The sequence below is a fragment of the Microbispora hainanensis genome, from assembly GCF_006874475.1.
Lineage (GTDB): Bacteria > Actinomycetota > Actinomycetes > Streptosporangiales > Streptosporangiaceae > Microbispora > Microbispora hainanensis.
This window is the reverse complement of the sequence record NZ_VIRM01000028.1, coordinates 57,672-113,779: the sequence shown is the minus strand read 5'-3', so window position 1 is coordinate 113,779 and position 56,108 is coordinate 57,672. Positions and strand designations below refer to the sequence as shown.

At 70.8% G+C, this 56,108-nt stretch carries 48 protein-coding genes and 1 pseudogene (1 of these 49 only partly in view); 22 read left to right on the top strand and 27 right to left on the bottom strand.

The genetic code is table 11. The features are described from left to right. Window positions 1–352: 352 nt before the first annotated feature. Window positions 353–1,116, top strand: a pseudogene (locus tag FLX08_RS43415) (DUF993 family protein); the annotation flags it as partial. After that, on the top strand, window positions 1,064–1,888 hold the full coding sequence (locus FLX08_RS40765) for a sugar phosphate isomerase/epimerase family protein (protein WP_425280634.1): 825 nt from the start codon (window positions 1,064–1,066) through the stop codon (window positions 1,886–1,888). The pseudogene FLX08_RS43415 and the gene FLX08_RS40765, both read left to right, overlap by 53 nt. Before the next feature lie 86 nt (window positions 1,889–1,974). Here the strand turns inward: FLX08_RS40765 and FLX08_RS40760 are convergent, their stop codons facing one another. From FLX08_RS40760 to FLX08_RS22570, 3 genes are all read right to left on the bottom strand, one after another. Further along, window positions 1,975–3,489: a glycosyl hydrolase 53 family protein gene (locus tag FLX08_RS40760; RefSeq protein WP_208761594.1), complete on the bottom strand. Its 1,515-nt coding sequence runs from the start codon at window positions 3,487–3,489 to the stop codon at window positions 1,975–1,977. Between the two features lie 524 nt (window positions 3,490–4,013). Next, complete coding sequence (locus FLX08_RS22575) at window positions 4,014–5,438, bottom strand: RICIN domain-containing protein (protein WP_208761593.1); 1,425 nt, start codon at window positions 5,436–5,438, stop codon at window positions 4,014–4,016. Window positions 5,439–5,580: 142 nt separating this feature from the next. Next, on the bottom strand, window positions 5,581–6,405 hold the full coding sequence (locus FLX08_RS22570; RefSeq protein ID WP_208761592.1) for an RICIN domain-containing protein: 825 nt from the start codon (window positions 6,403–6,405) through the stop codon (window positions 5,581–5,583). Between the two features lie 715 nt (window positions 6,406–7,120). On the opposite strand from FLX08_RS22570, the gene FLX08_RS22565 reads away from it, so the two are divergent. The 3 genes from FLX08_RS22565 to FLX08_RS22555 all read left to right on the top strand — a co-directional run bounded on the left by FLX08_RS22565 (window position 7,121) and on the right by FLX08_RS22555 (window position 9,519). Beyond that, the gene (locus FLX08_RS22565) at window positions 7,121–7,543 is read left to right on the top strand and encodes a winged helix-turn-helix transcriptional regulator (protein ID WP_142621031.1); all 423 of its coding nucleotides are present in this window, start codon (window positions 7,121–7,123) and stop codon (window positions 7,541–7,543) included. A gap of 141 nt (window positions 7,544–7,684) precedes the next feature. After that, window positions 7,685–8,779, top strand: coding sequence for an LLM class flavin-dependent oxidoreductase (locus FLX08_RS22560; RefSeq protein WP_208761591.1), 1,095 nt, complete (start codon window positions 7,685–7,687; stop codon window positions 8,777–8,779). A gap of 23 nt (window positions 8,780–8,802) precedes the next feature. Further along, on the top strand, window positions 8,803–9,519 hold the full coding sequence (locus tag FLX08_RS22555) for an NADPH-dependent F420 reductase (protein WP_142621029.1): 717 nt from the start codon (window positions 8,803–8,805) through the stop codon (window positions 9,517–9,519). A gap of 99 nt (window positions 9,520–9,618) precedes the next feature. On the opposite strand, the gene FLX08_RS22550 is transcribed toward FLX08_RS22555, so the two are convergent. Then, entirely contained in the window at window positions 9,619–10,014 is a 396-nt protein-coding gene (locus FLX08_RS22550; RefSeq protein ID WP_208761598.1) for a RidA family protein, read from the bottom strand. A gap of 130 nt (window positions 10,015–10,144) precedes the next feature. On the opposite strand from FLX08_RS22550, the gene FLX08_RS22545 reads away from it, so the two are divergent. Beyond that, window positions 10,145–11,131 carry a helix-turn-helix transcriptional regulator gene (locus FLX08_RS22545; RefSeq protein ID WP_142621025.1) on the top strand — a complete coding sequence of 329 codons (987 nt, stop codon included), beginning with the start codon at window positions 10,145–10,147 and terminating at the stop codon, window positions 11,129–11,131. Window positions 11,132–11,264: 133 nt separating this feature from the next. Here FLX08_RS22545 and FLX08_RS22540 read toward each other — a convergent pair whose 3' ends face one another. The 3 genes from FLX08_RS22540 to vanY-N all read right to left on the bottom strand — a co-directional run bounded on the left by FLX08_RS22540 (window position 11,265) and on the right by vanY-N (window position 14,601). Further along, window positions 11,265–12,356 (bottom strand): glycoside hydrolase family 11 protein, encoded by a 1,092-nt coding sequence (locus tag FLX08_RS22540; protein ID WP_142621023.1) that lies wholly within the window; start codon window positions 12,354–12,356, stop codon window positions 11,265–11,267. A gap of 524 nt (window positions 12,357–12,880) precedes the next feature. After that, window positions 12,881–13,765: a glycosyltransferase family 2 protein gene (locus FLX08_RS22535; protein WP_142621021.1), complete on the bottom strand. Its 885-nt coding sequence runs from the start codon at window positions 13,763–13,765 to the stop codon at window positions 12,881–12,883. 263 nt (window positions 13,766–14,028) lie between these two features. Then, window positions 14,029–14,601 carry a D,D-peptidase/D,D-carboxypeptidase VanY-N gene (vanY-N, locus tag FLX08_RS22530; RefSeq protein WP_142621019.1) on the bottom strand — a complete coding sequence of 191 codons (573 nt, stop codon included), beginning with the start codon at window positions 14,599–14,601 and terminating at the stop codon, window positions 14,029–14,031. A 192-nt stretch (window positions 14,602–14,793) separates the two neighbouring features. Between vanY-N and FLX08_RS22525 the strand changes: the two genes are divergently transcribed. From FLX08_RS22525 to FLX08_RS22515, 3 genes are all read left to right on the top strand, one after another. Continuing rightward, window positions 14,794–15,468 (top strand): response regulator transcription factor, encoded by a 675-nt coding sequence (locus FLX08_RS22525; RefSeq protein ID WP_167530531.1) that lies wholly within the window; start codon window positions 14,794–14,796, stop codon window positions 15,466–15,468. 8 nt (window positions 15,469–15,476) lie between these two features. After that, entirely contained in the window at window positions 15,477–16,949 is a 1,473-nt protein-coding gene (locus FLX08_RS22520; RefSeq protein ID WP_142621017.1) for a sensor histidine kinase, read from the top strand. Window positions 16,950–17,095: 146 nt separating this feature from the next. Then, window positions 17,096–17,452 (top strand): hypothetical protein, encoded by a 357-nt coding sequence (locus tag FLX08_RS22515; protein ID WP_142621015.1) that lies wholly within the window; start codon window positions 17,096–17,098, stop codon window positions 17,450–17,452. A 63-nt stretch (window positions 17,453–17,515) separates the two neighbouring features. Here FLX08_RS22515 and FLX08_RS22510 read toward each other — a convergent pair whose 3' ends face one another. Together FLX08_RS22510 and FLX08_RS22505 are read right to left on the bottom strand one after the other, a co-directional pair. Next, on the bottom strand, window positions 17,516–18,208 hold the full coding sequence (locus FLX08_RS22510) for a response regulator transcription factor (protein WP_142621013.1): 693 nt from the start codon (window positions 18,206–18,208) through the stop codon (window positions 17,516–17,518). Next, on the bottom strand, window positions 18,205–19,458 hold the full coding sequence (locus FLX08_RS22505; protein WP_142621011.1) for a sensor histidine kinase: 1,254 nt from the start codon (window positions 19,456–19,458) through the stop codon (window positions 18,205–18,207). The genes FLX08_RS22510 and FLX08_RS22505 overlap by 4 nt, the downstream gene beginning before the upstream one ends. Window positions 19,459–19,719: 261 nt before the next feature. Here FLX08_RS22505 and FLX08_RS22500 point away from each other — a divergent pair, with 261 nt between their 5' ends. Next, entirely contained in the window at window positions 19,720–20,136 is a 417-nt protein-coding gene (locus FLX08_RS22500) for a DUF6223 family protein (protein ID WP_244312811.1), read from the top strand. Window positions 20,137–20,260: 124 nt separating this feature from the next. Here FLX08_RS22500 and FLX08_RS42970 read toward each other — a convergent pair whose 3' ends face one another. The 5 genes from FLX08_RS42970 to kdpF form a co-directional block, all read right to left on the bottom strand. After that, window positions 20,261–21,898, bottom strand: coding sequence for a cellulose binding domain-containing protein (locus FLX08_RS42970; protein WP_142621009.1), 1,638 nt, complete (start codon window positions 21,896–21,898; stop codon window positions 20,261–20,263). Window positions 21,899–22,129: 231 nt separating this feature from the next. Continuing rightward, window positions 22,130–23,002, bottom strand: coding sequence for a potassium-transporting ATPase subunit C (locus FLX08_RS22490; protein WP_142621007.1), 873 nt, complete (start codon window positions 23,000–23,002; stop codon window positions 22,130–22,132). Further along, entirely contained in the window at window positions 23,003–25,147 is a 2,145-nt protein-coding gene (gene kdpB / locus FLX08_RS22485; protein ID WP_142621005.1) for a potassium-transporting ATPase subunit KdpB, read from the bottom strand. It abuts the gene before it with no gap. Then, window positions 25,147–26,808 (bottom strand): potassium-transporting ATPase subunit KdpA, encoded by a 1,662-nt coding sequence (gene kdpA, locus FLX08_RS22480; protein ID WP_142621003.1) that lies wholly within the window; start codon window positions 26,806–26,808, stop codon window positions 25,147–25,149. Before kdpA ends, kdpB begins: the two co-directional genes overlap by 1 nt. Further along, window positions 26,808–26,897 carry a K(+)-transporting ATPase subunit F gene (kdpF, locus tag FLX08_RS22475; protein WP_051762724.1) on the bottom strand — a complete coding sequence of 30 codons (90 nt, stop codon included), beginning with the start codon at window positions 26,895–26,897 and terminating at the stop codon, window positions 26,808–26,810. Before kdpF ends, kdpA begins: the two co-directional genes overlap by 1 nt. A 390-nt stretch (window positions 26,898–27,287) precedes the next feature. Here kdpF and FLX08_RS22465 point away from each other — a divergent pair, with 390 nt between their 5' ends. Then, window positions 27,288–27,554: an SAV_915 family protein gene (locus tag FLX08_RS22465; protein ID WP_142621001.1), complete on the top strand. Its 267-nt coding sequence runs from the start codon at window positions 27,288–27,290 to the stop codon at window positions 27,552–27,554. Continuing rightward, on the top strand, window positions 27,554–27,766 hold the full coding sequence (locus tag FLX08_RS22460) for a hypothetical protein (RefSeq protein ID WP_142620999.1): 213 nt from the start codon (window positions 27,554–27,556) through the stop codon (window positions 27,764–27,766). The genes FLX08_RS22465 and FLX08_RS22460 overlap by 1 nt, the downstream gene beginning before the upstream one ends. A gap of 56 nt (window positions 27,767–27,822) precedes the next feature. Here FLX08_RS22460 and FLX08_RS22455 read toward each other — a convergent pair whose 3' ends face one another. After that, window positions 27,823–29,736 (bottom strand): APC family permease, encoded by a 1,914-nt coding sequence (locus FLX08_RS22455; RefSeq protein WP_167530533.1) that lies wholly within the window; start codon window positions 29,734–29,736, stop codon window positions 27,823–27,825. Window positions 29,737–30,030: 294 nt separating this feature from the next. Between FLX08_RS22455 and FLX08_RS22450 the strand changes: the two genes are divergently transcribed. Both FLX08_RS22450 and lysA read left to right on the top strand, forming a co-directional pair. Next, window positions 30,031–30,498, top strand: coding sequence for an Lrp/AsnC family transcriptional regulator (locus FLX08_RS22450; RefSeq protein ID WP_142620995.1), 468 nt, complete (start codon window positions 30,031–30,033; stop codon window positions 30,496–30,498). Further along, a complete protein-coding gene (lysA, locus tag FLX08_RS22445) occupies window positions 30,495–31,823 on the top strand; it encodes a diaminopimelate decarboxylase (RefSeq protein ID WP_142620993.1) in 1,329 nt (442 codons plus the stop codon). Before FLX08_RS22450 ends, lysA begins: the two co-directional genes overlap by 4 nt. Before the next feature lie 126 nt (window positions 31,824–31,949). Here the strand turns inward: lysA and FLX08_RS22440 are convergent, their stop codons facing one another. Next, entirely contained in the window at window positions 31,950–36,101 is a 4,152-nt protein-coding gene (locus tag FLX08_RS22440; RefSeq protein WP_142620992.1) for an nSTAND1 domain-containing NTPase, read from the bottom strand. Next, entirely contained in the window at window positions 36,098–36,445 is a 348-nt protein-coding gene (locus tag FLX08_RS22435; protein ID WP_142620990.1) for a CU044_2847 family protein, read from the bottom strand. Before FLX08_RS22435 ends, FLX08_RS22440 begins: the two co-directional genes overlap by 4 nt. Window positions 36,446–36,591: 146 nt before the next feature. Between FLX08_RS22435 and FLX08_RS22430 the strand changes: the two genes are divergently transcribed. Together FLX08_RS22430 and FLX08_RS22425 are read left to right on the top strand one after the other, a co-directional pair. Continuing rightward, window positions 36,592–37,449, top strand: coding sequence for a hypothetical protein (locus FLX08_RS22430; RefSeq protein ID WP_142620988.1), 858 nt, complete (start codon window positions 36,592–36,594; stop codon window positions 37,447–37,449). Between the two features lie 21 nt (window positions 37,450–37,470). Then, window positions 37,471–37,824, top strand: coding sequence for a nuclear transport factor 2 family protein (locus tag FLX08_RS22425; protein ID WP_142620986.1), 354 nt, complete (start codon window positions 37,471–37,473; stop codon window positions 37,822–37,824). A 112-nt stretch (window positions 37,825–37,936) separates the two neighbouring features. Here FLX08_RS22425 and FLX08_RS22420 read toward each other — a convergent pair whose 3' ends face one another. Beyond that, complete coding sequence (locus tag FLX08_RS22420; RefSeq protein ID WP_142620984.1) at window positions 37,937–38,956, bottom strand: LLM class flavin-dependent oxidoreductase; 1,020 nt, start codon at window positions 38,954–38,956, stop codon at window positions 37,937–37,939. On the opposite strand from FLX08_RS22420, the gene FLX08_RS22415 reads away from it, so the two are divergent. Beyond that, a complete protein-coding gene (locus FLX08_RS22415; protein WP_142620982.1) occupies window positions 38,939–39,133 on the top strand; it encodes a helix-turn-helix domain-containing protein in 195 nt (64 codons plus the stop codon). The genes FLX08_RS22420 and FLX08_RS22415 overlap by 18 nt on opposite strands. A gap of 91 nt (window positions 39,134–39,224) precedes the next feature. On the opposite strand, the gene FLX08_RS22410 is transcribed toward FLX08_RS22415, so the two are convergent. Next, window positions 39,225–40,655 carry an MFS transporter gene (locus FLX08_RS22410; protein ID WP_142620980.1) on the bottom strand — a complete coding sequence of 477 codons (1,431 nt, stop codon included), beginning with the start codon at window positions 40,653–40,655 and terminating at the stop codon, window positions 39,225–39,227. A 141-nt stretch (window positions 40,656–40,796) separates the two neighbouring features. On the opposite strand from FLX08_RS22410, the gene FLX08_RS22405 reads away from it, so the two are divergent. Next, the gene (locus tag FLX08_RS22405) at window positions 40,797–41,381 is read left to right on the top strand and encodes a TetR/AcrR family transcriptional regulator (protein ID WP_142620978.1); all 585 of its coding nucleotides are present in this window, start codon (window positions 40,797–40,799) and stop codon (window positions 41,379–41,381) included. 135 nt (window positions 41,382–41,516) lie between these two features. On the opposite strand, the gene FLX08_RS22400 is transcribed toward FLX08_RS22405, so the two are convergent. The 3 genes from FLX08_RS22400 to FLX08_RS22390 form a co-directional block, all read right to left on the bottom strand. Beyond that, window positions 41,517–42,350: a metallophosphoesterase family protein gene (locus FLX08_RS22400; RefSeq protein WP_142620976.1), complete on the bottom strand. Its 834-nt coding sequence runs from the start codon at window positions 42,348–42,350 to the stop codon at window positions 41,517–41,519. Window positions 42,351–42,688: 338 nt separating this feature from the next. Further along, window positions 42,689–43,336 (bottom strand): response regulator transcription factor, encoded by a 648-nt coding sequence (locus tag FLX08_RS22395; RefSeq protein WP_142620974.1) that lies wholly within the window; start codon window positions 43,334–43,336, stop codon window positions 42,689–42,691. Beyond that, window positions 43,327–45,342 (bottom strand): sensor histidine kinase, encoded by a 2,016-nt coding sequence (locus FLX08_RS22390; RefSeq protein WP_142620972.1) that lies wholly within the window; start codon window positions 45,340–45,342, stop codon window positions 43,327–43,329. The genes FLX08_RS22395 and FLX08_RS22390 overlap by 10 nt, the downstream gene beginning before the upstream one ends. A 181-nt stretch (window positions 45,343–45,523) precedes the next feature. Between FLX08_RS22390 and FLX08_RS22385 the strand changes: the two genes are divergently transcribed. The 3 genes from FLX08_RS22385 (at window position 45,524) to FLX08_RS22375 (ending at window position 47,350) form a co-directional block, all read left to right on the top strand. Continuing rightward, window positions 45,524–46,168: a hypothetical protein gene (locus FLX08_RS22385; protein WP_142620970.1), complete on the top strand. Its 645-nt coding sequence runs from the start codon at window positions 45,524–45,526 to the stop codon at window positions 46,166–46,168. Between the two features lie 74 nt (window positions 46,169–46,242). Beyond that, window positions 46,243–46,848 carry a class I SAM-dependent methyltransferase gene (locus FLX08_RS22380; protein WP_142620968.1) on the top strand — a complete coding sequence of 202 codons (606 nt, stop codon included), beginning with the start codon at window positions 46,243–46,245 and terminating at the stop codon, window positions 46,846–46,848. A gap of 64 nt (window positions 46,849–46,912) precedes the next feature. Next, window positions 46,913–47,350: a hypothetical protein gene (locus tag FLX08_RS22375; RefSeq protein ID WP_142620967.1), complete on the top strand. Its 438-nt coding sequence runs from the start codon at window positions 46,913–46,915 to the stop codon at window positions 47,348–47,350. A gap of 35 nt (window positions 47,351–47,385) precedes the next feature. On the opposite strand, the gene FLX08_RS22370 is transcribed toward FLX08_RS22375, so the two are convergent. The 5 genes from FLX08_RS22370 to FLX08_RS22350 form a co-directional block, all read right to left on the bottom strand. Next, window positions 47,386–48,840, bottom strand: a complete 1,455-nt coding sequence (locus FLX08_RS22370; protein ID WP_142620965.1) for an aldehyde dehydrogenase family protein — start codon at window positions 48,838–48,840, stop codon at window positions 47,386–47,388. A gap of 50 nt (window positions 48,841–48,890) precedes the next feature. Further along, window positions 48,891–50,501, bottom strand: coding sequence for a thiamine pyrophosphate-binding protein (locus FLX08_RS22365; RefSeq protein WP_142620964.1), 1,611 nt, complete (start codon window positions 50,499–50,501; stop codon window positions 48,891–48,893). A gap of 66 nt (window positions 50,502–50,567) precedes the next feature. Further along, complete coding sequence (locus tag FLX08_RS22360) at window positions 50,568–51,872, bottom strand: MFS transporter (protein ID WP_167530528.1); 1,305 nt, start codon at window positions 51,870–51,872, stop codon at window positions 50,568–50,570. Window positions 51,873–51,954: 82 nt separating this feature from the next. Further along, window positions 51,955–53,025, bottom strand: a complete 1,071-nt coding sequence (gene hisC, locus FLX08_RS22355; RefSeq protein ID WP_167530527.1) for a histidinol-phosphate transaminase — start codon at window positions 53,023–53,025, stop codon at window positions 51,955–51,957. Window positions 53,026–53,220: 195 nt separating this feature from the next. Beyond that, window positions 53,221–54,177, bottom strand: coding sequence for a LysR family transcriptional regulator (locus tag FLX08_RS22350; protein WP_142620958.1), 957 nt, complete (start codon window positions 54,175–54,177; stop codon window positions 53,221–53,223). Window positions 54,178–54,477: 300 nt separating this feature from the next. Between FLX08_RS22350 and FLX08_RS22345 the strand changes: the two genes are divergently transcribed. Then, on the top strand, window positions 54,478–56,108 hold the 5' portion of the coding sequence (locus FLX08_RS22345) for an FAD-dependent monooxygenase (protein ID WP_142620956.1). Its footprint extends 73 nt past the window's final position; the window shows 1,631 of its 1,704 coding nt (coding positions 1–1,631); its start codon is at window positions 54,478–54,480; the stop codon falls past the right edge of the window.

Genomic DNA, 56,108 nt, shown 5'->3' with positions numbered 1-56,108 from the left:
GATACGACGTCCCGCCCCGAGACGTGCTCGCAGAGCCTCCCGCGCCACCGTCGGGCTGCGGTCTAGCTGTGCGGTCCACGTGCGCGGGCCGGAAGGGGTGCGCCGGCCACGCGGGCTCCGTGAAGGTTGGAGAGGTCGCGCCGGGCACGGGGGCATGGTGACGGCCAGAAGCGTTGTGCCCAAGACCGAGCCCCGCGGAGATTTCGAGCTTGCGAGGAATGTGCACGGGCGGAGCGGGCTCGGCGAGGACCGGAGATGCCTTCCGGAGCGGCGTCCGACCGGCTCAAGGCTCGCGAACGCCCCGCAGGTGTTTTTCCGGCGCGGTCTACGACCGACCCAAGGTCCGTGCCGGATGCGGGAGCCGGTCGCCTGGGCTCCCTCGCCGTCGCCGCCCGCGAGCCGGCTCGCGTACGCCGCCGCGCACGTGGTGGCCGACCCCCTCGCCGCCCACCTCCCCGGCTCCCCGACCGCTCTCGACTGGGACGCCACCCTGGGCTTCCGCCGCCACCTGTGGTCGTATGGGCTGCGCGTGGCCGACGCGATGGACACCGCCCAGCGCAATGCGGGCCTGGACTGGACGGCCATGGCCGAGCTGATCCGGCGCAGCGCCGCCGAGGCGCGGGCTTTCGGCGACTGCCGCGCGCATTGACGGCGTGAAGGTGTCGCTGCTCGACGCCGCCCACGAGGTGCGGCTGCGCGAACGGCTGCCGGACGGCGTGCGGCTCTACGCCGGCGACGACTTCGACTATCCCGAGCTGATCGCGGGCGGCAGCCACGCGCTGCTCGGGATCTTCGATCCGATCGCCCCGGCGGGGCGGCCGCCCTGCGGGCGCTCGACGGCGGAGACCGCGAACGATTCGCGGCCGTCCTCGCCCCGACCGTGCCGCTCGCCCGCAAGATCTTCGAAACCCCGACGTACCGCCACAAGACCGGCATCGTGGTGCTGGCCTGGCTGGCCGGGCACCAGGACGCCTTCGTCATGGTCAACGCCGCGCACAGTGCCCGGTCGATCCTCCACCTGACCGAGGTGTTCCGCCTCGCCGACCGGCCGGGCTGCTGCCCGATCCCGGCCTCGCCGCCGCGCGCATGCGCGCGCTGGTCCGTGCGCGAGGCCGTCGACGGTTGCGTACGGCACGGCATCCCGGCGATCGGGCTGTGGCGGGAGGCCGTCGCCGAGCAGGGCCTGCCGGCGACCGCGAAGCTGGTCACGGACGCGGGACTGCGCGTCTCCTCCCTGTGCCGGGGCGGCTTCATGACCGGCCTCGGGCTCGGACTCGACGACAACCACGCGGCGATCGACGAGGCCGACGCCCTCGACGCGGCCTGCCTGGTGCTGGTCGTGGGCGGGCTGCCCGGGATATCCCCCGGAGGCGGCCCGGGTCCCGGCTTCAGCCGCGACCTGGCCGGAGCGCGGGCCCGGGTCGCCGAGGCGCTCGCCGTGCTGGCGCCGTACGCCGCCGAGCGGGGGGTGCGGCTGGCCCTGGAGGCGCTGCACCCGGTCTACTGCGCCGACCGCGCCGTGCTTTCGGCCCTCGGCCAGGCGCTCGACCTGGCCGAGCCGTACGCGAGCGAGCAGGTGGGCGTGGTGGTCGACTCCTTCCACGTCTGGTGGGACCCGGAGGTGCTGACGCAGATCGCATGGGCGGGCGAGCGGATCGCGAGCTACCAGGTGGGCGACTTCCTGGTGCCGCTGCCCGCCGATCCGCTGCTCGGCCGGGGCATGATGGGCGACGGCGTGATCGACTTCGGTCCGATCACCGCCGCCGTCGAGGTGGCGGGCTATCGCGGCGACGTCGAAGTGGAGATCTTCAACGCCGACGTCTGGGCCACCGACCCCGACGAGGTGCTCGCCACGATGAAGCGCCGCTTCGCCGCGACGGCCGGCTGACGGTCTGCACCCTCACTCCGCCGGCCGGGTGCCGTCGGCGGTGAGCCGGACGGGGACGCCGGGGGCCGACGAGGTGTCGGCGGGTGTCACGGCGTCCAGCGGACGCCGGGGTTGAGCCGGCCGTTTCTGTCGAAGATCGCCTGGTTGTCCCAGCCGTCGCCAGAGCCGTTGATGTCGGCCGGGTCCCAGCCGTTGCCGGGCACGGCGTACCAGGTCGGCTCCCAGTAGAAGACGCCGATCGCACCCGCGTCGCGGGCGGTGTTCTGCACGGCCGTGAAGTTGGCCGCCTGGCCAGCAGGCGTCGCCTGATAGCCGGAGCACGGCTGGGAGGAGGAGATCACGTTGGGGGTGCCGTCGCCGTTGGCCGTGGTGTAGGGGTAGGCCGTCTCGGCGAGAATCACGTCCTTGCCATAACGCGACTTCACGTCGGCGACCACGCTCGCCATGTTGGGCATCGTGCCGTGCCAGTAGCAGTAGTAGGACAAGCCGGTGATGTCCCACGTCACGCCCTTGGCCCTGATGCCGTCGTAGAACCAGCGGGCGTTGGCGTCGCTGTCCGCGTCGGCGGTGTGGATGATCACCTGCGTGCCCGAGTTGCACGCCTTCGTCGCGTTGTAGCCGGCCTTGAGCAGCAGGCTCAGGTTGGTGAAGTCGTTGTTGACGACCTTGCCGTCGTTCCACAGCATGCCCACGTTGATCTCGTTGCCGATCTGCACGCTATCGGGGGTGGTGCCCTGCGCCTTGAGGCTGGAACACACGTCGTAGGTGTAGTTGTAGACGTCGGTCTGCAACTGGCCGATCCCGTGGCTCGCCCACGCCGCCGGCTTGTACTGCTTGCCGGGATCCGCCCAGGTGTCGGAGTAGTGGAAGTCGACCAGCAGCTTCAACCCCTTGGCCTTCACGGTCTTGGCGTACTGCAGCACCTTGGCCTTGTTGTTGTAGCCGCTGGCCGGGTTGTTCCAGATCCGCAGCCGGACGTAGTTCACCCCGATGTCCTTGAGGATGTCGAGCGGGTCCCGCTGCGCGCCGGACGCGTCGTAGTATTTCGCGCCCAGGTCGCCGGCACGCTGCAGCGTGGACACGTCCGCCCCCAGCATGGTCAGCCTCTTCCCACCGGGAGACGAGCTCGGGGACGGGCTCGGAGACGGGGACGGGCTCGGGGACGGGCTCGCGGCCGGGCTGGGCGAGCCGGACACGCCGCCCGTGCACGGCGTGCCGTTGAGGGTGAAGCCCGTCGGCGCCGGGTTGCTCCCGGACCACGAGCCGTTGAAGCCGAAGGAGACGCTGCCGCCTGTTCCCACGGACCCGTTGTAGGCGGCGTTCGTCGCCGTGACCTGTGATCCGTTCTGGGTGACGGTCGCGTTCCACGCCTGCGTCACCTGCTGCCCCGCGGGATAGGACCACACCAGCGTCCACGAGGAGATCGGGTCGCCCAGGTTGCCGATCGTGATGTTCGCCCCGAAACCACCCGGCCACTCGCTGCTCACCGCGTAGGTGACACTGCACCCGCTCGCCGCCGAGGCCGGTGACGCCGCGACGACAGCGGCCCCCGCCACCATCACCGCCGCGCACAGCGGCACAGCGAGACCACGTCTCTTCATGTCTCTCCCAGCCTCCACAGGACACGGATCGTCCCCGCGTACGCGAGGCACTCCGGTAGGGCGGGACATCGGGACACGTCTCCGCCTCACGAGGTTCTGTGAACGTGCACAGTAGCCCACAAGCGGCTTGTCGAGAAGGGTCGGCCCATAGGCGCAAGAAGACGCCGCAAGAGGCGACCATGTAACGGTCATTGACGCCGCAACGCACACCTCTCATCCTGTGAACGTTCCCAGACCGTGCGTCTGCCGTCCTCGTGTCCGTCCGTCCGGAGGCCCACGTGGGAAGACCCCAGCGTCACGACAGTTCGCGGGTGGAGCATGACCAGCGGCGCGATCACATTCCGGGCCGGTGCGACCGGCCTCCGGAGCGACCGGAAGTACGCCCGGCCCACCCACGCGCCGCCCCTCCCGGCATGAATGTTTCACGCCCCGCGGGCGCTCGCCAGATCGCCGGCCTCGTCGCCGGTGCCGTACGGGACCGGCGGCTCGGCCTGGCGGCCTACCTCCGGTAGGCCGCCCGCGCGTCACGACTCGGTGCGGGTCCACTGCTGGTTGGCGCCGCCGCCGCAGGTGTACTGGGTGATGTCGGCGCCGTCCGCCGTGGAGGCGCCGACGACGTCCAGGCACTTGCCGCTGTGCCGTGCCCTGAGCTGGAAGTAGCCACCCGTGGCGACCCACTGCCACTGCTGGTTGGCGCCACCGCCGCAGGTGTACTGGATGACGTTCGCCCCGTCGGCGGTGGCGCCACTCGCGACGTCGAGGCACTTGCCGCTGTTCTGGCTAACCAGGCGGAAGTAGCCGCCGCCGACGTCCTGGAACTGCCACTTCTGGTTGCCGCCGCCGTTCCAGGAATACTGCTTCACCTCGGCGTTGTTCGCGGTCGACACGTTGACCACGTCCATGACCTTTCCGCTGTGCCGGGCCGTGATCCGGTAGTACGGAGAGGCGCCGTCGCCCGATATGACGCCGGTCGCGGTGTCGATCGTGATCTGGGGATACCAGGTCAGGCTCATGCTGGTCGCGGACGGGAACGTGATCGGCAGCCAGACGTACTGGGAGTCGTTGACCCGCCCGCCCCAGGCGCCGGCCCAGCGGTCGCCCATGTAGAGGTAGCCGGTCGTCGACGAGCCCTGGACGGGCAGCACGAACGCCGGCTGGGAGTTGAAGGTCGTGCCGTCGCCGACGTTGGTCCACCCGGTCCACGGCCCGGAGATGCTCGTCGCGGTCGCATACTTCGCCTGGTTGGGGTTCCAGCCCGTCGCCGCCGAGGTCAGCATGAAGTAGACGTTGCCCCGCTTGAACATGGCCGGGGCCTCGCGGTGCGCGTCGTTCCAGAAGTTGCCCACCAGTGTGGCGACGTTCAGGAAGTCGGGCGTGAGGCGGTAGATGTTCAGGTCGTAGTTCTCGTCCGCCGCCGAGATCATGTACGCCGTGCCGTTGTCGTTGAAGAGCGTGATGTCCCTCGACATGTGCTGCCCGAGCGGGCGGAAGCTCCCGTGGTAGGTGTAGTCGCCGTCCACGGTCGCGGAGGAGGCGACGGCGGCACGGGCCTCGCCGTAGTCGGACCCGTTCTCCTTGTGCATCCACATGACGTATCGGCCGGTGGAGCTGTTGTAGATGACCTTCGGCCGTTCGATGTTCGCATAGTTGAGCTCGGCGGCCGACGACCGGGTCAGGACGTCCCTGCGGAACTCCCAGTGGCTGAGGTCGGTGGACCGGTAGACCGAGACCGCGCGGAACGTGTTGTCGGGGTTGCGGTTCTCCCCGAACCAGTAGTAGTAGTCGCCCACCTTCAGCACGCCCCCGCCGTGGGCGTGCAGCACGTTTCCGCTGGCGTCGAGGAACTGCGTGCCGTTGGTGACCGTCACGGCGGCCGCGTGCGCCGGCGTCGCGGCGGGACCGGCGAGGGCGGCGGCGAGCAGGATGAGGGCCCCGATCGCGCGGCCCAATCTCCCGGGGCCCACTCTCCGGCGGCCCAACCTCCCGGGGCCCACTCTCCGGCGGCCCAACCTCCCGGGGCCCAGTCTCCCGAGGCGTGGTCTCCCGCGGCCCGGTCTCCTGCGGGGAACGGCGAACGTCATCGTTTCTCCCTCAACCTGTCGACAGGATCTTCCACTGCTGGTTGGCGCTGTTGCTGTCCCCGTACTGGCCCAGCGCGGCGCCGTCGGACGTGCGGCCCATGCCGTCGACGTACCGGCCGGTGCTCGCGTTGCGGATCCGCACGTACGTGCCGCCCCCGTCGCCGACCCCCCAGGCGTATTGCAACCGGGTCAGGCCGGAGGGGTTCACGAGCGACAGGCCGATGCCCGCGCCGCTTCCGTTCCTGCTGGTCAGGCTGTACCAGTCGCCGTCGCGCAGACCCGGCCAGTAGACGCTTCCCACGCCGAGGCCGCGCAGTTCGGCGCTGACCCCGCGGATGTAGTCGGCGAACAGCGACCCGCTCGGAACGCTGTAGTCGATGGGGTCCCACTGGACGCCGTACTTGCTGCCGGGCCCCATCGGACCGCCCCACTCGGTGACCACGGTGCGGTCGGCGTGGTTTCCGATGTACGAGCCGACGTGCGCGGCCCACTCGTTCTCGCTGTCGTAGGGCGTGCCGAGGAACATCGTGTAGTCGTGCACCGCGAGCAACGCGGTCATGTTCGGCGGTCTGCCGCCGCTGGAGGCCCAGTACGCGAAGATCACGTTTCCCTTGCCGAGCGCGGTGTCGATCGCCCCGGTGTACGTCCCCCAGTAGCCCGACACCGTCGGCTCGTTGATGGGCAGGCGGACCGTGTTGGCCCCGGTCATGGAGTACAGCCCGCCGACCACCCGGTCGGCCACCGTGGCCGCCGACATGCCTCCGACGAGCGCCAGCACCGCCAGCAGCCGGTACGCGGCGAACGCGCCCCAGCCCGCACGACGAGAAGATCTCACAGGCCCATCCCTTCTGCGTCCACCACTCCTGCAGCCCTGGAGCGCGGACGGTCGCTTGTCACCGGGACGCGGGTCTCGGCGGGCGAAGCCGGAGCGCCAGGCCGGCGGGGAGTGTTGGCGTTAACATCGCGGCGTGGTGGCGTAGTCGCTGTCGTTTCATGGGTGGCAGGAGCCACGTCGGGGTGGCTGACGGCGAAGACGACTACCCCTGCCCTTCACCGGCTGCTTGAGGCGGTGTCGTCGCGAAAGTCAGTGTGAAAACCCGTACGTATCGCGTCAAGACCATGCACGGGCCGTTTCGATCGTTGTGTTCACGAAGGAACATGACGAGCAGCGCCGGGACGATCGCAGGACCGCGGGGAGCGCCGAGGTGAAAGTTTCACCGTCCGGGCGAATGCCGATGGGCCCGACAGGACGGCTCATACACATCCCACCGCGGACGATCGCCGCCCGATCGACCACCGCGCGGCGCTGTGGCGGGCGTGCCGGCGTCGACCGGCAGGGGGGTCGACACGGCCCTCTAGTTCGTCCCCGGCGACGACCCCGGCATGCTGGCCGGTGAGGCCGCCAGCCTGCGCCGCTACGTGAGGCATGCCGCTACGTGACCGAGGCAAGGCTCCCCTAGCGGTTACATTCCGTCACCGATGTACTCTTCGATGACCTCGAAGGGTAAACAGGATGTGATCACCGCAGGTGACGGAGGAGGCGGGAGCCCATGTCGCACCAGACCGAGGCGGACAGGGTGCTGCGCTCGCTGGGCAGAGCCTGCCTGGAGCACGACCCGGATGTCCTGCGATCCGTGCTGGACCGGATCGGCGACAAGTGGAGCCTGATCCTCATCGGCCTGCTCGACCGGGGGCCGATGCGCTTCACCGAGCTGCTGCGTACGGCCCCCGGCATCTCCCGCCGCATGCTGACGCTGACGTTGCGCGGCCTGGAGCGTGACGGGCTGGTCAAGCGCGTGATCTATGCGGAGATCCCGCCCCGGGTCGAGTATGAGGTCACCCCGTTCGGGCGCACCCTGTCCGAGCCCGTCCTGGCGCTCACCCGGTGGGCGGCCCACAACCAGGACACGATCCGCGCCAACCGCCACGCCTTCGACACGGCCGCCGGCGTCGACCCCGACGATCTCGGCTGAGCCCCGGCCGGTTCCCTTCATGTGACCAGGGTTCAATTGAAGTTACCGATCATCGGCGTGTAACCAAGTATCCGCACGTCATCAAGGCCGGCGGCGAGCGCTGCTCCATGCCGCCGGCGCACGTACGGGGAGATGATCGGTATGTCTGGCATGCCGGAGCGGGAGGACACCATGACCGCCGGCGGGATCGGCCACCCACGCTTCGAGCTGGGACTCAATTCGTTCGGGGAGGTGGCCACGGACGGCGGGCGCGTGCTCGACGACGCCGAGACCGTGCGCCTGCTCGTGGAGGAGGCCCGGCTCGCCGAGGCGGCGGGGCTCGACGTCTTCAGCGTCGGGGAACACTACCGGGACGGGCACAACGACTCCGCGACCCCGGTGCTCCTCGCTGCGATGGCCACCGCCACCCGGCGCATCGGGCTCGGCACCTCCGTGACGGTGCTGAGCACGAACGACCCGGTCCGGCTCTACCAGGAGTTCTCCACCCTCGACGCGGTGTCGGACGGCCGGGCCCGGATCGTGCTGGGCCGCGCCTCCGTGACCGAGTCGTTCTCGCTGTTCGGTTACGACCTGGCCGACTACGAGCGGCTGTTCGAGGAGAAGCTCGATCTCTTCCTACGGCTCGAACGCGAGGAGCGGGTGACCTGGTCGGGCACGGTGCGGCCGCCGCTCACCGGGCAGTCGCTGCATCCCCGGATGCGGCCGGGAGGCATCCCCACCTGGATCGGCGTGGGGGGCAGCCCCGACTCCGTGGTGCGCGCCGCCCGTCACGGCCTGCCGCTCATGATGGCCGTCATCGGCGGACGGCCGCAGCGGTTCGCGAGGAACGTCGAGCTCTACCTCAAGGCGCTCGACCGCTTCGGCCATCCCGAGCCGCCGATCGGCCAGCACTCGCTCGGCCTCGTCGCGGACACCGACGAGGAGGCCGTCGAGACCTGGTGGCGCTACTGGCGGCCCGTCGTCGAGGGCTTCGCCGCCGAGCGCGGCTTCTACGCGCCCGACCGGAAGCGGTACGAGGCCGAGATCGAGCACGGCGCGCTCTTCGTCGGATCGCCCGAGACGGTCGCCCGCAAGATCGTCAGGATGGCCCGCGATCTCCGTCTGAGCCGTTTCGATCTCAAATACGACATCATGCACCTTCCTCGCGACGCCCGCGCCCGCACGATCGAGCTGCTCGGCCGTGAGGTCGCCCCGCGCGTACGCGAACTGCTCGCCGCGGACACGGTCCACGCGTGACCCGCCGACGATCTGGAGCGACCATGAAACCCGGTGACGTCCGCACCATCGGCATCCTCGGCGCCGGCAAGGTCGGCACCGTCCTGGCCCGCCTCGCCGTCGCGGCCGGCTATCACGTCCTGATCGCGGGCTCCGGGGAGGCCGCGCGGATCTCCCTCATCGTCGAGGTCGTCACGCCCGGGGCGGTCGCGGTGAGCGCGGCGGAGGCAGCGTCCGGGGCGGACGTCGTGGTGCTGGCCCTGCCCCTCGGCAAGCACCGCAACGTCCCCGCCGAGGCGCTGCGGGGCAAGCTCGTGCTCGACGCGATGAACCACTGGCCGGAGGTGGACGGGGTGCGGGACGACCTCACCGACCCCCGCACGTCCTCCAGCGAGATCGTCCAGGCGTTCCTGTCCCGCTCCCGGGTCGTCAAGGCCTTCAACCACATGGGCTATCACGACCTGGAGGAAGGCGCCCGTCCCGCCGGTGCTCCCGGCCGCCGCGCGATCGCCGTCGCGGGCGACGACCCGGACGACGTCGAGGTGGCCGCCTCGATCGTGGACGCGCTCGGCTTCGACCCGGTGATCGCCGGCCCGCTCGCCGAGGGCGTCCGGATGGAGCCGGGAACGGAGCCGTTCGGCGCGAACGTGGACGCGGCCGAACTGCGCACCATGCTCGGCCGTTTCCCCAGCTCACAACGTGGCCGCGAGGTGCTCCGCGCACGCGGCGGGCTGATGGCGCCGCCCCGCCCGGCGCCCTGATCGGCCGTCGATCCGCGTGACGCCGGTTGCCGTCATCGTGCCGCGTCGGCGGCTGCTCGTGCCGCGTCCGGCAGCCCTGACGGAGGCGGCACGGCCGCGTTATGCGGCGGCGGTCCCCTCGAGCTCGACCATCAGGTCGGGGACCGCCAGCCGGGTCACCCCGAGCATCGTGGTCGCCGGTGCCACCCCCGCGGCGCCCAGCCGCGACGCCAGCACGCCGTAGTGCTCGAAGAGCCGATCGACATCGGTGGTGTAGACGTTGAGCCGGACGAGGTTCGCGAGGGACATGCCGGCCTCGCCGAGCACGGCCTCCAGGTTGTCGAGGCTCAGCGCCAGCTGCGCCGCCATGTCACCCGGATGCCGGGGTTTGCCGTCGCCGCCCATCGCGGCCTGCCCGGCGCAGTACAGGGTCCGGGCATGCCCCGAGACGACCTCGCCCTGGTTGTATCCCAGCTCCACCGACCACGCCCACGGGTTGACCGCTGTTCGCTCCATTGCCATATCAGCTCCATTCGATTCGCCGGATCATCGATCAGGCTCGACAGCCGCGATCTTTCTGGTCGCGGTGACGAGCCTCCCAACGAATCACGACATCCTGTGTCGTGTATCTCGGTAGATTTCTCGCATGCGTGCCGACCGTCTGGTCTCGCTGGTGCTGCTGCTGCGGCGGCACGGCCGGATGTCCGCGACCGCGCTGGCCCGCGAGCTCGAGGTGTCCACCCGCACCGTGCTGCGTGACATCGAGGCGCTGTCCGCGGCGGGCGTCCCGGTCTACGCCGAACGCGGGCGGCACGGCGGCTTCGCGTTGCTGCCCGGTTTCCGCACCGAACTCACCGGGCTGAACCGCGACGAGGCCCTGGCCCTGCTGGTCGCCGGATCGCGGCGCGGCGCGCAGGCGTTCGGTCTCGGCTCGGCGCTCGCCTCGGCGATGCTGAAGGTGGTCGACGCGCTGCCCGAAAGCTATCGGGACACCGCGGCCGGCGCCGCCGAGCGGCTGCTCATCGACCCGGAGACCGACCTCCTCTCGCGCCGGCTGGTCGCCGAGGAGGTCCCCGGCGCGGTGGTGGCCGAGGTCCTGCGTGCGGTTCTCGCCGGACACAAGCTGCGGATCCACTACGCGGCCGTGGACGAGGCCCCGAAGTGGCGCACGGTGGACCCGATCGGCCTGGTCACCGTACGCGACCGGGGCTACCTGCTGGCCACGAGGTCCGGCGCGGACCGCACCTACCGGCTGTCGAGGATTCTGGCCGCCGAGCAACTCGCCGAACCCGCACAGCGACCGGACCGGGTGGATCTCGACCGGGCCTGGCAGGAACGCAGCACGCGGTTTCGCACCGGCGGCGACCAGGTCATCGTGCTGGTGCGCGTCGATCCGGCGCGGCGGGAGGAGTTGGTGAGCACAGCGCTGGCCGTCCTGGCGGAGGAACGCGACGCGGACGGCCGGCTGCGGCTGGAGGTGACCTTCCAGGACCCGAGACACGCCGAGTGGGCGCTGTGGCAGCTCACCGCGGACCTCACCACGGACGCGGAAGCCCTCGCCCCGCAATGGTTGCGCGACTCCCTGCGCGACCGCGCCACCGCGATCGCCGCCCGCTACGCCGCGTCATCCTGATCCGTCCGTCAGGGGCGGCTTTCGTCCGGCGCGGGCGGTTCCCGTCCGCCGGGGCGGTTCCGGCCGGCAGGCGGACGGGAGCGGGGCCCGAGGGCGCCCGCTCCCGCCGTGCCGTGACGTACGGTCGTGCCGGTCAGCCGGTGGTGCAGGCCGAGCCGTTGAGGCTGAAGGCCGAGGGGTTCGGGTTGTTGCCCGAGTGGGTGCCCTGGAACCCGAACGACGTGGTGGCGCCGGGCGCCAGAGAGCCGTTGTAGGAGACATTGCGCGCGGTCACCGACCCGCCGCTCTGGCTCACGGTGGCGTTCCAGGAGTTGGTGATCTGCTGGCCGCCGGAGAACGACCAGGCCAGCGTCCAGCCGTTGATCGCGCCGCTGCCGGTGTTGGTGATGCTCACTTCGGCGGTGAAGCCGTTGTTCCACTCGTTCTTCGAGTAGGACACGCGGCACGCCCCGGTGTTGCCTCCCGGCGTGGACGGCGAGACCGTCGGCGAGGGCTGGGGCGAGGGCTGCGGCGAGGGCGAGGTCGGCGGATTGGTCGTGCCGCCGATGGTGATGTTGGAGCTGCCGCTGCTCTGGTAGCCCTCGGTGGCGAGGATCTGGTAGTCGTGACTGCCGAGGGACATGCCGTTGCGGGCCCACGCGTCGAAGTGGTTGCCGATGGTGATGGTGCCGCCGGTCCTCTTCTGCTGCCGGACGCTCCAATACTGGTTGAACGTCCTGGTGCCCTCGATGGACGGCTGGTTGTAACGCGTCGTCTGGTAGATGTCGTACGTGCCGCCGTCGGAGGTGACGGTGCCCTTGTACGTCCCGGTGGGCCGGTAGGTGCCCCAGTTCTCGACGATGTAGTACTCCACCAGCGGGTTTCTCGTCCACCCGTACAACGCCAGGTAGGCGTTGCCCGACGGGTTGAAGCTGCCCGAGTAGGTCACCGTCCGGCGCGCACCGGGCATCCAGCCCTTGCCGGCGACGAAGTTGCCGGTGTTGCGCCACGAGGTGCTGTAGTTTCCGCCGGAGCCCAGCTCCATGGAGACCGTGCCCTGGCTGTCGGTCCAGAACGAATAGAAGTATCCGTTGTTGGTGCCGGTCTGGTTCGTCGTCACGGCCGCCTCGGCGACACCGGGCAGCAACGCCACGGCCGCGGCCAGCGCCACGGCGCAGACACGGCCGATGAACAGCCGTACGCCGCCGGACCCGCGGCTTCTCATCCGGACGGGAAGGTGATTCATGTACGCGCCTCCTCCTCAACGGGCCGACGGCGGCCGGGCGACGTGATGCCGACGGCCGGGGTGGCGGCCCCCGCAGCGCCGCGGCGGAGGTTGGCCGGTCGTCACACGGCCGCAGATCTGAGGACCATGTCGCGGTCCGTGATCCGGATCGACAGTGGTCGAGACCCTTCGTGCGGGCGAAATTATCGGACAGACGGCGAAAGTGTCGGCCCGAACCTGCGGACCTGTCAACGACGCGCGTCAAGCCGTGTCCGCCCGGTGCATGGCCCTGACCGATCGGTCCTGGTTACAAGGGGCATCCGAGAGAGCGGACACCGGTGGCGGCGATGAAAGTTACGTGAAATCCGCCGGGCGGGGCAGGGGTGCCCAGGGCGAGACGAAAACCATCTCAGGCCCTGAGCTCCGAGCTCTCAGGGCCGGCTACCAGAAAGCTATCGCCGGGCCAGCGAAAGTTTCAGGCTCTCTCCCCGAGAGCACGGCCGGAGAGGCAGCGGATCGCGTGCGGTCCGGAGCGATCCGCCGGGTCAGATGATCGGAGGGCGGCCCGCCAGAGTGAGCCGCACCACGGTGGTCCAGGACATGGGGCGGCGCTGCCCGTGCCCGCCCTTCAGGCCCTCGCGCAGCCCGCGGAACCAGACGGCGAGGTTCGCGCGGGACCGGATCCTGGCGATGCTGACCACGGTCCAGACGGCCAGATAGACGGGGATGAGCGGGGCGGGCAGCCGCCGGTAGGCGAGCCACACCCGGTTGCGGGCGACAAGACGATAGAAGGGCGCGTGCCTGGCGGGGTCGGTGGCGGGGTGGTGGATGACGACGTCGGGCGCGTAGTAACCGGTGCGTCCGAGGTCCCACAGCCGCCAGCACAGGTCGATCCCCTCGTGGAAGAGGAAGAAGTGTCCCGGCCAGCCTCCGGCCTGCTCGTAGTCGGCGCGGCGGACGAGGACGACGCCTTCGGCCATGACGGTGATGATGCCGGGGCGAGTGACGGTGCCGGCCCGCAGGCGGGGCACCCATCGGCGCAGCGTCACCCCGGTGCCGGGGTCGGCGATGCGCGGCTGGATGTAGGCCGCCGCGGGCCGGCCGCGGGCGACGGCGACGAGCCGGGCGAGGGTGTCGGGGGCGGGCAGGACGGCGTCGTTGTCGAGGAAGAAGACGAACTCGCCGGCGTCCGGCCCGGCGAGGGCGTCGGCGCCCGCGTTGCGCCCGGCGGGGATGCCCTCGTTGACGGGCAGGACCACCGTGCGCACCCCGTCCGGCACGTCGTCGGGCTCCACACCGTTGCCGACGACGACCACCCGGAGATCGACCTCCTGCTGGGCGAGGAGGGACGCCATGGCCCGCCGGAACGGCTCGGGCCGGTCGTTCATGGTGAGCACCACCACGTCGACGGTGGCCTTGTGGCTGGACATCGTGTCGCGTCTCCCGGGTGGGCGTGGCGTACGGACACGAGCATGGAATGCGTCATGCGCGTTCCCGTCGCGTCGACCCGCCCACCCTAGTGGCCGTCACCCGCGTCCCCGGGCCGAACACGGAGGAAGGCCGCGCGGATCGATCGGGTGCCGAGGGCTACGCGCGCTCCCGCCCGTCCTCGCCCAGGTCAGGCGCCTCCTCGATGAAGCGCAAACAGATGTGTGCTCTCGTCCGCAAAACGTACGAACAGGCCCGGGGAGGGCTACCTCTGGTCCCCGTTCCCGATCTGGTGGCCCACGCCCGGATGGGGTCGTCGTCGTGGTGGCGTGCCGCCGCACTCCGGGCGATGCTCGAAGTGCCACCACTCGTTGTCGTACATGCGGTAGAGGTCATGGCGGGCGCCGTGTTCCTCAAGCCAGCGCGCGCCTTCGTGCGGACGCACGTCCAGCGCGATGCCCCTGACGTGGGGGGATTCCGCCGGCGGCAACACCAGCATTCGCGCAGAGGCCGGAGAGCCGGACCGGCGCACCTCCTCGTCGAACATACGCTGCTGGACGAGGGGATCGCGGTATCCCGAGGTGAGACCGATGAGCTGGCCGTGACGCCAGAGCGCCTCGGTGCGCGCGGCGGTGAACGCCGCCTTGGCGCCGGCGGTGAGCCCGGTGAGGTCCTCGGCGGGAAATCGCATCCGCAACGCCCAGGTGCAGGCCAGTTCGCGGGCGCGGCCGGGATGCCGGATGAACGCCGCGGGCAGCAGGAGCACGGCGAGCACCAGCGTGACCACGGCGAACAGCCGGTCTCGGAACCGAGGCGGGATGGTGCGTGGTTCGTTCATGTCGACATACGATTGGCGCCGAATGTCCGTGGGCCGTCCGCTGTATGTCACCGTTTGTCGACGGCGCCCACCGCCCACGCGACCGTGACACACCCATGACATAACGCGGACGAGGCGGGGACACGGCCGGTCGACAGTGGATGGAGTCGGCCCGGCGGGCAAGTTACGGAGCGTGCTGTGATACTCGGCGGCGTGTCGCGAGTGTTGTTGATCGAGGATGACCCGGCCGTGCGGGAGGGCCTTGAGCTGGCCCTGTCCCAGCACGGGCACCGCGTGCGCGCGGTGGAGTCCGGAGAGCAGGGCCTGGACTGGCTGCGCTCGGACCTTCCCGACGTCGTCGTGCTCGATCTGATGTTGCCCGGCATCGACGGGTTCGAGGTCTGCCGCCGCATCCGGGCCGCCCGCGAGATACCGATCATCATGCTGACCGCGCGCGGCGACGACCTCGACGTGGTGGCCGGTTTGGAGGCGGGCGCCGACGACTACGTGGTCAAGCCGGTGCAGCCCAGGGTGCTGGAGGCACGCATTCGCGCGGTGCTCCGGCGGATCGGCCGGGACCAGGCGGAGCTGGAGCGGCACGCGGACCTGACCATCGATCGGGCCGGGCTCGTGGTCGCCAAGCGCGGCGTGCCGGTCAGTCTCGCCCCGACCGAGCTGCGCCTGCTGCTGGAGCTCTCCGGCACGCCAGGCCGGGTGCACAGCCGCCAGCAGTTGCTGGAGTCGGTGTGGGAGCACGGTTATTTCGGCGACTCGCGTCTCGTGGACGCGTGCGTGCAGCGGCTGCGCGCGAAGATCGAGGACGACTCGGCGGCGCCCGTCTACGTGCAGACGGTGCGCGGGTTCGGCTATCGGTTCGGACCGGTGTGACGCGGCCGATGGCATCTCGGCCGAGCCCGGGGCTGCGTGCCCGGCTGTTGTCCTCGTTCGCGCTGCTGTGCGTGGTCACCGCGGCGGCGGTCGCGGGCGCAGGCTACGTCGAGGCGCGCAACGCCATCCTGCAGCGCGCTCAGGATGCCGCGGTGCAGGCGGTGCGAAGCCGGCTGGAGGCGGTCTTCCCGTTGCGGAATCCGGCGCCGGACGCGGCCGAGCTCGGCGAGATCGCCCACGCGGTGACCGACGGGAGCGACGACGCGGTCGCCGTCTATCACGAGACGCGTTCGCTGGACGTCCCCGGCCGGCCGTGCCCGCCTCTGGGCGGCAGGCCATGCCGGCCCGGCCTGGATCCCGGGATGATTCCCCAGGGGCTGCGGCGGGAGGTCGCCGGCGGCAACATCGCGTGGCAACGCGTGGTGTGGCAGGGCGAGCCCGTCCTGATCATCGGCACGCCGTTGCTGATCGTCGAGCGGGACCGGCCTGCGCGGGCGTCCGGCATCGAGGTCTACGTCGCGCACAGCCTGCTTCCCGAAAAGCGCAGCATCGACCTGCTCGCCGCACGCGCCTGGCTCATCGGCGGGGCTGCCCTGGCGTTCGCGGTCGTCCTCGCGTTGCTGGCCACTCGCAGCGTGCTGGGGCCGGTGCGCGAACTCGGCCGGGCGGCACGCCTGCTGGGCCAGGGCGAGCTGCGGACCAGGATCGCGGTCCGCGGCTCCGACGAGCTGGCCGACGTGGCGCGCACGTTCAACGACACCGCCGCGGAGCTGGAACGGCACGTCGAGAAGCTGCGCGCGATGGAGGCCGACGCCCGCCGGTTCGTGGCCGATGTGTCCCACGAGCTGCGCACGCCCCTGGCCGCGCTGGCCGCGGTCGCCGACGTCCTCGACGAGGAGGCGGCCCGGCTGCCCGAGCCCGCCGGCAGGGCCGCCAGGCTGGTCAGCCAGGAGACGCTCAACCTCACCGCTCTGGTGAACGACCTCATCGAGATCAGCAGGTTCGACTCCGGCGTCGCGGCCCTGGCGCCGAACGAGGTCGACATGGCCGAGCTGGTGCGCGCGACCCTGCGTGCCCGGGGCTGGTCGGAGCAGGTGCAGGTCGAGCTTCCCCCCGGGGTGACGGCATGGCTGGACCCGCGCCGTGTAGATGTCATCCTCGCCAATCTGGTCGGCAACGCCCTGCGGCACGGCGAGCCACCGGTGTCGGTGGGGCTTCGCTCCGACTCGCATTGGATCAGCATCGAGGTCCGTGACCACGGGCCAGGGCTGGACGAAGCGGTGCTGCCACACGTGTTCGACCGGTTCTACAAGGCCAGCGCGACCAGGGCCAGGTCCGAGGGCAGCGGCCTCGGCCTCGCCATCGCGCGGGAGAACGCGCGCCTGCATCGAGGCGAGCTCACCGTCGCCAACGCCCCGGACGGCGGCGCCGTGTTCACGCTGCGCCTGCCACGCCGGGCACACGATCTGGACGGAGGCTGACAGTGGGGATCGGGCTCACCCGCCGTGTGCTCGCCGCAGGCCTCGTATCGCTCGTCGCCGCAGCCGGCTGCGGGGTACAACCCAGCGACGCCATCCGCGCCGGCGACCCTCCGAGCGGAGGCGTCGCACCAAGCATCGCGCCACCCGTGAGGATCACCCTCTTCCTGGTGAAGAACGGCCGGCTCAGCGCGGTGACGAGGCCCGGCGGCCTGCTGCTCCCGGAGGACGCGCTCGCGCTGCTGTCCGCCGGACCCAGCGCGAAGGAACAGGCGGACGGGTACACCACCGACGTCCCGCCCCGAGCCGGCCGGTTCACGGTGACCGCGGGACCGGCAGGCGACGTGGTGGTGAGCCTGTCGACTCCGGCCGGGGAACTGTCCGCCCTGGCCGTCTCGCAGATCGTGTGCACGACCGCCGCCATGGTGCCGGGCGGCCCTGCCGAGATCACCGTCGTCGGAGCCGGGCAGAGCGTCGGCCCCCGGAGCTGCCCGGCGCATCAGTAGCCGCTCAACGGGGCGTACGGATGATCCTCGATCGGGCCGTCTCCCCGCACGCCTGGCCGTGCCTCACATCGCGGGGCCGACCAGTCCTGTCTGATAGGCGATGACGACCAGCTGCGCGCGGTCGCGCGCGCCCAGCTTCGCCATCGCACGGCTGACGTGGGTGCGCGCGGTGGCTGGGCTGAGGAACAGCTCGGCGCCGATCTCGTGGTTGCTCAGTCCCCGTCCCACCAGGGCCAGCACCTCGCGCTCGCGCTCGGTCAGCACCGCGAGCCGGTCCTCCCCGGCGCGGGCGGCCGTTCGCAGCGCGGCGAACCGGCCGATGAGGCGCCGGGTGATCCGCGGCGCGAGCAGCGCGTCCCCGGCCGCTATCACCCGGATGGCCTGCAGCAGCTCGGCCGGCCCGGCGTCTTTCAGCAGGAAGCCGCTGGCGCCTGCCTGCAGTGCGTCGAAGACGTACTCGTCGGTGTCGTAGGTGGTGAGGATGAGGACCCGCACCTGCTCCAGCCCGCGCGTCTCGGAAATCCGGGCGGTCGCCTGGATCCCGTCCAGCTTGGGCATGCGGATGTCCATGAGGACGACGTCGGGGCGGGTGGCACGGGCCCGTTCGACGGCTTCGGCGCCGTCGGTGGCCTCCCCCACCACCGTGATGTCGTCCTCGATGTCGAGCAGGACCTTGAACCCGGAACGCACCAGCCGCTCGTCATCGGCGATCAGCACCTTGATCTGGGCGTTGGCCGAGGCGTCAGCGGCGTTCATGCGCGCGGCCCGGTCGGCGCGAGGGGCAGGCGTGCCCTGACTTCGAACCCGCCGCCCGGAAGCGGCCCGGCGTCGAAGTCTCCGCCCAGCAGCCGGCAGCGCTCGCGCATGCCGACGATGCCGCGGCCGGGCCCGGCCGCCTTTGCGACGCTCGGATACCGGGCCGGCAGGCGTGGGTCAGCGGTGTCACGACCCGGGGCGGCGCGGCGGCCCTCATCGGTCACGCGGATCTCCAGGGCCTCGATCCCGGGGTTCAGCTCCACCGTCACCTGGGTCGGGCCGGCGTGACGGACCACGTTGGTGATCGATTCCTGGACGATCCGGTAGGCGGCGCTGCCCACCGCGCTGGGCAACGACGTCGCGGGCGAAGCCTCCTCGACCGTGATGTCGAGTCCGGCCTCGCGCGCCTTGGCGGCCAGCTCACCGATCTGTCCCAGCCCGGGGTACGGCTCCCGCCCCTCGTTGTCGTCCCCGTCGTCGTCGCGGAGCACCCCGAGGATGGCCCGCATCTCCCGCAACGCCCGGGAGCTGTGCTCCTCGATGGCGCGCAGCGCCTCGCGCGCCACTTCCGGCCGCTTGTCGAGCACGTGCGCGGTGACACCGGACTGGACGTTGATGACCGCTATGGCGTGCGCGACGGTGTCGTGGACCTCGCGCGCGATCCGGAGCCGTTCGGCGTTCACGCGCGCCCGCGCTTCCTCCTCGCGGGTCCGTTCGGCCAGCTCGGCGCGCTCCCGTGCCTCGGCCGCGATGACCTGCCGGGACCGGACGGACTCGCCGAGGGCCGCGCTCATGACCGACGCGCCGATGCGGAAGTACACCCAGCCGATGGCGGCGCGTGGCTCGATGTCGGCCGCGGCGACCAGCCAGACGGCGGTGAGCGCGGCGATGCCCACCCCGGCGATCACCAGCGACCGGCGCCCGTCCCCATAGGCGGCAAGGGTGTAGAGGGCGACGAAGAGCCCGAGCCAGCCCGGCCCGTCGGGGAAGTCGAGACCGTAGTACACCAGGCTGGCGAGCGCGGCGGTGACGAACACCGGCACCGGCCACCGGCGGCGGACGGCGACGACGACGCCGCTCACGACCAGCAGGACATATCCGAGGTTTCCCAGGTCGGTGAGGGGACGCTGCACCACCTCGCCGGCATTGCGGACGATCGTGCCCTGCACCTGTGCCAGGGTGACGAACAGCGCGAGCAACACGTCCTGTGCCGGCGCCGGCAGGCGCAACGACGCCACGCGGTGTTCCATGCCGCGATCCTACGGTTCCCCGTGTGCGGGGCCACTCCGCCCAGACGCGCGGGCGCCCTACCACCGGGGGCGCACCTGGGTCCGGGCCGGCTACGCAGAACCGCGTAGACGCCGCCGACCGCTGCCGGAAGCCCTGACCGCCCCGGCCGCGCGACGATCGGTTCCGTGAGACCCCTCCCGGGCGCTCGGCACCGGCACCTCGGCCCGAGTCGCCGTCCGGCGCGGGCCGCGGGTCTCGTTCGTCCGACCGAAAGGATCTCCATGTCCCTCCGACACCTGCCGGCCGCCGCCGCGGCCGCCCTGCTAACGATCGCGGGGCGCACCACACCGGCGGCCGCGCGCGTTCTGGTCCAGCCGGTCGGTGCCTACACCTTGACCGCCGGGCGTCTCTGGTCCCTGGCGGCCGCGCTGCTGGGGCTGGCCGGCGTCGTCGCCGGCGGGCTCGCTCTGGCCCGCGCCACGGGCCGAATCGGTGCCGGCACCGGGAGAAGAGGGGCCGTCGTGGCCCTGGCGGCAGGGCTCACCTGCACGGTCATCGGCGGGCTGGTCGTGGCCGCCGCCAAGGGTGGTCCCGGCACCGGCTACGGCATAGTCGGGGGCTGGGTGGACCTGGTGGCCGGGCCGATCGCCATGCTTCTCGGCGGGCTCGCTCTGGCCCGCTCCCGCCGCACCGCCTGACCTGACCCCGTGCCGGTGCCTGGGGCGTTCTCCAGGCGCCGCCTCGGCGGAGACGACCACCCCGCGAGTCGTCGTCGGTTCCGGGCGTCGCGAGCGCGCGCGTCAGGCGGAGCCGATCGCGGGGTCACCTCCGTACGCAGGGGGCGCCGTTGAGCGTGAACGTGCTCGGGGCGGCGTTGGATCCGCTGTAGCCCGCCTGGAAGCCGAAGCTCGCCGTGCCGCCGTTGGCCGGGATCGTGCCGTTCCAGCTCGCGTTCTGCACGGTGACCCGGGTGCCGGACTGGGTGGCGGTGCCGTTCCAGGAGTTGGTGATCTTCTGGTTGCCGGCGAAGTCGAACATCAGGCTCCAGCCGTTGACCGCGCTGCTCGTGCCGTTGGCGATCGTCACGTCCGCGGTGAACCCGCTCCCCCAGTCGTTGGTCTTGTACGTCACGGTGCACGGCACCGACGTCGGCGTGGCCGAAGGAGAGGGAGACGGGGAGACGGACGGGCTGGCAGAAGGAGACGGCGACGGCGACCGGCTGGGCGAGGCGGACGGAGACACGCTGGGAGACGGGGAGGGCGAGGTGGTGCCGCCGCTCTTGGCCGCCATCCGGGCCGAGTGCGCCCGGAACACGGCGAGCGCCGGGTCTCCGCTCTTCACGCTGTGCTGGTCGCCCCCGGCGTTCCTGTCCGGGTACCACCAGAAGGCCGAGCCGTCGCCGCCCCTCGCCTCGAAGTCCGCGTAGAGGGCGGTCCACCAGGTGATCCGGTCGGCGTTCCCCTCGGTGTTGAACTCGCCCATGAAGAACGGCTTGCCCACCACGTCATGGGAGTCGGAGATCCACTTCCCGACGAGGGTCTTGGTCTGGTCGAGCGTGAGGTTGGCCCAGCCGGCGTTCGGATAGGGATGGGCCGAGGTGAAGTCGATGTACGGCGACTGGTGGATGTAGACGAACGGGTTGCCCTCGTCGCCGCCGAAGCCATATCGCGACTCGTGCCCCTCGAGACCGGTTCCGACCATGTGGTTCGGATCGATGCTCTTGACGTAGGAGGCCATCTCGTCGACCCACTTGCGCAGGGTGGCGCCGCTCTTGTTCTCGTCGGCGCTGACATCCTGGTAGCGGGGCTCGTTCATGAGCTCCCACGCGAAGATGGCCGGTTCGTCCTTGTACTTGATCCCGCTGTAGTGGTTCGTCCGGTTGAGGGCGTAGTTGACGTAGTTCTTGTATTGGGTGAAGCAGCCCGGACACTTGGTCTTGTCGAAGAAGACGGCGCGCCCGGGGTGCCCGCCGCTCAGGCCCTCCCACTTCAGCCGGGTGTCGATGCCGCCGTACGCCTCCCAGTAGTTCTCGAACACCGGGATGAGCCGGATGTCGTGCGCCTTGGCGGACTCGATGACGTAGTCGAACAGCGCGAACTGCTGGTCGTTGTACACGCCCTTGCCGGGCTCGAACCCGTGCCAGCTCTCATGGCTGAACATCCACAGCCGCAGCACGCTCACCTTGTCGGCCTGCAGCTCGGCCATGTGCGCGTCGATGCGCGCCTTGTCCATGTACTGCGTCTCGGTGTCGCCGTAGCTGCCGCCGTAGGTGAACACGTCGTAGGTGTTCGCGCCCGCGAAGTAGTACGTCGTGCCGTCCAGGCAGAAATGGATGCCACACCGCTGCACGAAGCCGGAGCTCGCCGCGCCGGCGGCCGTGTGGGAGAACGCCACCATGCCCGCCGCCAGGGCCAGGGCCAGCGACACGAGCAGGTGGAGTGGGCGTAACCCTCGTCTCATGAGCACTTCCTCATCGGGCGGTTCGTACGGGAGCGGTTGCACCAAATACGCCCGGAGGCCCTCTCCGCAATCGCGCCGCTCGGCCCGATCTCCCCACCTGCCTTCTCACCTGTGGTGAACCGGTTAGTGCCAGGCCCTGGCCGATGAAAGTTACATCTGTCTGCACCGGTTAAGCGAGAGCCCCGGACAAGCGCGCGATGTGGACACGCAGCCGCCCGCGCGCCATTCAGGTCATCTCTTCAGCCTGTCCAGATCCAGGTTGAGCTCCAGCACGTTCACGCCGGGTTCTCCCATGAACCCGAGCGCCCTGCCGGTCGTGTGCCGCCTGATGAGGGCTCGTACGGTGTCCAGGCCGACGCCGCGCTCCCTGGCCACCCGTGGGGCCTGCAGTTCGGCGTACGCCACGGAGATGTGCGGGTCGAGGCCGCTGCCGCTCGCGGTGACGGCGTCCGGCGGGACGACCGCGCGGGCGTCTCCGCGCACCGGCACCGTTCGGCCTGAGGAATAGTCCTCACCCGGCCTGCCGCACTCGACCTTCACCCCTTCGTACACCGGGACGAACGGCGTGGCCGGGCATGCCTGGTTGACGCTGACGACCTTCGTGGGTGCGCCCGCGGCCGGGAAGACCTTGAGCACCGCACCGACGCCGTCCGCCGTGCAGTACGGCCTGGCCCCGCTGACGCCCTCCAGCTCGCCGACCGCCTTGGAACGGGCGCACACCTGGGTGAGCAGGCTCTGCCTGCCGGTGTCGGGGTCCCCCTCGTCGTCCTTGGCGCCCGGCACCGGGAGAGTGTCGAGGACGTCCTCCGGGCCGAGGTTGCTCGCGCCCGAGGCCAGCGGGTCGTAGCCACTCGTGGACGGGCGGCTCTGGAAGTACGTCTTGATCGGGTTGCCGTCCGCATCGGTGAAGCCCTGGCCGATGAGGGCGCTGCCCACGTCCTTGCCGCCCTCCCGCAGGAGGGAGCCGTCGGCGTTGCCGTTGAACACGGCCTGCGCGACGCCCGTGACCAGCAGCGGGTAGATCGCGCCGGTCACCAGGGTGAGCACGAGAAGCGCGCGCAGCGCCGCGATGTGCCGGTGGATCCAGCTTGGCAGGCGTTCCATTTATGACATCCCCGGAAGGAACATGACGAGCAGGTCGATGAGCTTGATGCCGATGAACGGGACGACGATCCCGCCGAGGCCGTAGACGTAGAGGTTGCGGCTGAGCAGTTTCGACGCGCTGGAGGGGCGGTAGCGCACGCCGCGCAGGGCGAGCGGGATGAGCGCGACGATGACCAGGGCGTTGAAGATCACCGCGGACAGGATGGCCGACTGGGGACTGTGCAGCCGCATGACGTTCAGCGTGTCCAGACCGGGATAGACCGCGGCGAACATGGCCGGGATGATCGCGAAATACTTCGCGATGTCGTTGGCGATGGAGAAGGTGGTCAGCGCCCCCCGGGTGATCAGCAGTTGCTTGCCGATCTCGACGATCTCGATGAGCTTGGTCGGGTTGGAGTCGAGGTCGACCATGTTCCCGGCCTCCTTGGCGGCCGAGGTGCCGGTGTTCATCGCCACCCCCACGTCGGCCTGGGCCAGCGCCGGGGCGTCGTTGGTGCCGTCGCCGGTCATCGCGACCAGCCGCCCGCCCTCCTGCTCCTTGCGGATCAGGGCGAGCTTGTCCTCCGGAGTCGCCTCGGCCAGGAAGTCGTCCACGCCCGCCTCGTCGGCGATCGCCCTGGCGGTGAGCGGGTTGTCCCCGGTGATCATGACGGTGCGGATGCCCATCCGGCGCATCTCGTCGAACCGCTCCCGCATGCCCGTCTTGACCACGTCCTTGAGGTGGACCACCCCGAGCACCCGGGCCGCGCCGCCGTCGGTGACCTCGCCCACCACGAGCGGCGTGCCGCCGGAGGCGGAGATCCCGTCGACCAGCTGCCCGACGTGTTCGGAGGGCCGGCCGCCGTTGTCGCGCACCCACCTGATCACGGCGGCCGCGGCGCCCTTGCGGACCCGGCGCCCGTCGACGTCGACGCCGGACATGCGGGTCTGCGCGGTGAACGGAATCCAGCCGGCGTGGGCCAGCTCGCCCGGCCGGCGTTCGCGCAGGCCGTAGGTGTTCTTGGCGTAGACCACGATCGAACGGCCTTCGGGGGTCTCGTCCGCCAGGCTGGACAACTGCGCCGCCCGCGCGAGCTCCATGACGCGCACTCCGGGCACCGGGAGGAACTCGGCCGCCTGCCGGTTGCCCAGGGTGATCGTGCCGGTCTTGTCGAGCAGCAGTGTGCTGACGTCACCGGCGGCCTCCACCGCACGGCCGGACATCGCCAGCACGTTGCGCTGCACCAGGCGGTCCATGCCGGCGATGCCGATGGCCGACAGCAGCGCCCCGATCGTGGTCGGGATGAGGCAGACCAGCAGCGAGATCAGCACGATGCCGGTGACGCCGTGCCCGTTCAGGGCCAGGGAGTCGGGGATGCCGGGGTTCTGCGCCTTGGAGTAGATGGCCAGCGGCTGCATGGTCACCGTGGCGATCAGGAAGATGATCGTCAGTGCGGCCAGCAGGATGTTGAGGGCGATCTCGTTGGGGGTCTTCTGCCGGTCGGCGCCCTCGACCAGGGCGATCATCCGGTCGATGAAGCTCTCCCCCGGCTTCTGGGTGATCCGCACGATGATCCGGTCCGACAGGACCTTGGTGCCGCCCGTGACGGCCGAGCGGTCGCCGCCGGACTCGCGGATCACCGGCGCGGACTCGCCGGTGATGGCCGACTCGTCCACACTGGCGATGCCCTCGACCACGTCGCCGTCGCCGGGGACGATCTCCCCGGCCTCGACGATGACGTGGTCGCCCTGCCGGAGTTCGGGGGCGCCCACCGTCTCCCAACGCCCGGGATCACCCGGGTCCGGCAGCCGCCGGGCCATGCTGTCGCGCTTGGCCGCCCGCAGCGTGGCGGCCTGGGCCTTGCCCCGGCCCTCGGCCACGGCCTCGGCCAGGTTGGCGAACACGACGGTCAGCCACAGCCAGACCGCGATGGCCCAGGCGAAGAACGAGGGATCGGTGATCGCGAGCACGGTGGTGAACGCCGCGCCGACCTCGACGATGAGCATCACCGGATTGCGCCACAGCGTGGCGGGGTTCAGCTTGCCCAGGGCGTCGGGCAGGGAGGTCAGGAGCTGCTTGGGGTCGAGCAGACCGCCGCCCACCTTGCCGCCCTTCGCCGGAGCGGGTGCGGGAGCCGGTGCTTCCGGCGCCTGGAGCACTGTCATCACTGGATTCCTTCTGCGAGCGGGCCGAGCGCCAGAGCGGGGAGGAAGGTCAGCGCCACCACGATGATCGTCACGCCCACGACCATGCCGACGAACTGCGGGCGGTGGGTGGGGAGCGTGCCCGCCGAGGCCGGTGTGGGGGCCTGTCTGGCCAGCGAACCGGCGAGGCCGAGCACGAAGACGATCGGCAGGAACCGGCCGAAGGCCATGCACAGCCCGAGCGCGGTGTCGTACCACGGGGTGTTCACGGTGATGCCGGCGAACGCCGACCCGTTGTTGTTGGAGGCGCTGGTGAACGCGTAGAGCACTTCGGACAGGCCGTGCGGCCCGGAGTTGAGCATGCTCGCCCGCTGCTCGGGCGAGGCCATGGCCAGGGCGGTGCCCACGAGCACGAGCGCGGGTGTGGTCAGGAAGTAGAGCGAGGCCAGCTTGATCTCGCGCGAACCGATCTTCTTGCCCAGATACTCCGGCGTACGGCCCACCATGAGACCGGCGACGAACACGGTGATCACCGCGAGCACGAGCATGCCGTACAGGCCCGCGCCCACCCCGCCGGGCGCCACCTCGCCCAGCATCATGTCGAACATCGTCATCATGCCGCCGAGTGCGGTGTAGGAGTCGTGGAAGGAGTTGACCGCGCCGGTCGAGGTCAGCGTCGTGGCCGCGGCGAAGGTGCCGGAGTCGGGCACGCCGAACCTGACCTCCTTGCCTTCCATCGCGGCGCCGACCGCCTGCGGAACGGTGCCGTGATGCGCGATCTCCAGCCCCGTGAGCAGCGCGACGCTCGCGAAGGCCAGCACGCCCATGACCGCGGCGATCGCGTAGCCCTGCCGCCGGTCGCCCACCATGCGCCCGAACGTGCGGGGCAGCGCGAACGGCAGCACGAGGATCAGGAAGATCTCCAGCCAGTTCGTCCAGGAGGTCGCGTTCTCGAAGGGGTGGGCGGAGTTGGCGTTGTAGAAGCCGCCGCCGTTGTTGCCGAGCTCCTTGATGACCTCCTGACTGGCCACCGGCCCGCCGGTGATGCTCTGCGTGCCCCCGGTCAGCGTGGCGACCTCGTGGACGCCCGCGAAGTTCTGGATCACGCCGCCGGCCACCAGGAGGAGCGCTCCGGCGAACGCGATCGGCAGCAGGATGCGGACCGTGCCGCGGACCAGGTCCACCCAGAAATTGCCGAGCTCGTCCGTCTGCTTGCGGGCGAAGCCGCGCACCAGGGCGATCGCCACGGCCATGCCGACGGCGGCCGACACGAAGTTCTGCACCGCCAGGCCGGCCATCTGCACCAGGTGGCCCATCGTGGACTCCCCCGAGTACGCCTGCCAGTTGGTGTTGGTGACGAAACTGACCGCGGTGTTCCACGCCACGTGGTCCGTCACCCCGGGAAAGCCCAGGCTCAGCAGCAGTTTGTCCTGCAGACGCTGGAAGGCGTACAGGAACAGGATCGAGACGGCCGAGAAGGCGAGCAGGCTGCGGGCGTAGACGCTCCACCGCTGCCCGGCGTCCGGCCGGACCCCGATGAGCCGGAAAATCACTCGTTCGACGGCCAGGTGCCGCGTGCCGCTGTAGACGCGGTACATGTGGTCGCCGAGCGGCCGGTGCGTCAGCACCAGGGCGACGACGAGGGATCCGATGAACAGGATCCCGGCCGTGGTCGGCGACATCAGAAACGCTCCGGGAACAGCAGGGCCGCCACCATGAAGATCACCAGACCGGCGGCCACGACCAGACCCACGGCGTTGACAGCGCTCACAGGCGCTCCACCGCCTTCACCACGAGCCCGCAGATCGCGAATATCGCGACTGTCAGGGCGACGAAGATGACGTCAGCCATCTCACTTCCTCAAATCCGGATGCTTGCCCGGCCGCCGGACAGACGGCCATTAACCAGCAAAGCGCCAGGTTCGAGGGGTCTTGGTGTTCTTGATGCGTTCCCTACGCCGAGCGCCGGAACCTCTACGCCGCCTCTACGCGGCGGCCCGCTGGACAGAGCCCTGCAGCCCTGCGCGAGACGGGCCCCGGATCGCGGCGACGCATCAACGTCGCGTCAGCTTTCGGCGGCAGGGCGTCGGGATTCCGTAGCGACGGCGTTCCCGCTGGTCGCATGGCACCTAACGTCGCCTTCGTAGCTCCCTCTGGAAGGCATGACAATGCTCGAAGATCCCTTATATGTGCCGGTCCGCCGCAGTTCGTTCTCCCTGGCGCTACGCCTGTTCCGGACGCCTGCGGGCACGCGGACGGCGGTGGCCTTCACCTCGCCGCTCCGGCTGACGAAGGCGCTGGGCAGCGACCAGGGCTGGGTCCGCCTGAGCGAGCCCGCGCTGCGGAGCATGATCAAGGATCTCGGCGTGATCGGCATCGTGATCGACCCCGCCGGCATGATGAGCCGGCCGAACTCCAGGACCGCGTGATGTGCATCCTCCACCAGAACCTCGACGACCAAGACGACCAGTTCACAGAGCCGCCGACGGCCGGGAACCCGCTTTCCCGCCGGGAGGAGAACCGCTTCGGTCTCCCGCGCGACCTCGGCCGGCAGGACCCGCCGTACGGCGATGACGGCGATGACGGCGATGACGGCGAAACAACGCCGCCACGACGCGACCCGGTCGTCGCCGCTCACTGAGTTCGAAGGCTCCGCGGACACGGACCCGGCGCAAACGAGTACGCCGAGCGGCGGTGTCAGCCGACGTGGACGTGGGGCCTGCGCTCGAGATCCGGCTCCGCCTTGCGGAGCACCTCGCGGGTGAGCGGGGGCACGTCGCCGCCGCCGAACACCAGGTAGCGCAGCATGGCGAGCACGGGATTGCCCTCGGCCCAGTGGAAGTAGATGTGCGGCACCGCGCCGGTGCGGTCGCGGAGGTGGAGCAGGAGCGCGGCCAGCGAGTTGGGCACGGCAGAGCTCTCGATCCGCAGGATCCTGTGCCCGTAGCGCTCCTCGCCCCGGACGTGCAGGTCCGTCTCGAACTCCGAGGCGTCCGGCACGGTGACCTCGACGAACATCACCGGCTCGTCGCTGCGCAGCCGGTGGTTGATCCACTGCTCGCGGAGCTTGTCGTGGTATTCGTCCTGGTCACGTTCATGGGGCTCGTTGGCGATCAGGTGGATCAGGCCGGCGGCCTCGTTCACCCACTGCTCGGCCAGCGGGTCCAGGTCGACCTCGGTGACCCGTAGCTCAGTGGAACGGGTGGCCCGGGAGATCACCGAGGTGATGATGATCGCGGCGATGAAGAAGGAGGCGATCTTCACGCCGTCGGGCCGCTCGACCACGTTGTCGACCAGCGTGTAGGCGAGGACCGCCGCGATCAGCCCGAAGCCGGTCGCGGCGGCCGCCTGGCCCTTCCTGAACGCCGACAGCGTCACCGCGACCGCCGCCGACAGCATCAGCACCAGCACGCCCGTGGCGTACGCGCCGCCCTGGGCGTCCACGTCGGCGTCGAAGATGATCGTGATGGCGAACGCGATCGCCGCGAAGACGAGCACCAGGGGCCGCACCGCGCCGGTCCATTCGGGCGCCATGCCATATCGGGGGAGGTAGCGCGGCACCAGGTTGATCAGGCCCGCCATGGCCGAGGCGCCCGCGAACCACAGGATCGCGATCGTGGAGACGTCGTACACGCTGCCGAACCACTCGCCGAGGAACGTGTGCGCCAGATAGGCCAGCGCACGGCCGCTCGCCTTGCCGCCCTCCTCGAACTCCTCGTGCGGGATCAGCGTGGTCGTGACGAAGCTGGAGAAGATCAGGAAGACGCTCATGACGAGCGCGGCCACGGTGAGCAGCCGTTTGGCACCCTTGATGCGCTGCCGTACGTCGCCCCTGACGACGGGCATCACGGCGACGCCGGTCTCGAAGCCCGACATGCCCAGCGCGAGTTTCGGCATGACCAGCAGCGAGAGGCCGATCATGGCCATTGGGCCGCTGTAGCCGGCGTTCAGTGCGTGGGTCCAGTCGACGACCACCTGCGGCGCCTGGAGCACGTGGACGAGCGAGGTGAACACGACGACGGCGTTGAGCCCGAGATAGACGAGGACGAGGATCACCGCGACGCCGATCGCCTCGGTGAAGCCCATCAGGAACACCCCGCCGAGCATGGCCAGCAGGAACAGGGTGACGGGCACCCGCTGCCCTTGGATCCAGTGCGGCGCGAACGGGTTCTCCAGGATGTGCGCGGTCGCGTCGGCGGCCGACAGCGTCATCGTGATGACGAAATCCGTGGCCGCGAACCCGAGCAGGGCCAGGACGAACAGCTTGCCCCACCACTGCGGCGCCAGCTTCTCCAGCATCGCGATCGAGCCCTGGCCGTAGGGGCTCTCGGCGGCCACCCGGCGATAGACCGGCAGCGCGCCGAGCAGTGTGAGCGCGACCAGGAAGACCGTGGCGAGCGGCGACAGGAACCCTGCCGCGAGCACCGCGATCCCCGGCTGATAGCCGAGCGTGGAGAAATAGTCCACACCCGTCAGGCACATCACGCGCCACCACGAGTGCTTCGCGTGCGGCCCGTGCTCGATCTCCTTGCGATCGGTCTGGAGACCTTCGAGCAACCAGGTGCGCACGGGACCCGTGGGCGTGGCGACAGAACGCCCCAACCTGGCCACCTCCGGTATCAACATCGCGTCAATGAACGCATGCACACTACTGGCGCAATCACCGCGAACGACGAGGTCAGGGCGTCAAGAACGCGTCAAGAGCGGAAGTCGTCCGACCACGCTCCGTGACGACGGGACGGCCGGTGACGAACGTCAATCGGGCGTCGGATTCGACGGGCCCGCCGTAGGAATCGCGTCAGGATCGCCCATTCATGGGGTGTTCCATGCTTAGCGTGTCGTGTGTCCCTTTCGGGGTTGTTTGCCCGTTCAGCGTGGCAGGGCTGTTCAGGAAGGCGGTGTGCGGTGAAAACGCTCGACGACGTCGACCGGTCGCTGCTCCAGGCGCTCGCCCGGGACGGCCGCGCTCCGGTGCGGGCCCTCGCCCGCGACCTCGCGCTCGGCGACAGCACGGTCTCCGTCCGGTTGCGCAGGCTGCGCGACAGCGGCGCGCTGGCCGCCATCCGCGTCGAGGTGGACCCGGCGGCGCTGGGCCGGCCGATCCAGGCCCTCGTACGCGTCCGGCTGCGCCACGGCGTGACCTGCGGAACCTACGAGCGGCGGCTGCGCGAGATACCCGCGGTGCTGAGCGCGCTGGTCCTGCTCGGCGACGCCGACATCGAGGTACGGGTGGCCTGCCGGAGCATGGACGACCTCGAACTGGCGGTGGCGACGCTCCGCGAGGCGGGCGCCGACACCACCTTCACCCAGATCGTGACCCGAACGGTCACCGGACTCGGCCAGGCGCTCCTGGCGGAGAAGAGAACGAGATGAGCCTGCTGATCCCACCTCCGCGTACGACGGAGACGGCCCACGGCCCCTGGCCGGCCACCGCGCGCTTCGGCCCCGGTGGGCACGCCGAGGTCGGCGGCGTCGACCTGATGGAGGTGGCCGAGCGCTTCGGCACCCCCACGTACGTCATGGACGAGGCCGACGTGCGCCTGCGCTGCCGCGCCTACCGCGCCGCGCTGCCCCGGGCCGAGGTCGCGTACGCCGCGAAGGCCTTCTGGTGCCGCGCGATGGCCGCCTGGGTCCGATATGAGGGGCTCGCCCTCGACGTGTGCTCGGCCGGTGAGCTTGCCGTGGCGAGGTCCGCCGGCTTCCCCGCGGACCGGATCATCTTCCACGGCAACGCCAAAACCCCGGCGGACCTGCGCGCGGCGGTGGAGGAGCGGGTCGGCCGCATCGTCATCGACGATCTCGCCGAGATCAACCGTCTCGCCGCGCTCGTCCCCGCAGGGATGAGGCAGAAGGTGCTGGTGCGGGTGATTCCCGACATCGAAGCCGGGGCGCACGCCGCCATCCGCACCGGTGGGGAGGACCACAAGTTCGGGCTGTCGATAGCGGCCGGTGGGGCGCGGGAGGCGGTGAACCGGATCCTCCACCAGCCACGCCTGGAGCTGGTCGGCCTGCACTGCCATCTGGGGTCCCAGATCACCGCGGTCGAGCCGTACGAGCAGTGCGCACGCGTGCTGGTGGACCAGCTCGCACGGATCCGCGACGCGCACGGGGTGACGCTTCCCCAGCTCGATCTCGGCGGCGGTCACGCGATCGCCTACACGAGCGGGCAGGCCGGCCTGGCTCCAGCCCGGCTCGTTTCGCTGGCCGCGACCGTCGAGGGGCGCTGCGCCGGCATCGGCCTGCCGGCGCCGCGGCTGACCGTCGAACCCGGGCGGGCCGTCGCCGGGCCCGCCGGTGTGACGCTCTATCGGGTGATCGCGGTCAAGAAGGGGCTGCGCCGCACGTACGTCGCGGTCGACGGAGGCATGAGCGACAATCCCCGGCCCGCGATGTACGGCTCGCGGTACGAGATGCGCATGATCGGCCGGACGACGCACGAGGGCGCGCGCGACTTCACCGTGGTCGGCCACCACTGCGAGAGCGGGGACATGCTGGCCGAGGCCGCCGCGCTGCCCGCCGACATCCACCCCGGCGACGTGCTCGCCGTCGCCGCCACCGGCGCCTACAACCACTCGATGGCCTCGACGTACAACATGACCGGGCGCCCGCCGGTCGTCGCCGTGAGCCGGGGCAAGGCCCGCCTCGTCGTCCGCCGCGAGGGCCTCGAGGACCTGCTGCGCCGCGATGTCGGCCTCTGACGCCCGCCTGGGAGGCATCGTGCGCACATCCTCGGCCGGACGCGTCCTCGCCGCCGCACTCCTGATGATCGTCGCCTGCGCGACCAGTGCGATCGTCGGCGCGCTCCTGACCCACGACGCGGACACCTACGGCGACGACCACCTGCGGGTGACCGCCCACGTCGTACGGGTGCTGCGGACCCCCGTCGCGCGCGTCGGCCGTGGTCGGTCGTCCTCGGGGATCGGCCGAGCGAGATGCCGGGTCGCGAGTTCGATCAGGGCGGTCGAGGTCGCCGGCCAGATGCGGGCCGTGCTGTCCCGGCTGGCCGTGGCGAGATACTGGCCGTCCGGGCTGAAGGACAGGCCCCACACGGCTTCTTCGTGCCTCACTCGTGCCACCTCGGACGGCCCCTGGGCGCCACGCACGGACCATATTCGTACATCACCGTCCTGACACCCTGCCGCGAGGTGGCTGCCGTCAGGGCTGAAGGCCACCGACTCCACCACGGCGTCGTGCCGGATGCGCAATGGGGCATCTTCCCCGTGAACCGACCAGATGCGCGCGAATTCGCCGCTGGCCGTGGCCAGCCTCGTTCCCCCTCGTGCGAAGCTGACACCCCAGACGATGTCGGTGTGCCGCAGCACTCTGCGGACCTCACCATCGGCGATCGACCACACGCGTGCGCACCTGTCCGCGCAGGCCGTGGCCAGCAGCTTCCCGTCCGGGCTGAACTCGACACCCCATACCGTGTCGTCGTGGGGGAACCGCGCGATGAAGTTCCCGGTCTCGATCTCCCAGATGCGAGCGATCCGATCGGCGCCACCTGTAGCGAGCAGGCGTGAGTCGGGGCTCAGCGCGATGCTTCTTATCCAGTCGGGATGCGGTAGCTCCGCGATCTCACGGCCCGTGTCGAGTTCCCGCACGCGGGCGTAGCCGTCGGCACCCGCGCTGGCGAGCACCCTTCCGTCAGGGGAGAACGCCACGGACTGCGCAGGTCCCGTGTGGGAGTAGCCGGACATGCTGGTTCCCGACGCGACATCCCAGACCTGGACTTCGCCGCAATAGCATGCCGTGGCCGCCCGAGTGCCCCGGTGATCGAAGGCGACCGCCTCGACCCAGGAGTCATGCGTCAGGCGTGCGATCTCATCCGAGGCGTGGACATTCCACACACAGGCCGACGCATCGGCGCCGGCGGTGGCCAGCTTGGCCCCGTCCGGGCTGAAGACCACCCAGTTGACCGGTCCGTCATGCGTGACCCGTGCGGCTTCGTTTCCCGTACGCGCGTCCCAGACGTACGCGGTCCTGCTGTCCCCGGCGACGGCGAGCCGGGTGCCATCAGGACTGAAGGCGATGCTCTCCACTGAGCCTTCATGGTGCAGGTGCTGGATCGGTGTTCCGCTCTGCGCGTCCCAGATGCGTGCACTTCCGTCACGGCCGGCGGTGGCGAGAAGGCTGCCGTCCGGGCTGAAGGCCACGGTGCGAACCCAGCCGCCGTGCTTGAGCCGGTTCTCTTCCTGGATGCGGGTTCGCCCCTCGGTCGCGACGATATTGTTGATCCTTTCCGCCGTCCAGATCCGCGCCCGCTCGTCGCGGCTGGCCGAGGCGAGCGCGCCGTCGGCGCTGAAGACCACAGCACGGACCCATCCGTCGTGAGGCAGCCGCGCGATCTCCGCGCCGGTGGGGACGGTCCAGAGGCCCACGGTCGCGTCAGCGCTCGCAGTCGCGAGCACGCTGCCCTTGGGGTGGAACGCCAGATTGCGCACGACGTCGTCGTGCGCCATCGTCGCGACCAGACGCCCGCCACTGGGGTCCCACAACCGTGCCTTTCCGTCGCCGCACGCGGTGGCGAGGAATCGGCCGTCCGGGCTGAAGTCCACGGCCCATACGGTGTCGCTGTGCGGCAGCGAGGCGATGGGCCTTCCCGTCCACACGTCGTAGATCTTCGCCTGATCCTCGTGACCACCTGTGGCGAGGAGTTTCCCGTCGGGGCTGAAGGCGATCGACCAGACGGCCGTCGCGTTCCGGATGGTCACTCGCGCCCGTCCGGTGGCCGCCTCCCACACGCATACAGTGCCGTCGAAGCCCGCCGTCGCGAGATGGGATCCCTCGGGGCTGTACGCCACGCAGCGCACGGCGTCGTCGTGCTCAAGGCGAAGTCCGGGCTTCGTCGTGTTGGCGAGCGCCTCGCGCAGTGCCCGATCCCCCTTGAACAGGGGCATGCGCCGCAGGGAGCGGATGGCGAGCTCCAGCGCCGCGGTCGGGGTCTCCGTCGGGGAGAACCGGGCGAACTCGGATTGCTCGGCCAGGCGCGTCGCCTCGTTGTACGCGAGAAGGCGCTCTTGGTTGCGCTGTTCCTCACGGTGCACCTCCATGCTGTGGACGACGTAGGGCATGACGTCCATCGCATGGTGCGGATGCTCCTCCACCACCTGGAAGGCGCGATCGAGCAGCGGCGCGGGCAACACGAATTTGGGATCCCGGTTGTGTTCCTCCCATTGGGACTTGTAGCCCTGGATCACCCCCACCATGGCGAGGACCTCGCTGTCCCGTGCCAGCAAATCCTGCAGGCGATCCCAACCGCGGAGCAACGCCTCGTGGACGACTTCGACCGTCTCGCCGTTGAAGGTCACCAGCCGCTTGTCGTGCAGGATCCCGGCCACCTCCAGGTCGTCCGGCGAGAGCCGGTCCTGGCGCACCGGTTGTGCATAGTCGCTCGTGCCCGGAGTGACCAGCATGGTGAAAATCCGCTCTGCCGCGTCTCGCTGTCGTTTCGGGAGGCTGTCGATGACCTCGTCGGCGTACTTCGAAAGGGCGCTCACCCCGCCCATGTCGTCGTAGGTCTTCCGCGTCAGCCGCCGCGGTGGGTCCTGGAGGGGCCACATGCTGTGCAGCACGAACTGGAGGAGCGGCAGGCGTCCCGGCTGCCGGCCGAAATCCACGCAGAGCGCTTCGATCAGGTCCTCGTCGCACACCACGGGGTGTTCGGGATCGGCCAGGCGTGCGGGTTCGGTGATGGCGGTTCGGAGGTCCACATCGGAGAGCGCACGCAGCACCCGGGAACGCATCTGAAGATACCCACCGAGGCGTTGGTGCTGGAGCAGACCGCCGAAGTGCTCCTCCCGGATGGTCAGGACGACGGTGACGTCGGCCTGTTCCGACGGCCTCAGCTCGGTGGCGGTCTCCGCCAGCAGGTCGAGGAAGGCGGAACGTTCCTCTATGTCGCTGCAGCGCGTGAGAACCTCCTCGGCCTGGTCGACCACCACGACCAGCCGATCCACGCTCAGCCCGATCGCCAGCCGGCGCCCCGCGTCCCGCAGGCCCAGCTCCAGCAGGCGAGAACGCCACTGCTCGATCTGGGACTGCTGGACCTGGATGTCGCGGCCTTCGGCGGCGGCGAACTCACGTGCCAGCGCGAACATCGGCAGGTCTCCCGGCCGGAGGCGCACAGCGTGCACCGAGGATTCACGGCGGAGCCGGGGGATGAGCCCCGCGTTCACCACGGACGACTTCCCGCAGCCCGAAGGGCCCGTCACGGCGAGCAGCCTGCGGGACCTGGCGTCATCGACGAGTTGCTCGACGAAGTCGGCGCGGCCGAAGAACAGCTCGGCGTCCGGCTCTTCGAAGGGCAACAGCCCACGGTAGGGATTGCGGGGCGGCCGGTGAAGGACTGCGGGCCAGGCTGCGGCGAGCGCATGCAGTCCGATCATGTAGATCTGCTGGTCACCGGCGATGGCCTGGAGCATGCCCACGACCTCACCGCTGTCCGTGTGCCAGACCGGCCCCCCGCTGAACCCGGGCGCGGCCGTCATACGTGATGTGATTCGCTGATCGACCTGGCTGCGAACGGGGTCGGCCGCCCCGAGAAGCTCGCCGGTGACGTGCCCCATCATTCGCCGGTCATGCAGGAAACCCCATACCTGGACGGATGTCCCGGCCGGGCTACTGGACACGCGAAGCCTGGCCGGGGCAGTCGACGGAGGCGGCGGCTCCAGCAGCTCCAGGCCGGCGACGTCGCTCCACTCGAAGGGGTGGACACCGTCCGGCCGCCACCTGACGATCGCCGCCGGACGGACGTGGCTGTGGCGACCGTCGCCCCCGAGCGGAAAGTCGACGAAGATCAGAGTGCCATCCGGGGGTCCGGCCGATTCACGCCGTTCCCGGCCGAGCGCCGAGTTGATGACATGCGCGCATGTCACGATCTGTTTCTGACCGACCAGGAAGCCAAGGCCCACAGGCCGTTTGCCGTCTGCGAGGATGCGGACCGTCGCACGTTCCGGCCGGGATCCGCTTCCGGTCATGAGGCCGGATTCGGTGGAGCCCAGGTCATCGTGACGTTGAACGACGCTTCGGCGGTTCCCTTCGTGAAGATCAACCCCAACTCACCGCCGAACTTCAGGCCGAACTCCACCTGGATCTCCTTGGGCGGGCGAGCGGCCGTCTGGAGTTTCGTCATTATCGTTTCGATGACGGGTCTGATGTCGTCCAGAGCCGCTGACAGCGACCGCGAAGCCTCTTCCAGCCTTCCGTCGATACCCGAAGAGGCCAGCTCCAGCGCGTCATTTGCGTCTATTTCGGCTATTAGATAGTTACTAGTGCCGGATTGTCCGTCTCCGAGCGGAATGCGAACCTGGGTTGAACTCACCTTGCCTCCGAATGTCCCACAGATCCCGATATCAACGGTAATCGGTAAACGCTCCGGACGAGAGAGGGGTTGCGGTATTACGTACAATGTGATTCACGCGATGTGGGTGATCGGACCCCGCACCGGCCATCCTCGGAGGCTCCCCCATGCGTTCTCCGGCGTTCGCCGTCACGTTGCTGGTGGTCCACGCCGCCTCCCTGGGAGGTTCGGTGGTCATCCTTGTCGGCTCCCCCCTCGGAGCGGCCGGGTGGACGGCGGTCGGGCTGCTTGCGGTGTCGGGCCTGGCACTCCTGGTCGCGCTTCAGCACATCGTCCGGCAACTGCCCTTGAGCGTGGCGCAGCTGCAGGAAGCGGTGCACTCCCTCGCCAACGGCGAGTCCCGGCTGAAGGCGACCTATTACAAGGCCGACCGCGCCGAGGACATCGAAAGGCTGCACCGTGATGCGGGCGAAGTCATCCGCAGAGCCCCGCGCGGCGCCCAGATCTATGCCGTCAATTCCTATGTGGAGGTGTTCAAGGCGTCCAACGATCCGCGGTGGACGCATATCCAACGTGCCTACCTCAGCGAGTTCGAAAGGCGGTTCGGTGAGGTGACCTATCACCGGATCATCCAGTCCGACGGCAACGGCGACCGCAGCCCCGGACACCTCGCCGAACAACTCACGCCCGCCTACCTGCATCACTACCGGAGCATCGCCAGGCACAGCTCCAAATGGGGAGCGCAGCGCCTGCGCGTCGCCGAGGTTCGAGCAACTCTCCCCACGTCTTTCGTCCTGGTCAAACACGAGGACGGCGGCTCGATCATCTGGCAGATTCACAAACACGCCCCGAAACTGCGTGATCAGGACGCCGTCCAGATCATGGGGATTTTCATCATCACCGACCCGGAGGGTCTCTTCGTCCGGCACTTCATGTCGTGGTTCCGGGACATGGACCATCAGCAGCTGAGAACGCTGACGGAAACGGACCTGCAACCCCCCGACGTTGTCCCCGCGTCCGATTGAGGTGCCTCGGAAGGAGGCGCGATGGACCCCCACGAAAAGCTCATCAGAACACTCTTCTCGACGATCGACGCGAGTGACTGGGCCACGCTCAGGACACTGGTCACAAGCGACGTCGCCTATGACCGTCCAGGGTTCCCCGAGATCAACGGCGTGGACGATCTCTGTGACTTCTACCAGGCGAAGCGTCCGATCGGCGCGGGAGTCCACGAGTTGCGCTCCGTGATGAGCGGCGGGCTCCAGGGCTTCTGCTGGGGTCACTTCAGCGGCGTGTCCAGGGAGGGCGCACCGCTGAACGAACTTTTCGCCGACTGGTTCGAGTTCCACGACGGTCGGATCCACCGCCGCCGGACCTTCTTCTATCGGCCGGCCGTCTGAGCAGGTCCGGGTGACCGGGGGCGACAGCGGGGGCCTCGCACCGGCGGCATGCGAAAGGCCGGCGTGCCTTCGTACGGACGCCGGCTACTTTCGCTCACGCGGGCGCGGCCTCCTATGCCGTGCGGCCCGCCCCAGGCGCCGGGCCGGCGCCGGCGAGGCCGGAGGCGAGGTTCGCGGCTCGCTCGCGCACCTGCGGGATGATCTCCCGGGCGAAGAACTCCTGCTCACGCATGGTCGGCAGGCCGAGCAGCAGAGAGGTGAAGCCCGCCGCGACGATGCCGGTGAGCTGGTCCACCACCGCGTCGACGCCGCCGGTGACGAGCTCAGGGGTCGGTTGCCTGGAGGGATCGACGAGGACCCGGACGTTGCAGGCGCATGTGATCGAATCGGGGTCGCGCCCGGCGTCCCGCGCCGCCTGCCGTACGGCACGGCGCATGGCGGTGGCCTGCGCCAAAGAGATGCGCCCGAGCGAGGGCAGCCATCCGTCGGCCAGCTCCCCGGTGAGCGCCAGCGAGCGCGGGCCGTAGGAGCCGAGCCAGATCGGGATGGGCCGCCGGGCAGCAGGGGTGATGACCGCGTCCCGGACGGTGTAGTGGTCGCCGTGGAACGAGACCGGCTCCCCCGTCCACAGCCCGCGGATGATCCCGACAGCCTCCCGCAGCGCCGCGACCTTCTGTCCCGGACTGCGCGTGGCGAGCCCGAACGCGGCGAACTCGTGGTCGAAGCCGCCGCCCCCGAGACCGAGGACGAGCCGCCCGCCCGACAGCCGGTCGACCGTCTCGGCGGTCTTCGCCACGACGGGGGGCTCGCGGTAGGGCAGCCCGAGCACGTTGGTGCCGACCTCGATGGTCCTGGTGCGGGCGGCGATCCAGGACAAGGCGGTCAGCGGCTCCAGGCTGGGACGGCCGCCGTGCAGGTGGTCGCTCAAGGTGAACAGGTCGTAGCCCAGCTCGTCCGCGCTCTGCGCGAGGTCGAGCGTCTGGCCGGATGCGGTGGACGCGATCACGGCGGCGGCGAGCTGACTGCCCATGACGCTTCCCACGGTGCGGGCGATGTTGTTGATGCCGTTGGCGGTCCCGGTCCGGGCCGGCGGCACGATGTCGGCGATCAGCTCGTGACACGGATCAGCCATCCGCACGACCGCCGCGCCTGCCGGATCTCCCTCACGCCGGAGGGCGCGCGGCTCGGCGAGCAGGTGCACGCGGAGATCTGCGCGCGTCTGGACGTCCTGGGCGAGGAGATGCCGGAGGCCGACAGGCGCCGGATCGCCACGGCCCTCACGGGCGTGGTCGCGCGCTACACCACCTGAACGCACTGACCCACCGACGTCGGCGACAGGAACGACGCGAGGGGCGAGCCGGCCGCGGACGGCTCGCCCCTCATTCAGGGGGCCGGCCCCGTCAATCCCGGGCGGCGGGTGCGGCCCCCCGCGCGCCGGGGCGATACCAGAAGACGAGCGCGACGAGCAGGGCGATCACCAGGGCGCCGCAGGCCCAGACGAACACCGACGAGATGGTCTCGGCGAGACCAGCCGTGCCCTGCGTGAGCGGGATCAGCATCGCGGCCAGGCCGAGCGAGCCGCCGATCGTGAGCGCCGTCTGCAGCACCCCCGCGGTGACCCCGGCGTACTCCTGCGGCGCGGCGGTCAGGACGATCATGTTGAACGGAATGATCGCCACGCCGACGCCGAGCCCCATGACGACGAGGGCGGGGAGCACGCCGCCGGCGTAGGTGCTGCCGCCGTCGAGGCGGGTCAGCCAGGCCACTCCGGCCAGCACCACGAGCAGACCGGCGACGGCACGCGTCTTGAGACCTATCGCGGCGATGCGCTTGGTGAGGAGCTGGGTGCTGCCGAGCAGCGCCAGACCGAACGGCAGGATCGCGAGGCCGCTCTGCAGCGCGTTGAGGTGCAGCACGGCCTGGAGATACTGCACCAGGTAGATCAGGAAGCTCGTGAGCACGGCCGCGAGCGGCAGCAGGGCGAGGAAGGCGCCGGCCCGCTCGCGCCCGGCGAAGACGGCCAGGGGCAGCAGCGGCTCGCCGGCCCGCCGGTCCACCAGCAGGAGAACCACGGCCAGCACGACCGCGGCGCCGAGGGCGGTCAGCGTCCAGCGGTCGCCCCACCCGTTCTCGGCGGCCTGGACGAGGCCGTACACGGCGGCGGCGAGGGCGGCGGTGCTGAGCAGCGCGCTCGGCAGGCCGAGCGGACGGCGCCGGGTCGCCTCGTCCCGCAGGCCGAGGGCCCGGACGGCGACCGCGATGACGACCAGGCCGATGGGCACGTTCACCAGCAGGCTCCACCGCCAGTCCCCCGCCCACGTGAGCACGCCGCCGAGCACCATGCCGGCGGAGGCGCCGAGCCCGGTGACGGTGGAGTAGAGGCCGAAGGCCCGCTGCTGCCGCTCCCCCTCGAAGACGATCGCCAGCAGCGCCAGCCCGGTGGGACCGGCGATCGCCGCGCCGGCGCCCTGCAGGACCCGGCCCGCGAGCAGCACCTCCACGTTCGGCGCGAGCCCGGCGACCAGCGACGCCACCACGACCAGCCCGACCCCGGAGAGGAAGACCCTGCGATGCCCGAGCACGTCGCCGAGGCGGCCGGCGAACAGCAGGAGGCCGCCGAAGGCGAGGAAGAAGCCGTTCGGCACCCACGATCCCCCGGCCACCGACAGATCGAGGTCGGACTGGAGAGCCGGGAGCGCGACGTTCACGATCGTGCCGTCGAGCTGGAGCATGAACTCCGCCCCGACGATCGCCGCGAGCACGAGGGCCCAGGCGCGGCCGGCTCGCGGCACGCCGGCCGAGACGTCGCCGGAGGCGCTTTCTGTGGTCATCGGGACCTCCACGGTCTGCTGACTGGGGGCATCAGACTGAGGCGGCCTCAGGTTAGCGGGCGTACTTATACTGAGGTCGTCTCAGGTTAGGTGAGAGGATTTAAGCTGAGGCGTCCTCAGGATGTCAAGCGGGAGGTATCGGTGGACGGCAAGCCCTACATCGCCCGGCGCCCCAAGCGGGCCGACGGCCGGCGCAACTACGACGCGATCCTGGCCGCGGCCCGCAAGGCGTTCGAGAGCGCCGGGGCCGACGCCTCCCTGGAGGACATCGCGAGCCAGGCCGGGGTGGCGATCGGCACGCTGTACCGGCACTTCCCCACGCGGGCCTCACTGGTGGAGGCCGCGACCCGCGACGGCCTGGAGAACCTCGTCGCCCACGCGGAGCGACTGGCCGCCGGGCCGGATCCGCTCGACGCGCTGGTCGCCTGGATGCGCGAGGCGGTGGTCCACTTCAGCACCTTCCGCGGCCTGGTGGGCATCCTCGCGCAGAGCATGTACGACGAGGGCACGCCCTCCCACACGATGTGCAGCGCGATGCACCGCAGCGGCGCCGACCTGCTGCGCGCCGCCCAGGCGGCCGGCAGGGTGCGGCACGACCTGACCCCCGACGAGCTGTTCGACCTCCTCAGCGGCGCCGCCTGGGTGCGCGAGCAGGCGACCCCCGACCGGGACGGCAGCTCCCGCTTCCTCGAACTGATGCTGGAGGGCATCACCACGCGCGACTGACTCTCCGCGCGATCCCATCCGATCCGAGCGGATGCCCCGCCATGGCGCGGGGTCGTTCCGCCCGCTCCGCGCGTACGGATGGTCAACGGCGGGTCGTCGAACACCTCCACGCCGGCCGCCCCGGGATCCGCTCGGTCACGGGACCGGCAGGATCTGGCGCGGCCGGCCCGGAGGGGTGGCCCGGGGCTTCCACTCGCGCGGGTAGCCCAGGGAGACCTCCTCGAAGCGGACGCCGTCGTGCCAGGTGGTCCTCGGGATGTGCAGGTGGCCGTACACGACCGTGGCCGCGCGGAAGCGCAGGTGCCAGGCGGCGGTGGCCTCGGTGCCGCACCAGATGGCGAACTGCGGATACCTCAGGATCCGGGTCGGCTCGCGGACCAGGGGATAGTGGTTGACCAGGATCGCGGGCAGGCCGTCCGGCACCTCACGCAGCCGCCGCTCGGTCTCCTCCAGCCGCGCGGCGCACCACGCCTGCCGTGACGGGTACGGGTCGGGGTGCAGGAACATCTCGTCGCTGCACACCACCCCGGTCTCGTACGCGAGGGCGAGCGCCTCCTCCGCGGTCCGCACACCGGGGGTGCGGAAGGTGTAGTCGTAAAGGACGAACAGCGGGGCGATCACGGCGGGGCCGCCGGCGCCCTCCCAGACGGGATACGGGTCCTCGGGGGTCGTCACCCCCAGCGAGCGGCACACCTCGACCAGGCGGCGGTAGCGCGCGTCCCCGCGCAAAGTGACCGGGTCGCGGGGATGGGTCCACAATTCGTGGTTGCCCGGCGCCCACACGACCCGCGCCCAGCGCCCGGCCAGCAGGCGCATCGCCCACTCGAAGTCGGCCAGGATCTCGCACACGTCGCCGGCCACCAGCAGCCAGTCGTCCGGCGAGGACGGCCGCAGGCCCTCCAGGATCGCCCGGTTCTCGGGGTAACCGATGTGGAGGTCGCTGATGGCGAAGAGCCGTCCGCTAGACAAGGGCGGCCTCCCCCGACGCTCCCGCCTCCGCGGGCCCGCGTACGGACACCGGCAGGGCGGCCGCGCAGCGTTTCCCTCTCGGGCCTTCGGGTTCACCGTGGACGGCCAGGTCCCAGCGGGACCGCCGCTGCGGCCCAGAGACTTCGTCCGGACAATTCCATAAGGACCGTGTCATCGCCCCTCCATGACAGGCATGGGAGCACGGACACGGGCGCGGCGCCAAGCGCGGCGGCCCGACATGGGCGGCGGCCTCGCCGAGCTCGGCCAGGGCCCGGCCGCTTTTCCGGCACACCGGACCGGCACACCGGACCGGCACACCCGGACCGGCACGGTGAGGGTCAGTGCTTGCGCAGGAACTGCAACACCGCCAGCACGCGCCGGTGCTCCCGCTCGCCCGGGGGCAGGCCGAGTTTGGTGAAGACGCTGCGTACGTAGCCCTCGACGGTCTTCGGGCTGACGAACAGCTCCGTGGCCAGTGCCGCGTTGGTCAGCCCCTGGGCCATCAGCGCCAAGACCTCGCGCTCGCGATCGGTGAGCTCGGCGAGGGGGTCGTGTTCCCGGCGGCGGCCGACCAGCCGCGACACCAGCTCCGGGTCGATGACGACCTCGCCGGCCGCGACGCGGCGGATGTCGACGGCGAACGCTCCGAGGTCCGACACCCGGTCCTTGAGGAGGTAGCCGACCGCGCCGTCGAACTCGTTCATGAGCCGCAGCGCGTGGTGCACCTCGACGTACTGCGACAGCAGCATGAGCCCCACCTGCGGGGCGAAGGACCGGATCTCGGCGGCGGCCTCGATGCCCTCGTCGGCGAAGCCCGGCGGCATCCGCAGGTCGGTGATGACCACGGCGGGCGGATCCCGGCGCACCAGGCCGACCAGCTCGGCGCCGTGGCGTGCCCTGCCGATCACCTCGAAACCCATCTCGGTGAGGATGCGCGCCATCCCCTCGCGGAACAGCAGCGCGTCGTCGGCGACGATCACCCGCATGGCAGCACCGTCCTGAGCCGCGTCCCGCCACCGGCGGGGCTGTCGAGTTCGAGCCTGGCTCCCAGCGCGGCGACCCGGTCCGCGAGCCCCTGCAGCCCGCTGCCCGCCGCGGGCCGTGCGCCGCCGCGGCCGTCGTCGGTCACCGCGATCCGCAACCCATCACCGCCGGCGGTGACGTCGACGGTGACCACGCTCGCCGCCGAGTGCCGCGCCGCGTTGGTGATCGACTCGCTGACCAGGTAGTACGCCGTCGCCTCGATCTCGCGGGGCAGCCTGCTCCCGACGCTCACGCGCAGCCGTACGGGGATGGCGGACCTGTCGGCCACGGACGCCAGCGCGGCCTCCAGACCATCCTGCGCGAGCACCATGGGATGCAGGCCACGGGCCAGTTCGCGCAGATCCGCCGTGGCCTCCAGCAGGTGCGCGCGGGCGTCTTTGGCCCTGGACGCGAGGAGGCCGTCGCCTGACGACCTCGCCTGCTCGGCGAGAGCGCCGAGCTCCAGCCCCAGCGTCACCAGCCGGAGTTGCACGCCGTCGTGAAGATCGCGCTCCAGGCGCCGCCGTGCCGCGTCCTCAGCGGAGACGATGCGCCGCGCGGCCGCCTGCAACTGCCGGGCCTGCTCCTGCTGGAGGATCACCAGACCGGTCTGCGCGACCAGGTCCGCCAGCAGCCGCTCCTCGGCCGCGGTCAGGGGCTCGCCGGGCGGTTTGCGTACGGCGATCGCGCCGCGGGCGGCGTCCTGGTCGACGATCGGCCGCACATGCCAGCGCGGCCCGTGATGCGGCCCTTGACGCAGCCCGCTCAGGGGCGCCGGATCGGCCCGGCTCACGGGATGAGGCCAGCCCGCCCGCGCGACCATGCACGCCTCGTCGCCGACCCAGACGACCACCTCCCTCGCGCCGAGCGCGCTCGCGACCGTCGCGGCGATCCCGTCCAGCAGCTCCTCCGGCGCCGCGGTGAGCTGGGCGGACAGCCGGGACAGCGCCTCGTACGGCGTCGCCCGCGGGCCGTAGACGAGGCGGTCGGCCAGACGCTGGGCACGCCGCCGCAGCGGCTCGAACGCGACCGCGACGACGGCGGTCGCGAACAGCGACCGCCAGCGCTCCTCCACCGGCACCAGCCCGCCGACGCCGACCACGAGCGCGACATAGCCGGCGGTGACGAGCAGCAGCATCGCCCCGACGACGATGGTCTTGTTGATGACCGGGTCGATGTCGTAGAGCCGGTGCTTCAGGATCCCGAACGCGGCGGCGACCGGAACGAGCGGCAGGGCGAGCAACCCCGGCACCGGGCTGCCGAAGACCGCCAGCCCGGCCGCCAGGATCAGGATGTCCATCACGACCGCGAACACCAGCCACCGCATCCGGCGCGCCTCGTCACCGCCGGCACGCCGCAGGCGGACCACGATCGCGGCCGTCCCGAGCGCCTGGAAGAGCAGGTAGCCGAACTGCGCGTACTCCCACACCCCGGCGGCCGCCGCGGCTCCGGGCACGTCGAACGGGTGCGGCGCGACCAAACCGGTCCGGTCGTACTCCACCGGCCACACCGCGGAGGCCGCCGCCATCACGCCCGCCACCGCGGCCATGCCCCACGCGGCACGGCGCCATGTCCGGGAGAGCAGCCTGCCGTCGGGGAAGGCCATCAGCATCCAGCCGAACGCCGCGATCGCGAGCGGCAGCGGCCAGACGCCGACCCATCCCAGCCACGACGCCGCCGGCAACGGGCCTTCGTGCAGGCCGTACTGCCGGCCGAAGAACATCACGGCGTGCACCACACCCGTGGCGACGAACAGCCAGCCCTCCCGGTGCCGGGACCGCATCCGTACGACGTAGAGCCCGACCGCCGTCCACGACGCCGCGATCAGCCCGTTGTGGGCGTTCGCGAGGTGGAACCCGAGATGCCACCCGTAGGTGACGAGCACGGCGACCACCAGCGCCACCACGCCGAGTGCTGCCTCGCGGGCTGCCGGCGGGGCGTCCTCGTACGCGTTCGGCGCTGCGGCCACACCGGAATGGTGACACAGCCGGCCATCCCTGCGAATGAGGGTTTTCCCTGCGGAAGAGCAGGGTGCGCACGCAGCGAAAAGCAGGGTGCGCACGCAGCGGAAAAGCAGGGTGTGCACGCATCCGCGAAGGACGCCCTTCGGCCACCGTTGACCCATCGACGGCCTGCACGAGGAGGCAGCCATGAGCACGCCGGTCACAACACGCCCTTCCACCGTCTCGCGGCTCGACCGGGCCGGCGGCGCCTGCCTGGTGCTGGGCGGCGTCGCCTTCGTCGCCGGCGGCGCCACCCATCCCGGCGACAGCGGCCAGGGCGACAAGGTCCAGCAGTTGCACGAGATGCTCGTGCAGCCGAGCTGGTATCCCTCCCACGCACTGCTGCTGCTCTCGATGGTCCTGTTCACCGCCGGGGTATTCGCGATCTCACGCCGCGGCCTCGGCGCGAGCATGGCCACGGCGGCCAAGGTCGTCACCGGCATCGGGGTCCTCGCCACCGCCGGCATGGCCGCGCACCTGTTCGCCGCGCTGGGGGCCGATTCCCTCGTGGCGGGCCGGCCGACGGCCGTCTACACGCTGCAGACCTGGAACGAGACGATCATCGACACGCTCTGGGCACTGAGCATCGTGTTCCTCGCCGTCGCCGGCGGGCTCACCCGTACGGCCGGCAACCGCGTCACGCTCGCGCTCGGCCTGGCCGGCGGGCTGGCCTACGCGCTCGCCTCCGCCACCATCGCCTTCACCGACCGGTTCGACCCCCTGTTCCCGGTCGGGTCGCTCATCGGCGTCTGGGCCGTCGCCGTCGGAGTGATGGCGATGATCCGGAAATGACCCCCGAGTATCCGCCTGACCCGGTCGTCACCCCTCGGTGCCGATGGCCTCCTCCGGCGCGGGAGAATGCAGGCATGGTCGAACAGAGCAAATGGATGCGGAAAGTCACCGCCGACCCCGGTCACTCCACCTGGTTCATCGAGCGCTTCCGCTCCATGGCTCGCGCCGGTGACGACCTCGCCGGGGAGGCCCGCCTCGTGGACGCCATGGTGCCGCGCCGCGCCCGCATCCTCGACGCCGGCTGCGGGTCCGGCCGGGTCGGCGGCGCGCTGGCCGAGGCCGGCCACGACGTCGTCGGTGTCGATGTCGACCCGGCTCTGATCGAGGCCGCGGAGCAGGACCACCCCGGGCCGCTGTGGATGGTCGGCGACCTGGCCGAACTCGACCTTCCCGCGCAGGGCGTCACCGCACCGTTCGATGCCGTCGTCTGCGCCGGGAACGTGATGACGTTCCTCGCGCCGAGCACCCGCCGTGACGTGCTGCGACGGTTCCGCGCGCACCTCACGCCGGACGGCCGGGCCGCGATCGGCTTCGGCGCCGACCGCGGCTACGAGTTCGGCGAGTTCCTCGCGGACGCGGCCGCCTGCGGGTTCGAACCCGACCTGCTGCTGTCCACCTGGGACCTGCGTCCGTTCCGGGACGACTCCAGCTTCCTGGTCGCCCTGCTCCGCCCGGCCTGACAGGGCGCCCGGGTCGTCTGCTCCCAGAGTGCCTCGGGTGGAGGCATCCGGTACATCGTCGGCAGTGTGGCACCGCAGCGACCGGTTCACCTGGCGGCGGGACGGCAGAGCCTGGGCCCTCCTCGGGGTGCTGCCGCTGGTCTACCTGGCCGGTCATTGGCTGCCGCAAACGGCTACCCCGGTGGTCGGCTTCGGGGGCCGTGACTACGTTGCCTGCTGCTTCATGTTCGACGGCCCTAGCCGGGCCTTGTCCGACTGGGCGACTGTGGCGATGAGCATCGGCGCCGTGGTCATGACGGTGCTGGCCGGGCTCGTCGTGAACCGGCGCCTGGCCGGCGGTCTGTTCCTCGGGGTGGTCGTGGCGCTGATGCCGATCGAGCTCGCACCCCCCGAGGAGGGGACCGTGCTACTCCCCGGGTTCTGGATAGCGCTCGCGGCTGTCGCCGCGATGACCGCCCTCGCCCTGGTGCTCCTCGCCTGGAAGGAGACGAGCCATCCCTGATGGCACCACGTCCATCCGCCTGATGCCGGGAGGGGTCAGGCCTGTGGCGCTCTGCGTTGCAGGGACTTGGGAACGAGGTACTCCTCGACGCCGTACGCGCCGCGCTCGCGCCCATAGCCGGAGTCCTTGACGCCGCCGAACGGCGCGTCCCACACGGTCGGCGCGTCGCTCTGGATCACGCCGCCGACGCGAAGGCGCCGGGCGACGCGCTCGAAGCGGGCATCGTCATCGGTCCACACGCGGGCGATGAGGCCGAACCGCGTCCCCTCTGCGAGCTCGATCGCATGCGCCTCGTCGTCGGCGGGCTGGATCGCGAGCACGGGCCCGAACACCTCCTCCTGCACGATCGGCGCGCCCGGGTCGTCGGCCACGACCACCGTGGGTGGCGCGTACCAGCCGCGCGTGAGGTGGGAGACGTCCTTCGCCGCGACCGTGCGCACCCCCGCGGTCTTCCCGGCGACGCGGAGGTGCTCGGCCACTCTGTCGCGTTGTTCCCGGCTCGCCAGCGGCCCGACGGTGCTCGCCGCGTCGGAGGGGTCGCCCACGACGACCTGCTCCAGCACGGCGCGCACCTCGTCCTCGGCCTCTGCGAGGAGGCGGCGCGGAATGATCAGCCGGGACAGCGCCGCACACGTCTGCCCCGCGTTGCCGAAGCAGCTTGCGGTCGTGTGCCGCACCGCCGCCCGCACCTTCTCCTCGTCGTCGTCGAGGACGATCGCGGCGCTCTTTCCGCCCAGCTCCAGCGACGTGCGCGTGCCCCACCGGGCAGCGGCCATGGCGACCTTGCGCCCGGCCGCGACGGACCCGGTGAAGGAGACGAAGTCCGCGCGCGGATGGCCCGCGACCGCGCCGCCCACGCTCGCGCCGCCGCCGCAGACGACGTTCAGCACGCCCGCGGGAAGCCCGGCCTCGGCGAACGCCTCCGCCACGAGGAACGTCGTGAGCGGCGCGACCTCCGCCGGCTTGAGCACGACGGCGCAGCCGGCGGCGATCGCCGGCGCCACCTTCAGGGCCACCTGGAACAGCGGATAGTTCCACGGGGTGATCGCGCCGACGACGCCGGCGGGCTCCCGGACGACGTCCGAGCCGCCGATCTGCTCGCGCTCCGTGATCGCGTCGAGAGCCGCGGCCGCCGTGAGACGCATGGCCGTGAGGCCCAGGCCGACCTGCGCGCCGCGGACCTGGCTCGCCACGGTGCCGACCTCCGCCTGCATCGTGACGGCGAGGTCGTCCGCCATGCCTTCCAGGATGTCGGCGGCCTTCGCGAGCACGGCGACGCGATCGGCGGGCGAGACGTCCGCCCACCGCCGCTGCGCGCGTGCGGCCGAGTCGAACGCGCGGTCGACGTCCTCCCCGGTCGCGGACCGCACCCTGGCGATCTCCTCACCGGTCGCGGAGTCGTCCACCGGCACGTACGTCGTCCCCGACGCGGCGGCCCGGGTGTTGTCCAGCCACAGCGAATCGTCGACGGTGCCCCTGGGTGATGCCATGAATCCAGCCTTCCTGGATCGTGAGTCGGGTAAGGCCCTGAATGTGCCGCTCAGCCGATGGACGGCTCCGCCAGGAGCTTCCACGGGGAGGGGACGTCACCGATCGGAACCTCGATGAGCACCGGCGCGTCCGTCCCGCGGGCGTTGCGGATCGCGGCGGCGAGCGCGTCCGGCGTGGTGACCCGCTCGGCCGCGACGCCGAACTCTCCGGCCAGGGCGACGAAGTCGGGGTTGTTGAGCTCCACGCCGATGGTGCGGCCGAACGTCTCGGTCTGGATGCGCTGGACATTGCCGAACGCGTCGTTGCGGAACACCACGGTCACGAGCCCGACAGCGTACTTGGCGGCGGTGGACAGCTCCTGCAGCGCCCACCCGAAACCACCGTCGCCGTTGATCGAGACGACCTGCCGGCCCCGGGCTCCGATGGCCGCGCCGAGGCCGGTCGGGAACCCGTAGCCGAGCGTGCCCTGGTAGCCGGGCGTCACGTAGGTCCCCGGCTGGTAGACGGGGAACGCCAGGCGCGCCGCGTAGCCGATCTGCGTGAGCTCCTCGACGAAGACGCCGTCGTCGGGCAGGGCCGCGCGGATCGCCCGCAGCCACTCCACCTGCGGCGCGATCACGCGAAGGGCGTCGTGTTCCCGCTTGCGGTGACCGTCGAGATCCGGCGCCTCACGCGTGCCCTCGGGGAGGGCGGCGGCGATCGCCTCCAGCGCGGCCCTGGCGTCGGCGATGACGGCGACGTCGAACGCGCGGGGCGCGTCCACGTCGGCGGGGTCGGCGTTGATCGCGATGAGGCGGCGGCGTCCGGGCCGGACGACCGGCTGCCCGGTCATGGTGACGAAGCGGGTGCCGACGGCGAGCACGACGTCGGCGTCCGCGAGGACGTCCGCACCGGCCAGGCGCGACAGGGCGAGCGGGTGCCGGTCGCTGATGGCGCCCTTGCCGTTCCTGCTGGTGACGACGGGCGCGCCGAGGCGCTCGGCGAGCGCCTGGAGCGCGGCGCCGGAGGCGGCGTCGCGCACCCCTCCCCCCGCGACGATCACGGGCCGTTCGGCGGCGGCGAGGAGCTCGGCGGCACGGTCGACCGCGCCCTCGTCGATCTCACCGGGGAGGTCGCCCCCGGGGGCCGCCACCCCGGCGGTCGTCTTCGCCTGGAGCACGTCCGGCGGGATCTCGATGCCGACGGGCCGCGGGCGTCCGCTGGAGACCTGCCTGAACGCTTCGCGTACGAGACCGGGGATCTCCTCGGGCGACATCGCGATCCCGTTCCACTTGGTGAGCGAACGGAGAAGGTCCGACTGCCCCGGGATCTCGTGCAGCATGCCGAGACCCCGGCCGATGGCCGGCGAGGGGATCTGACCGGCGATGCAGACGACGGGGCCGTTCGTCGCGTACGCCGTCGACAGCGCCGCGGCGGCGTTAAGAAGCCCGGGCCCGGGGACGACCATGCAGACACCGGGCCTGCCTGCCACCCGCGCGTAGCCGTCCGCCATGTATGCGGCGCCCTGCTCGTGCCGTGCCGAGATGAAGTCGATCGACTCGCGGTGCTGCGCGAGACCGTCCATCGCGTAGTCGAGCTGGATCCCGGGAACGCCGAAGATCGTTTGAACGCCCTCGGCGATCAGCTGTTCGGCGAGGAGCTCTCCACCGGTCTTCGTCATTGTCTTACCTTTCCTCCGCTGCTGAGCGGGTGTGATGCGGGGCTTCTACGGGAGTGCCTCGAACCGCTAGATGGCGCTGAGGTCCCGCTTCCGGCCCTCCGATGCGATCAGGGTCGCCACGAGGCAGACGGCGAGGACACCCATCCACACCCAGCCGAGCACGGCGATTCCCCCGCCGACGGCGACCAGGGAGGTCGCGATGAGCGGCGTGAAGCCCGAGCCGAGCGCCGAGGCGGTCTGGAAGCACAGCGAGGCGCCGGTGAACCGCAGGCGCGTGGGGAACAGCTCCGCCAGGAACGCGGCGAGCGGGCCGAGGATGAATCCCTGGATGAACTGGCCGACGATGACGGCGACGGCGAAGCCCCCCGCGGTGCCCGTCTGGATCAGGGTGAGCATCGGGAAGACGAAGATCAGCGCTGCGACGATGCCGATGGTCAGGGGCAGGCGACGCCCCCAGCGGTCGCTCAGCCGGGCGCTGATGATGGCCGCGACGAGGAGGGCGATCGAGCCGAAGATCTTCAGGTTCAGGATGGTCGTGCGGTCGGCCCCGAGCTCGACGCTGTGGTTGACCGCCCATGAGGTGGCGATGCCGTCGATGGTCAGCTGGCTGATCGCGACGATGATGCCGAGCGCGGCCTGCGACGGATAGCGGCGCAGGACCTCCAGGATCGGCACCTTCCGCTTCTCCGCCTCCAGGTCCAGCGACTTGAACAGCGGGCTCTCGCTGACCTTCAGGCGGATCGTCATCCCGACCACGACGAGCAGGACGCTGAACAGGAAGGGAATGCGCCATCCCCAGGAGAGGAACTGGTCCTGCGGGAGGCTGGAGGCGAGGGAGATGGAGCCGGTGGCGAGCATCGCGCCGGCCGGTGCGCCGAGGCTCGCGAACGAGGCCGCGAAACCGCGCTTGGCGCCGGGCGAGTTCTCCAGGGCGATGAGCATGGCCCCGCCCCACTCGCCGCCGACGGCCACCCCCTGCAGGACCCGGCAGAGGACGAGGAGGATCGGCGCCAGGACACCGACGGTGGCGGTGGCGGGAAGGAGCCCGATCGCCGTGGTCGAGATGCCCATGAGGAGCATGGTGGTGACGAGCACGCCCTTGCGGCCGAGCCGGTCGCCGAAGTGGCCGAAGATCACGCCTCCGAGCGGCCGCCCGACGTACCCGACGGCGAGCGTGACGAAGGACGCGATGGTCGCCATGGTCGGCGAGAGGTTGTCGAAGAAGACGTGCGGGAAGACGACCGCGGCCGCGATGACGTACAGGACGAAGTCGTAGAACTCGATCACGCTGCCGCTGAAGCTGGACATCAGGACACGTCGCATCGGGCCGTGCCAGAGCGAGTCGGATCGGTCCTGCGGCGTGACGGTCATGTTCGATTCCATGGGGGGTCTTTCAGGTATGGCCGCGACGGTGTGTCAGCGGAGGGACGGTGTGTCAGCGGAGGTCGGTGTGTCAGCGGAGGTCGGTGGAGAGGACGGGGAGGGCGCCGAGGAGCTGCTCGGTGTCCTCCGGGGAGCCGACGGTCACGCGTATGCCGCCGCCGATCGGGCGCACGAGCACGCCCTTCGCCGCGCATTCCCCGGCCACCTCCGCGGCCGATTCGCCCAGCGGGAGGAAGACGAAGTTCGCCGCGGATTCGACCACGGTCCATCCGCGGGAGCGGAGCGCCGCGGTGAGGCGTGCGCGCTCCGCCACGATCGCCGCCACGCGACGCCCGGACTCGGCCACCTGCTCCGGCCGGAGCGCGGCCAGCGCCCCCGCGACGGCGACGGCGTCGATGCGGAACGGCACTCCCAGGCGCGACACGTAGCTCATCACCTCGCCGTCGCCGATGGCGTAGCCGATGCGCAGGCCGGCGAGGCCGTGGGCCTTGCTGAGCGTGCGGACGACGATCACGTTCGGATGCCCGTCCACCAGCTCCAGGCCGTCGACGTCCGTCGCGAACTCGACGTACGCCTCGTCGAGGACGACGGCGACGTCCTCGGGCACGCGTGCCAGGAAGTCCGTGAGCTCCGCGTTCGTGTACGCCGTGCCCGTCGGGTTGTTCGGGTTGCAGATGACGACGACCCGGGTGCGCTCGGTGACGGCGTCCCGCATGGCGTCCAGGTCGTGTGCGTGCCCCAGCAGCGGAACGGCGACCGGCACGGCCGCGTTGGCGACGGCGGCGGTGCGGTAATAGGGAAAGCTCGGCTCGGCGAAGACCACCTCGGAACCGGTGTCGGCGAGGACGCCGACGATGTCCCGCAGCAGCGCGGTGGAACCGTTCGCGACCGCGATGTGGCCGGACGGCCGGCCGACGTGCGCCGCGATGGCGGCGCGAAGCTCGGCGTATTGCATGTCCGGATAGCGGTGTGCGTCATCGAGCGCGGCCCGCATCGCGTCCACGATCGCCGCCTGCGGAGGCCAGGGGACCTCGTTGGACGCGAGGCGCGCCTGTCTGCGCGTCTGTCCGCGTTCGGGACGTCGGCCCGGCACGTACGGAGGCAGTCCTTCGAGCCGGTGGGCGATCCTCAGTGATCCCACGTCTCTCCTTCGGTGAACGATCGCCGCCCGCGTGCCGTCGTCGTGGCCCCGCGGTCGGTTGCACCACATTGCGCCCACCAGTGGGATTACGGCAATCACAAATATCCGGCTAAACAATTCAAAAAATCGAAACTTCAGTCACGGCCGTCGCACTCGGAGGGGCGCAGCCCCTGCACCGTCGGGGCCCGTCGCCCCTCAGAGCATTCCGGTCTTGCTCACGGGCATGCCGTCGCGCGAGGCGAAATGACCCGCGACCGCTTCGCGGCAGTACGCCCGCAGCGCTTCGACCCGGGCGGTGCGCCGGGCGCCGGGCGCCGTGGCGAGCACGATGTGGTTCGGGGGGATCTCGTCCGCGATGGGGCGATACACGATCGGCTTGCCGTCGTAGGTCAGGTCGCCGTGGGGACGGCCCATGATGATCGTGTAGCCGAGGCCCCGCGCGACGAGTGAGCGGATCGTCTCGACGTTCGCGCTCCGCCAGCGCACGCGGGGCGTGATGCCGGCGTTGCGCAGGATCTCCTCCACGTGGTCGGTGGCCGGGCGCATGGCGAGGAGGACGGCGTACTCGTCGCGCAGGGCGCTGAGCCAGACCTTGTCCTGGCCGGCCAGCGGATGATCGGGCGAGACGGCGAGCTGCAGCCTCACGGGGGCGAGGCGCTGCACGTCGACCTCGGCGACGACGTGGTTCTCGTACAGGAGGGCCGCGTCCAGCCTTCCCTCGGTCAGGAGCGTCTGGAGCGCCGCCGACGCCCCCTCCTCCAGCTGGAGATCGATCGCGGGGTGATGCTCGGCGAAATACTCCGCCATCTGCGGGAACAGCCACGGGGACAGCGTCGTGAAGATCCCCACCCGCAGCGGGCCGCTCAGCTCGCCGCGGATGGTCGCGGCCATCTCCTGGATGTCCTCGAGGCTGCGGGCGATCACCCGGGCGGTCTCGTAGACGCTCCGCCCGGCATCGGTGATCTCCACGCCCTTGCCGCGCGTGCGCAGCGTGAGCTGGACGTCGAGGAGCTCCTCCAGCTGCGTGATGGCGAGGGAGACCCCGCCGGCGGACACGTGCAGTCTCCTCGCCGCCTCGGTGACCGAGCCGCTCTCGACGACGGCGCAGAAGTACTGGAGCTGCCTGAGCGAGAGCGCCGACGCTCCGTTCACTTTAGTCTCCTTGAACTATCAATCCTGATAGTTGTCATTGCTTGATGAAGTTGGTGCCCGCACACTCGATGTGTCCCTCCATCGAGGTTCGTCATGGAGCGCCCCCGATCCCCCTACCAGGAATGCGACGATGCCCGCCGAACGTCCGACCAGGCCCCATGCCGGGGCGGTCTCGACTCTACGCACCCCTGACGTGGGGCCGGCGCGTGCCGTTCCTCCTGAGCGTGGCACCGTCCGTCATCCCCGCATGCAACCAGCGCGATCTCGCCGTGATCCGCTGACCGATGGGAGTCCCCTACAGTGACCAACTCCACCACCTTCGACGCCGACGTCATCATCGTCGGCGGGGGACCCGTCGGCCTGCTGGCCGCGATGGAGCTGGACGCGCACGGAGTGTCGGCGATCGTCATCGAGGAGAACCCCTACCTCGACGCCCCGAACGTCAAGTGCAACCACGTGGCCGCCCGCACGATGGAGGCGTTCCGACGCTTCGGGCTGGCCGGCAGGGTGCGCTCGGCCGGCCTGCCCGCCGATCACCCCCAGGACGTCGCCTTCCTCACCGCGGTGACCGGCAGGGAGTTCGGCCGCATCCCGATCCCCTCCGCCTCCGCGCGTCGCGACGGCACCGGGCGGGGCCCCGACACCACCTGGGCGGCCGCCGAGCCGGCGCATCGCGTCAACCAGCGGTTCCTCGAACCCGTCCTGGAGGAGCACGTGGCCTCCCTCCGGCACGTCAGCCTCCGCAACGAGGTCAGGGCCGTCGCGGTCGCCCAGGACGAGCACGGCGTGACGGTGGAGATCGTCCCGGTGGGCACGCAGGAGACGGCGACTCTCCGCGGCCGTTATCTCGTCGGCGCCGACGGCGGCCGCTCGCTCGTACGCAAGACCATCGGGTCGCGGTTCGACGGCGACCCCGTCCTGCAGCACGTCCAGTCGACGTGCATCAGGATGCCGGACCTGTACGACCACATGTCGGCGGGCAAGGCGTGGGGCTACTACGTCTACAACGGCCGCCGGAACGGCCACGTCTACTCCATCGACGGCGTCGAGACGTTCCTGATCCACACCTATCTGAGCCCGGAGGAGGCCGAGCGCGAGGAGGTCGACCGCGACCGCGCGATCCGCGACATCCTCGGGCTCTCCGACGACCAGTCCTACGAGTTCGTCTCCCGAGAGGACTGGATCGCCCGCCGTCTCGTGGCCGACCGGTTCCGCGACGGCCGCGTCTTCATCGCCGGTGACGCCGCTCATCTCTGGGTGCCGTACGGCGGCTATGGCATGAACGCCGGCATCGCCGACGGTCTCAACCTGTCGTGGCTGCTGAGCGCCGTGATCACCGGCTGGGCGGACGAGTCGATCCTGGACGCCTACGAGGCCGAGCGCCTGCCGATCACCGACCAGGTGTCCCGATTCGCGATGTCCCACCTGCGGAAGATCGCCGACACGGACGTGCCCGCCGGCCTGGAGGCCGACGGCCCCGAGGGGGACGCCGCCCGCGAGGCCTTCGGGAAGCTCGCGTACGACCTGAACGTGCAGCAGTTCGCCGCCGCGGGCCTCAACTTCGGATACAGCTACGCCGGCAGCCCGATCATCGTTCCGGACGGCCGGGCGCCCGAATACACGATGGGCACCTACACGCCCTCCACGGTGCCGGGCTGCCGCCTCCCCCACCACTGGCTCGCGGACGGCTCGTCGCTCTACGACCACCTCGGCCCGTGGTACACCCTCGTGGCGCTCGACCACTTCGACGCCGCGGAGCGGTGGGCGCAGGAGGCACGCGCCGCCGGCCTGCCCGTCATCGTGGTCCGGTTCCCCGAAGGCGCCCAGGACCCCGCGTACACGACGCCGTTCGTCGTCGCCCGCCGCGACCAGCACGTGGCGTGGCGGGGAACCGCGCTGCCGCCGGACGTCGCCGTCTTCGCCGCCCGCCT

Bases quoted from the DNA above. Each gene is read 5' to 3' on its own strand.
- FLX08_RS40760 (WP_208761594.1), bottom strand. From the start codon at position 3,489: ATGAAGAGACGTGGTCTCGCTGTGCCGCTGTGCGCGGCGGTGATGGTG.
- FLX08_RS22565 (WP_142621031.1), top strand. From the start codon at position 7,121: ATGTCGCACCAGACCGAGGCGGACAGGGTGCTGCGCTCGCTGGGCAGA.
- FLX08_RS22560 (WP_208761591.1), top strand. From the start codon at position 7,685: ATGTCTGGCATGCCGGAGCGGGAGGACACCATGACCGCCGGCGGGATC.
- FLX08_RS22555 (WP_142621029.1), top strand. From the start codon at position 8,803: ATGAAACCCGGTGACGTCCGCACCATCGGCATCCTCGGCGCCGGCAAG.
- FLX08_RS22550 (WP_208761598.1), bottom strand. From the start codon at position 10,014: ATGGAGCGAACAGCGGTCAACCCGTGGGCGTGGTCGGTGGAGCTGGGA.
- FLX08_RS22545 (WP_142621025.1), top strand. From the start codon at position 10,145: ATGCGTGCCGACCGTCTGGTCTCGCTGGTGCTGCTGCTGCGGCGGCAC.
- FLX08_RS22540 (WP_142621023.1), bottom strand. From the start codon at position 12,356: ATGAATCACCTTCCCGTCCGGATGAGAAGCCGCGGGTCCGGCGGCGTA.
- FLX08_RS22535 (WP_142621021.1), bottom strand. From the start codon at position 13,765: ATGTCCAGCCACAAGGCCACCGTCGACGTGGTGGTGCTCACCATGAAC.
- vanY-N (WP_142621019.1), bottom strand. From the start codon at position 14,601: ATGAACGAACCACGCACCATCCCGCCTCGGTTCCGAGACCGGCTGTTC.
- FLX08_RS22520 (WP_142621017.1), top strand. From the start codon at position 15,477: ATGGCATCTCGGCCGAGCCCGGGGCTGCGTGCCCGGCTGTTGTCCTCG.
- FLX08_RS22510 (WP_142621013.1), bottom strand. From the start codon at position 18,208: ATGAACGCCGCTGACGCCTCGGCCAACGCCCAGATCAAGGTGCTGATC.
- FLX08_RS22505 (WP_142621011.1), bottom strand. From the start codon at position 19,458: ATGGAACACCGCGTGGCGTCGTTGCGCCTGCCGGCGCCGGCACAGGAC.
- FLX08_RS22500 (WP_244312811.1), top strand. From the start codon at position 19,720: ATGTCCCTCCGACACCTGCCGGCCGCCGCCGCGGCCGCCCTGCTAACG.
- FLX08_RS42970 (WP_142621009.1), bottom strand. From the start codon at position 21,898: ATGAGACGAGGGTTACGCCCACTCCACCTGCTCGTGTCGCTGGCCCTG.
- FLX08_RS22490 (WP_142621007.1), bottom strand. From the start codon at position 23,002: ATGGAACGCCTGCCAAGCTGGATCCACCGGCACATCGCGGCGCTGCGC.
- kdpB (WP_142621005.1), bottom strand. From the start codon at position 25,147: ATGACAGTGCTCCAGGCGCCGGAAGCACCGGCTCCCGCACCCGCTCCG.
- kdpA (WP_142621003.1), bottom strand. From the start codon at position 26,808: ATGTCGCCGACCACGGCCGGGATCCTGTTCATCGGATCCCTCGTCGTC.
- FLX08_RS22465 (WP_142621001.1), top strand. From the start codon at position 27,288: ATGACAATGCTCGAAGATCCCTTATATGTGCCGGTCCGCCGCAGTTCG.
- FLX08_RS22460 (WP_142620999.1), top strand. From the start codon at position 27,554: ATGTGCATCCTCCACCAGAACCTCGACGACCAAGACGACCAGTTCACA.
- lysA (WP_142620993.1), top strand. From the start codon at position 30,495: ATGAGCCTGCTGATCCCACCTCCGCGTACGACGGAGACGGCCCACGGC.
- FLX08_RS22440 (WP_142620992.1), bottom strand. From the start codon at position 36,101: ATGACCGGAAGCGGATCCCGGCCGGAACGTGCGACGGTCCGCATCCTC.
- FLX08_RS22430 (WP_142620988.1), top strand. From the start codon at position 36,592: ATGCGTTCTCCGGCGTTCGCCGTCACGTTGCTGGTGGTCCACGCCGCC.
- FLX08_RS22425 (WP_142620986.1), top strand. From the start codon at position 37,471: ATGGACCCCCACGAAAAGCTCATCAGAACACTCTTCTCGACGATCGAC.
- FLX08_RS22420 (WP_142620984.1), bottom strand. From the start codon at position 38,956: ATGGCTGATCCGTGTCACGAGCTGATCGCCGACATCGTGCCGCCGGCC.
- FLX08_RS22410 (WP_142620980.1), bottom strand. From the start codon at position 40,655: ATGACCACAGAAAGCGCCTCCGGCGACGTCTCGGCCGGCGTGCCGCGA.
- FLX08_RS22395 (WP_142620974.1), bottom strand. From the start codon at position 43,336: ATGCGGGTGATCGTCGCCGACGACGCGCTGCTGTTCCGCGAGGGGATG.
- FLX08_RS22385 (WP_142620970.1), top strand. From the start codon at position 45,524: ATGAGCACGCCGGTCACAACACGCCCTTCCACCGTCTCGCGGCTCGAC.
- FLX08_RS22380 (WP_142620968.1), top strand. From the start codon at position 46,243: ATGGTCGAACAGAGCAAATGGATGCGGAAAGTCACCGCCGACCCCGGT.
- FLX08_RS22370 (WP_142620965.1), bottom strand. From the start codon at position 48,840: ATGGCATCACCCAGGGGCACCGTCGACGATTCGCTGTGGCTGGACAAC.
- FLX08_RS22365 (WP_142620964.1), bottom strand. From the start codon at position 50,501: ATGACGAAGACCGGTGGAGAGCTCCTCGCCGAACAGCTGATCGCCGAG.
- FLX08_RS22360 (WP_167530528.1), bottom strand. From the start codon at position 51,872: ATGACCGTCACGCCGCAGGACCGATCCGACTCGCTCTGGCACGGCCCG.